The organism is Sphingobium phenoxybenzoativorans (genome assembly GCF_001757355.1).
GTDB classification, from domain to species: Bacteria; Pseudomonadota; Alphaproteobacteria; order Sphingomonadales; family Sphingomonadaceae; genus Sphingobium; species Sphingobium phenoxybenzoativorans.
Map to the genome: position 1 here is coordinate 113,366 of NZ_MINO01000004.1, position 45,005 is coordinate 158,370.

Annotated in this window: 54 protein-coding genes and 1 tRNA gene (1 of these 55 cut by a window edge); 27 read left to right on the plus strand and 28 right to left on the minus strand. The window is 59.3% G+C overall.

From position 1 onward, the window contains the following. Positions 1–1,046 carry the 3' portion of an aromatic ring-hydroxylating oxygenase subunit alpha gene (locus BHQ40_RS03735; protein WP_070152525.1) on the plus strand. Its footprint begins 307 nt before the window's first position, so the window shows 1,046 of its 1,353 coding nt (coding positions 308–1,353); its start codon lies off the left edge, out of view; it ends in the stop codon at positions 1,044–1,046. A 445-nt stretch (positions 1,047–1,491) separates the two neighbouring features. Here BHQ40_RS03735 and BHQ40_RS03740 read toward each other — a convergent pair whose 3' ends face one another. Next, positions 1,492–2,250 (minus strand): SDR family oxidoreductase, encoded by a 759-nt coding sequence (locus BHQ40_RS03740; RefSeq protein ID WP_070152528.1) that lies wholly within the window; start codon positions 2,248–2,250, stop codon positions 1,492–1,494. Between the two features lie 213 nt (positions 2,251–2,463). Here BHQ40_RS03740 and BHQ40_RS03745 point away from each other — a divergent pair, with 213 nt between their 5' ends. Next, the gene (locus tag BHQ40_RS03745) at positions 2,464–2,778 is read left to right on the plus strand and encodes a Rieske (2Fe-2S) protein (RefSeq protein ID WP_070152531.1); all 315 of its coding nucleotides are present in this window, start codon (positions 2,464–2,466) and stop codon (positions 2,776–2,778) included. A 374-nt stretch (positions 2,779–3,152) separates the two neighbouring features. On the opposite strand, the gene BHQ40_RS03750 is transcribed toward BHQ40_RS03745, so the two are convergent. From BHQ40_RS03750 to BHQ40_RS03765, 4 genes are all read right to left on the minus strand, one after another. After that, positions 3,153–3,839: an extensin-like domain-containing protein gene (locus BHQ40_RS03750; RefSeq protein ID WP_253183247.1), complete on the minus strand. Its 687-nt coding sequence runs from the start codon at positions 3,837–3,839 to the stop codon at positions 3,153–3,155. 54 nt (positions 3,840–3,893) lie between these two features. Continuing rightward, on the minus strand, positions 3,894–4,598 hold the full coding sequence (locus tag BHQ40_RS03755; protein WP_070152537.1) for a DUF899 family protein: 705 nt from the start codon (positions 4,596–4,598) through the stop codon (positions 3,894–3,896). A gap of 199 nt (positions 4,599–4,797) precedes the next feature. Continuing rightward, positions 4,798–4,986 (minus strand): hypothetical protein, encoded by a 189-nt coding sequence (locus BHQ40_RS03760; RefSeq protein WP_139139169.1) that lies wholly within the window; start codon positions 4,984–4,986, stop codon positions 4,798–4,800. A 125-nt stretch (positions 4,987–5,111) separates the two neighbouring features. Continuing rightward, the gene (locus BHQ40_RS03765) at positions 5,112–6,485 is read right to left on the minus strand and encodes a COG3904 family protein (protein WP_070152543.1); all 1,374 of its coding nucleotides are present in this window, start codon (positions 6,483–6,485) and stop codon (positions 5,112–5,114) included. A 537-nt stretch (positions 6,486–7,022) separates the two neighbouring features. On the opposite strand from BHQ40_RS03765, the gene BHQ40_RS03770 reads away from it, so the two are divergent. The 10 genes from BHQ40_RS03770 to BHQ40_RS03820 all read left to right on the plus strand — a co-directional run bounded on the left by BHQ40_RS03770 (position 7,023) and on the right by BHQ40_RS03820 (position 14,523). Next, entirely contained in the window at positions 7,023–8,306 is a 1,284-nt protein-coding gene (locus BHQ40_RS03770) for a tyrosine-type recombinase/integrase (protein ID WP_070152546.1), read from the plus strand. Positions 8,307–8,310: 4 nt separating this feature from the next. Next, on the plus strand, positions 8,311–9,201 hold the full coding sequence (locus tag BHQ40_RS03775) for a hypothetical protein (protein WP_139139171.1): 891 nt from the start codon (positions 8,311–8,313) through the stop codon (positions 9,199–9,201). A gap of 108 nt (positions 9,202–9,309) precedes the next feature. After that, positions 9,310–9,504 carry a helix-turn-helix domain-containing protein gene (locus BHQ40_RS03780; RefSeq protein WP_070152553.1) on the plus strand — a complete coding sequence of 65 codons (195 nt, stop codon included), beginning with the start codon at positions 9,310–9,312 and terminating at the stop codon, positions 9,502–9,504. Positions 9,505–9,508: 4 nt separating this feature from the next. Further along, positions 9,509–9,688 (plus strand): hypothetical protein, encoded by a 180-nt coding sequence (locus tag BHQ40_RS03785; protein ID WP_070152556.1) that lies wholly within the window; start codon positions 9,509–9,511, stop codon positions 9,686–9,688. Between the two features lie 180 nt (positions 9,689–9,868). After that, entirely contained in the window at positions 9,869–10,798 is a 930-nt protein-coding gene (locus BHQ40_RS03795; RefSeq protein WP_070152562.1) for a DUF7146 domain-containing protein, read from the plus strand. After that, positions 10,795–12,327, plus strand: a complete 1,533-nt coding sequence (locus BHQ40_RS03800) for a DUF3987 domain-containing protein (RefSeq protein WP_083276679.1) — start codon at positions 10,795–10,797, stop codon at positions 12,325–12,327. The genes BHQ40_RS03795 and BHQ40_RS03800 overlap by 4 nt, the downstream gene beginning before the upstream one ends. Further along, positions 12,324–12,893: a hypothetical protein gene (locus BHQ40_RS03805; protein WP_139139172.1), complete on the plus strand. Its 570-nt coding sequence runs from the start codon at positions 12,324–12,326 to the stop codon at positions 12,891–12,893. The genes BHQ40_RS03800 and BHQ40_RS03805 overlap by 4 nt, the downstream gene beginning before the upstream one ends. Then, on the plus strand, positions 12,890–13,099 hold the full coding sequence (locus BHQ40_RS03810) for a hypothetical protein (RefSeq protein ID WP_070152568.1): 210 nt from the start codon (positions 12,890–12,892) through the stop codon (positions 13,097–13,099). The genes BHQ40_RS03805 and BHQ40_RS03810 overlap by 4 nt, the downstream gene beginning before the upstream one ends. After that, positions 13,092–13,535, plus strand: coding sequence for a DUF5681 domain-containing protein (locus BHQ40_RS03815; RefSeq protein ID WP_070152571.1), 444 nt, complete (start codon positions 13,092–13,094; stop codon positions 13,533–13,535). The genes BHQ40_RS03810 and BHQ40_RS03815 overlap by 8 nt, the downstream gene beginning before the upstream one ends. 256 nt (positions 13,536–13,791) lie before the next feature. Beyond that, positions 13,792–14,523, plus strand: coding sequence for a class I SAM-dependent methyltransferase (locus BHQ40_RS03820; RefSeq protein WP_083276680.1), 732 nt, complete (start codon positions 13,792–13,794; stop codon positions 14,521–14,523). 325 nt (positions 14,524–14,848) lie between these two features. On the opposite strand, the gene BHQ40_RS25550 is transcribed toward BHQ40_RS03820, so the two are convergent. The 8 genes from BHQ40_RS25550 to BHQ40_RS03855 all read right to left on the minus strand — a co-directional run bounded on the left by BHQ40_RS25550 (position 14,849) and on the right by BHQ40_RS03855 (position 18,338). Further along, complete coding sequence (locus BHQ40_RS25550; RefSeq protein WP_139139173.1) at positions 14,849–15,337, minus strand: DUF6941 family protein; 489 nt, start codon at positions 15,335–15,337, stop codon at positions 14,849–14,851. Continuing rightward, positions 15,334–15,792, minus strand: coding sequence for a helix-turn-helix domain-containing protein (locus BHQ40_RS03830; protein WP_070152581.1), 459 nt, complete (start codon positions 15,790–15,792; stop codon positions 15,334–15,336). Before BHQ40_RS03830 ends, BHQ40_RS25550 begins: the two co-directional genes overlap by 4 nt. Then, entirely contained in the window at positions 15,746–16,261 is a 516-nt protein-coding gene (locus BHQ40_RS25555) for a hypothetical protein (RefSeq protein ID WP_139139174.1), read from the minus strand. The genes BHQ40_RS03830 and BHQ40_RS25555 overlap by 47 nt, the downstream gene beginning before the upstream one ends. Before the next feature lie 288 nt (positions 16,262–16,549). Further along, positions 16,550–16,867 (minus strand): hypothetical protein, encoded by a 318-nt coding sequence (locus BHQ40_RS03835; RefSeq protein WP_070152584.1) that lies wholly within the window; start codon positions 16,865–16,867, stop codon positions 16,550–16,552. Between the two features lies 1 nt (position 16,868). Next, entirely contained in the window at positions 16,869–17,195 is a 327-nt protein-coding gene (locus BHQ40_RS26655; RefSeq protein ID WP_253183248.1) for a hypothetical protein, read from the minus strand. Further along, on the minus strand, positions 17,192–17,617 hold the full coding sequence (locus tag BHQ40_RS03845; RefSeq protein ID WP_070152589.1) for a S24 family peptidase: 426 nt from the start codon (positions 17,615–17,617) through the stop codon (positions 17,192–17,194). The genes BHQ40_RS26655 and BHQ40_RS03845 overlap by 4 nt, the downstream gene beginning before the upstream one ends. Next, on the minus strand, positions 17,614–17,847 hold the full coding sequence (locus BHQ40_RS03850; protein ID WP_070152592.1) for a hypothetical protein: 234 nt from the start codon (positions 17,845–17,847) through the stop codon (positions 17,614–17,616). Before BHQ40_RS03850 ends, BHQ40_RS03845 begins: the two co-directional genes overlap by 4 nt. After that, positions 17,844–18,338 (minus strand): hypothetical protein, encoded by a 495-nt coding sequence (locus BHQ40_RS03855; RefSeq protein WP_070152595.1) that lies wholly within the window; start codon positions 18,336–18,338, stop codon positions 17,844–17,846. The genes BHQ40_RS03850 and BHQ40_RS03855 overlap by 4 nt, the downstream gene beginning before the upstream one ends. A gap of 276 nt (positions 18,339–18,614) precedes the next feature. On the opposite strand from BHQ40_RS03855, the gene BHQ40_RS26045 reads away from it, so the two are divergent. Further along, the gene (locus BHQ40_RS26045; RefSeq protein ID WP_171905743.1) at positions 18,615–18,770 is read left to right on the plus strand and encodes a hypothetical protein; all 156 of its coding nucleotides are present in this window, start codon (positions 18,615–18,617) and stop codon (positions 18,768–18,770) included. A 130-nt stretch (positions 18,771–18,900) separates the two neighbouring features. Here BHQ40_RS26045 and BHQ40_RS03860 read toward each other — a convergent pair whose 3' ends face one another. Continuing rightward, positions 18,901–19,158 carry a hypothetical protein gene (locus BHQ40_RS03860; protein WP_070152598.1) on the minus strand — a complete coding sequence of 86 codons (258 nt, stop codon included), beginning with the start codon at positions 19,156–19,158 and terminating at the stop codon, positions 18,901–18,903. Between the two features lie 270 nt (positions 19,159–19,428). Here BHQ40_RS03860 and BHQ40_RS26050 point away from each other — a divergent pair, with 270 nt between their 5' ends. The 8 genes from BHQ40_RS26050 (at position 19,429) to BHQ40_RS03890 (ending at position 28,439) form a co-directional block, all read left to right on the plus strand. Further along, positions 19,429–19,584, plus strand: coding sequence for a hypothetical protein (locus tag BHQ40_RS26050; RefSeq protein ID WP_171905747.1), 156 nt, complete (start codon positions 19,429–19,431; stop codon positions 19,582–19,584). After that, the gene (locus BHQ40_RS03865; RefSeq protein WP_070152602.1) at positions 19,584–20,447 is read left to right on the plus strand and encodes a hypothetical protein; all 864 of its coding nucleotides are present in this window, start codon (positions 19,584–19,586) and stop codon (positions 20,445–20,447) included. The genes BHQ40_RS26050 and BHQ40_RS03865 overlap by 1 nt, the downstream gene beginning before the upstream one ends. A gap of 9 nt (positions 20,448–20,456) precedes the next feature. Next, a complete protein-coding gene (locus BHQ40_RS03870) occupies positions 20,457–21,542 on the plus strand; it encodes a hypothetical protein (RefSeq protein WP_070152606.1) in 1,086 nt (361 codons plus the stop codon). Beyond that, complete coding sequence (locus tag BHQ40_RS03875) at positions 21,542–26,806, plus strand: thermonuclease family protein (RefSeq protein ID WP_070152610.1); 5,265 nt, start codon at positions 21,542–21,544, stop codon at positions 26,804–26,806. The genes BHQ40_RS03870 and BHQ40_RS03875 overlap by 1 nt, the downstream gene beginning before the upstream one ends. 184 nt (positions 26,807–26,990) lie before the next feature. Next, positions 26,991–27,149 (plus strand): hypothetical protein, encoded by a 159-nt coding sequence (locus BHQ40_RS26055; RefSeq protein ID WP_171905748.1) that lies wholly within the window; start codon positions 26,991–26,993, stop codon positions 27,147–27,149. Then, positions 27,146–27,448, plus strand: a complete 303-nt coding sequence (locus tag BHQ40_RS03880; RefSeq protein ID WP_070152613.1) for a hypothetical protein — start codon at positions 27,146–27,148, stop codon at positions 27,446–27,448. Before BHQ40_RS26055 ends, BHQ40_RS03880 begins: the two co-directional genes overlap by 4 nt. Then, positions 27,448–27,990 (plus strand): aspartyl/asparaginyl beta-hydroxylase domain-containing protein, encoded by a 543-nt coding sequence (locus BHQ40_RS03885; RefSeq protein WP_070152616.1) that lies wholly within the window; start codon positions 27,448–27,450, stop codon positions 27,988–27,990. The genes BHQ40_RS03880 and BHQ40_RS03885 overlap by 1 nt, the downstream gene beginning before the upstream one ends. After that, on the plus strand, positions 27,984–28,439 hold the full coding sequence (locus BHQ40_RS03890) for a GNAT family N-acetyltransferase (protein ID WP_070152618.1): 456 nt from the start codon (positions 27,984–27,986) through the stop codon (positions 28,437–28,439). Before BHQ40_RS03885 ends, BHQ40_RS03890 begins: the two co-directional genes overlap by 7 nt. On the opposite strand, the gene BHQ40_RS03895 is transcribed toward BHQ40_RS03890, so the two are convergent. From BHQ40_RS03895 to BHQ40_RS03930, 8 genes are all read right to left on the minus strand, one after another. Further along, positions 28,415–28,963 carry a hypothetical protein gene (locus BHQ40_RS03895; RefSeq protein WP_070152621.1) on the minus strand — a complete coding sequence of 183 codons (549 nt, stop codon included), beginning with the start codon at positions 28,961–28,963 and terminating at the stop codon, positions 28,415–28,417. The two genes, BHQ40_RS03890 and BHQ40_RS03895, sit on opposite strands and share 25 nt — an antisense overlap. A 35-nt stretch (positions 28,964–28,998) precedes the next feature. Further along, entirely contained in the window at positions 28,999–29,310 is a 312-nt protein-coding gene (locus tag BHQ40_RS03900) for a hypothetical protein (protein WP_070152624.1), read from the minus strand. Between the two features lie 335 nt (positions 29,311–29,645). Continuing rightward, positions 29,646–29,840: a hypothetical protein gene (locus BHQ40_RS03905; protein ID WP_070152628.1), complete on the minus strand. Its 195-nt coding sequence runs from the start codon at positions 29,838–29,840 to the stop codon at positions 29,646–29,648. 820 nt (positions 29,841–30,660) lie between these two features. Further along, complete coding sequence (locus BHQ40_RS03910; protein WP_171905749.1) at positions 30,661–30,831, minus strand: hypothetical protein; 171 nt, start codon at positions 30,829–30,831, stop codon at positions 30,661–30,663. Between the two features lie 58 nt (positions 30,832–30,889). After that, a complete protein-coding gene (locus tag BHQ40_RS03915; RefSeq protein ID WP_070152634.1) occupies positions 30,890–31,522 on the minus strand; it encodes an SOS response-associated peptidase family protein in 633 nt (210 codons plus the stop codon). Continuing rightward, the gene (locus BHQ40_RS03920) at positions 31,515–31,733 is read right to left on the minus strand and encodes a hypothetical protein (RefSeq protein WP_070152637.1); all 219 of its coding nucleotides are present in this window, start codon (positions 31,731–31,733) and stop codon (positions 31,515–31,517) included. The genes BHQ40_RS03915 and BHQ40_RS03920 overlap by 8 nt, the downstream gene beginning before the upstream one ends. After that, positions 31,730–31,975 (minus strand): hypothetical protein, encoded by a 246-nt coding sequence (locus BHQ40_RS03925; RefSeq protein ID WP_070152640.1) that lies wholly within the window; start codon positions 31,973–31,975, stop codon positions 31,730–31,732. Before BHQ40_RS03925 ends, BHQ40_RS03920 begins: the two co-directional genes overlap by 4 nt. Beyond that, positions 31,968–32,255: a hypothetical protein gene (locus BHQ40_RS03930; RefSeq protein ID WP_070152643.1), complete on the minus strand. Its 288-nt coding sequence runs from the start codon at positions 32,253–32,255 to the stop codon at positions 31,968–31,970. Before BHQ40_RS03930 ends, BHQ40_RS03925 begins: the two co-directional genes overlap by 8 nt. 341 nt (positions 32,256–32,596) lie before the next feature. On the opposite strand from BHQ40_RS03930, the gene BHQ40_RS03935 reads away from it, so the two are divergent. Beyond that, positions 32,597–33,181 carry a hypothetical protein gene (locus BHQ40_RS03935; protein WP_070152646.1) on the plus strand — a complete coding sequence of 195 codons (585 nt, stop codon included), beginning with the start codon at positions 32,597–32,599 and terminating at the stop codon, positions 33,179–33,181. A gap of 18 nt (positions 33,182–33,199) precedes the next feature. Here BHQ40_RS03935 and BHQ40_RS26925 read toward each other — a convergent pair whose 3' ends face one another. Both BHQ40_RS26925 and BHQ40_RS03940 read right to left on the minus strand, forming a co-directional pair. Continuing rightward, positions 33,200–33,379 (minus strand): helix-turn-helix domain-containing protein, encoded by a 180-nt coding sequence (locus BHQ40_RS26925; RefSeq protein ID WP_139139176.1) that lies wholly within the window; start codon positions 33,377–33,379, stop codon positions 33,200–33,202. A gap of 97 nt (positions 33,380–33,476) precedes the next feature. Beyond that, positions 33,477–33,553: transfer RNA gene (locus tag BHQ40_RS03940), tRNA-Arg, on the minus strand. Positions 33,554–33,704: 151 nt separating this feature from the next. On the opposite strand from BHQ40_RS03940, the gene BHQ40_RS03945 reads away from it, so the two are divergent. After that, positions 33,705–34,238, plus strand: a complete 534-nt coding sequence (locus BHQ40_RS03945; RefSeq protein ID WP_070152726.1) for a helix-hairpin-helix domain-containing protein — start codon at positions 33,705–33,707, stop codon at positions 34,236–34,238. 27 nt (positions 34,239–34,265) lie between these two features. Here the strand turns inward: BHQ40_RS03945 and ppdK are convergent, their stop codons facing one another. The 3 genes from ppdK to BHQ40_RS03960 form a co-directional block, all read right to left on the minus strand. Then, a complete protein-coding gene (gene ppdK / locus BHQ40_RS03950; RefSeq protein ID WP_070152729.1) occupies positions 34,266–36,974 on the minus strand; it encodes a pyruvate, phosphate dikinase in 2,709 nt (902 codons plus the stop codon). 210 nt (positions 36,975–37,184) lie between these two features. Continuing rightward, positions 37,185–39,650, minus strand: coding sequence for a glycine--tRNA ligase subunit beta (gene glyS / locus BHQ40_RS03955; RefSeq protein WP_070152649.1), 2,466 nt, complete (start codon positions 39,648–39,650; stop codon positions 37,185–37,187). A 145-nt stretch (positions 39,651–39,795) separates the two neighbouring features. Next, on the minus strand, positions 39,796–40,668 hold the full coding sequence (locus BHQ40_RS03960; protein WP_070152652.1) for a glycine--tRNA ligase subunit alpha: 873 nt from the start codon (positions 40,666–40,668) through the stop codon (positions 39,796–39,798). Between the two features lie 298 nt (positions 40,669–40,966). Between BHQ40_RS03960 and BHQ40_RS03965 the strand changes: the two genes are divergently transcribed. Both BHQ40_RS03965 and BHQ40_RS03970 read left to right on the plus strand, forming a co-directional pair. Further along, complete coding sequence (locus tag BHQ40_RS03965) at positions 40,967–41,869, plus strand: TraB/GumN family protein (RefSeq protein WP_070152655.1); 903 nt, start codon at positions 40,967–40,969, stop codon at positions 41,867–41,869. Between the two features lie 54 nt (positions 41,870–41,923). Then, a complete protein-coding gene (locus BHQ40_RS03970; RefSeq protein ID WP_083276681.1) occupies positions 41,924–42,808 on the plus strand; it encodes a TraB/GumN family protein in 885 nt (294 codons plus the stop codon). A 153-nt stretch (positions 42,809–42,961) separates the two neighbouring features. Here BHQ40_RS03970 and BHQ40_RS03975 read toward each other — a convergent pair whose 3' ends face one another. Then, the gene (locus BHQ40_RS03975) at positions 42,962–43,789 is read right to left on the minus strand and encodes an HpcH/HpaI aldolase/citrate lyase family protein (RefSeq protein ID WP_070152658.1); all 828 of its coding nucleotides are present in this window, start codon (positions 43,787–43,789) and stop codon (positions 42,962–42,964) included. A 90-nt stretch (positions 43,790–43,879) separates the two neighbouring features. Here BHQ40_RS03975 and BHQ40_RS03980 point away from each other — a divergent pair, with 90 nt between their 5' ends. Next, positions 43,880–44,854: an SPFH domain-containing protein gene (locus BHQ40_RS03980; RefSeq protein ID WP_070152661.1), complete on the plus strand. Its 975-nt coding sequence runs from the start codon at positions 43,880–43,882 to the stop codon at positions 44,852–44,854. Next, a partial coding sequence (locus BHQ40_RS27025; RefSeq protein ID WP_435593901.1) for an NfeD family protein occupies positions 44,854–45,005 on the plus strand: 152 nt, incomplete at its 3' end. The genes BHQ40_RS03980 and BHQ40_RS27025, both read left to right, overlap by 1 nt.

The window sequence follows — 45,005 nt, forward strand, 5'->3', positions numbered from 1 at the left end:
AGCTCGTCATGGGCGATGTCGGATCGCAGGGCAGCTTCTCCTGCCCGTTCCATAGCTGGAAGTTCGCGCTCGACGGCAGCAATCTGGCCGTGACAGACCCCGAAACCTTCCGCCCGGAAGTGCTCTGCCACGATATCGACCTTTCGTCGGTCCGGGTGGAGGAGGAAGCCGGTCTGGTTTTCATCTCCATGACCGACGACGTGCCGCCGCTCAGCGAATATCTCGGCACGATCCTGCCGATGATCGAGACCTATGAAATCGACAAGATGCATGTCGTGCAGCATCGCCGGTCCGACTGGGCGGCGAACTGGAAAGGCGGCATCGATGCGTTCTACGAAAGCTACCACCTCCACGCGATCCATCCGCAGACGATGGGCATGCTGGATGACCGCACCCATATCGACCTGTTCGACAATGGCATGAGCCGCCAGTTCGTCCCCTTCGGCCAGCCCAACTCCCACTTCCCCGATCAGCAGGGCATTAATCCGGGGATTGCGGTGATGCTTGAGGATGCCGGGCTGGACGCAAAGACCTTCCAGGGAACCGCCTATGAAAGCCGGTCGGCGATCGCGATGGCGAAGCGCGACCGCGCGGCGAAGCTGGGCCTTGATTATGACAAGTTCAGCGACGCGCAGTTGACGGACGCGACGATATTCGGCGTGTTTCCCAACGCGCAGATTGGCTGCCACCCCGAAGCGGTGTTTCTGCACCGGTTCAAGCCCCATGCGGACGATCCCAACCAGTTCACCTATGAAACGACGATCATGTACCGGCATATCGATGTGCCGGGTTATGGCGCGCCGCTCTGGATGGGGCTGGGTGATGAAGTCGACCTGACGGGTGAAACCCGGCCCGACGTCGTCCATACCAGCCTTGGCGAGCCGCCGGGCATGGGCGAGGTGCTGGACCAGGACAGCGACCTGCTGCCCATCGTGCAGGCCGGCGCCCGTTCGCGCGGTTTCCGTGGTCCTTTGTGGGGCGAGCAGGAAGCGCGCCTGCGCCACTTCCACGTCCATCTCGACAAGTGGATGACCGAAGCGAAATAGGGCATCCCCGCGATCGGACAAAAGGCTGCCGCGAGACATCCCGGCAGCCTTTTTTTTGCCGTTGGGCGGGGTTACAAACCATGTGGCGAAGTGGGGCCAGGGGTGCCCGCGCCCACCCTTTCTTCGGGGCCGGACGGCGGTGCTGCCGCTCCGATGGCAGGACAGAATACAGGCAGAAGCCCCGAACACGCCCTCATTGAAATATAAGGGATATTTGACCTAAGTTGCGGAAGTTGCGGGTTGCCATTGCACCCGCAACTTTGCCCAATGGAAGGCCATGCTTTCGCGAGATAGAGCGTCCGGTGGCCAGGCGGGGGCGAAGCGAAAACGCCGTTCCGATATCCAACATTTTCACATACTCCCCACGACCGGCAAACCGTGAGGACCTATCATGGCCAAGAGCATGTAGGACAGGAATGCGCGGGGACGCCCGCGCCGGACGCCATCAGAACGGCCGGATCGTCACTCCATTGTCGACCACCATTTCTGCCCCGGTGATGAAGCGCGATTCATCGGAGGCGAGGAACAGGATCATCGCCGCCACATCTTCCGGCGCACCGGCGGTGCCCGGTTTCAGCACGCCCGATGGGATCACATTGGGTTTGCCCGGCCGTCCCTCGGCCAATTGGACCATCGGCGTTTCAATCGATCCGGGATGCACGGAGTTGCAGCGGATCTTATATCCTTTCTCCTGGCACATGACCGCGACCGATTTGGTCATCGACCGCACAGCGCCCTTGGCCGCGGAATAAGCGAAGAAGATCGGATAGCCCAGCAGGGCGCCGGTCGACGACATGTTGATGATGGAACCGCCGTCATTCTTATTCATCAGCGGAATGGCGTATTTGCAGCCCAGAAACACGCCGTCGCTCATGATCGCATTGACCCAGCGATATTGTTCCAGCGTCGTATCTTCGACGTCCGCGTTCAACACCACCCCGGCATTGTTGACCAGAATATCCAGACGGCCGAATTTCTCGTCGATGATCTTCATGGTGTCGATCCACGCCTGTTCGGAGGCGACATCCAGAGCAAGCGCGATGGCACCATTGCCGATCTGGTCGGCGACCTTCTGCGCCGTCTCCACCTTGACGTCAGTGACGACGACCTTCGCGCCCTCCCTGGCCAAGGCGACGCAATCGGCTGCGCCCAACCCGGAGCCTCCGCCCGTCACAAGGGCTACCTTGCCTGCCACTCGTCCCATCCTGATCTCCTTTTTTCCGTCCGGTCGCATGGCGCGCCGGGACTGTTCGCATCGCAGCCTTTGGGCCTTCGCGCACCCTATCCCAAAGGCGACCACAGTCCATATATAAAACATGCACGATTGTTTTTATTTTCGGGAACGCTAGGAGGACTCCTTGTCAAAAACAGGAGAGATTGCCGTGAACAGACCTTCCATCATGGGGACGAACCACCGATGACCGCACATCTGGTAACCCCTCTTTCGGACCTGCCCGAGACCGGCAGCAAGGCCTTTGCCATAGCGGGCCGCTCAGTCCTGCTCTGCCGTTCTGCAGCCGGTCTGTTCGCCACTGAAAATATGTGCAGCCACGCCTACGCCTTGCTCGAAGGAGGTAAGGTGAAGGGACATTATGTGTTCTGCCCCCTGCATGGCGTCCGGTTCGACCTGCGCGACGGCAGCCCAAGCGGCAACCTCACCAAAAAGCCGATCACCATCTATCCGGTCCATGTATCCGATGATCAGGTCTATGTTGATCTGCCAGACAATTGATCCGTATCGGCGCATTTTCTTTGGCTAACCCCTCCCCTTAATCGCCGATGAATGGAGTTAGGATCATAAAGCCGCCGATTATCCGGCGACATAAAATATCCCTCAACAACATCGCGAAATTATAAACAAATATAGGCGATGTTATTGAGAGTTATTATTATAAATTACTGTAATTTATCTGTTTTTATTAGTTGAATTTGTTTCACGGTTTCGCCATCTACGCGCCGTCAATGACAATGCTGACGCAAGTCAGTCCGGGATCGTTCGACTGGCGCGGGTCGCAAAGTGACGCTGGAGGACGGTCCCGGTTATATCGGCCCGATTATATTGGCCCGGTTATATAGCTGCACCTTTCCGCGTCCGCGTCCCGTCCTCTAGCGGCAGGCTCGCCAGCCCATCTCTCCCCGCTCCGCCTGATCAAGATGCAAATGATCCCTGTGCGCGGCATTATAATCCGGCGACAGAACCGTGGAGAACAGGCGGCACGCGCCATCCCGCACATCGCGAAGAAACAGGCCGCCGGGATCGTCGCCCGCCCAATCCCCGACCACGCTAATCCTGCGGCCATCGGCCAGGATAAAACCGGATATGTCGATGGCGTCCGCCGTGGCATGTTCGCTGAAGTCGCCGGACGATCGCCCGTACATCCGGCGGCAGCTATAGCTGCCGAAATGGGTGATGCGGACGACCGGCTGTCCGAACAGGCGTTGCGCGGCCGGTTGCACGACATGCCATTCCCACAGCTTCAGGGCGGCAACCACCGGGCAGGATGGCGCGACGTCGACGGGGTCCAGGGCAATCGCGCCCTCGGCGGTCCGCGGACGTATCGCGTCGGCATAGGCGCACTGCCCTTCTCCGCCGGGCTTCATGGCCACGAAGGGCACGCCCGCCTTGGCAAGCAGGTCCTGGCATGTCCGGGGATGGGCGGTCAGTCCGGCGAGTTTGCGCCCGGTGAACTGGCCGACAGGCTGGGCGAGATCGAGCGGCGTCCAGGGCAGATCCTGCGGCCGCCCCTTCAGCAAGGCATAAGCCGTCAGGGCCAATGCCGCGGCGACGGCCATCCATATCGCCCACCGCATTACCCGGATCAGTCGCCTCAAACCGCCTCGCCCAGTTCAGTAATTAAGCCTGGGATACCAGTCCGCAGGCCGTCCGCCAGGCGTCAGGTCCAGTATCGACCAGAGTGCAGCAATGTCCGGCGCGTCGCGCGGGTCCTGACCGGGATCGGCCATCTCGCCCGTCATCTCGCTTGCCCAGAACAACCGCACTGCATCGCCATCGCGTTGGAACACCATCAACGCCGGATTCTCGCTGCCATCGTCATTGATAAGGCCAAGGTCGCGGGCATAATCGTCCCCGACCGTCTGAATGAAATTCAGGTCGCGCCAGCCGCGCTCCTGCGCGAACAGGAACTGCCGGTCGACAGGGCTTCGCCCCAATATCTTCAGCGCCACCCGCTGCTTTATGTCGGCCGCATTGCCGTTCACCGCGCCAAGCCAGTTGGTGCACATCGGGCAGGGACGCTCCCGCTGCGGCCCGTACATCCAGAAATAGGTGACGAGCGTATCCTTGTTCCCGAACAGGTCCGCCAGCCCCACCTCGAACCCGTTTTCGTCCTTGAACCGATAGTCCCTGGTTATGGCGGGTCCGGGCGGCAGCGCGCGCCGCTGTTCGACCAGCCGGGTCATATGGCGGCGAAATTCGATCTCCTCAGCCAGCAGGGCTTGCCGCGCCTGCCTGTAGGCGTCGCTCTCCCCCGGAAAAGGCGTTCTGGCCTTTGCGGCGAGTTGCTGCGCTGGAATCAATTCGGGGTTCGCCACGGCATGCCTCCCGGCTTCGGACAGGATATCACACCGCGCTGCGCTTAATCGGGCAAGGCGAAGGCGGCCCCTCCACAATACGCGGCGCAGCATTCCTGTTCCAAGGGGCCTTGGATCTGCCCCTGCAATTAGGGCGATGTCATGCGGGAACCCAGTGCCGCCCAGGCTCAGTCAGACACCGGCCTGGAGTGCCGCCGCCCTACTTCTTCTTGCCGTCCTTCTTCGGCTTGCAGGTCGACGGAAACATCAGGCACTTATATTTCGCGTCAGCCTCCGCCTTTTCCTTGATGGCGGCCTTTTCCGCAGGCGTAGGCGGCTTCCCGCCACCGGTCTGGCCGAAGGCGGGCGTGGCGAGCGCCAGCGTCATAACCCAGAGCATAGAGCGCATAAGACATCCCTTTCGATCGCGATCGATGGCGCGTTTATAGGCGATCTTCTCTCTCGCTCAGGTTAACGCCAATAAGGCGTAATGATGAGATCGATCCGACTGTCCGTTCAAATGGGGAGAGACGCTCACTTCTCCTCCGCCAGCTCGCTTACGAATGACCGCCGGAACCATGTGCCCGGCATGCCCTCCATCTCATACATCGTCTTGAACATGAGACGATAGCCGTCGCAGGCGTCCGCGTCGGGCGCAGCATCCAGATTGTCGTAAGCCGAACTGATACGGTCGATATCGGCGGGAGGATAGGAGGACAGAGCTTCAAACAACGCATCCTGGAACGCCTTTTCGGAGAGCGTCTTTTGTTGCGCTGTAACGGTGGCCACATACGGCGTACCGGCCAGCTCAGCAAAAATAGCCTTACGGATCAGAGCCAGATAAGCGCCGAAATCCATGGACTGCGAAGCGGCGACGACACGAAATTCGGTCGTTGGGTCCAGATTGTCAGTGGAAAATATCACCTTGCACTGCGCAGGCGTCGCAACCGTAGGGATGATCGCCATATAATGGATGAACATTACGAGGTCTTTGTCATCAAGGCGCCGGATGCCTTGCAATGTCAGATTCTGAACGGCTTGCTGGCCGATCGCTTTCGCCAGACTACCGGAATCCTTCCCATCCAGTGCATTGCGGGCAGCGTAAAGTTCGCTGGCCAGGCGATGGATCAGCAAGTCGCTGGCAAAAAGTTGCGTCAGATGGGCGCGAAAGGTGGCAGCGCCTGCCGCATCGAACTTCGCCGCAGAGATCAACGGTTCGATTATGGCCGGATTGCGCATCGCGCCTTTCAATAAGGTCTCCATCTCCGGAAGCGAATATGAGGATAATTTCTTGCCTTGCAGCGAGAGGGCATCAATGACCGCGGCATTGGACTTGGGCGCATTGGCAACGACCGGATCTGCAACGGCCGCCTTCACGCCTGTTTGCTTCTGGTCGTCGGCGGTAATGAAGTCCTCGAAATTGATCTCCGCCGCCGCCCGGTTCTCCGCGGTAAGCCAGTTAAGCTCGTTGGGGCCAGCGGCTGTCGCGAAAATAATGGCCGTCTCCGACAGATTGAGGTTTGCGAGATAACCGCCGACCAGAGCGTTACCGACGCCGCTTTCTTCGAGTTGGCCATCATTGTCTAAATAGCTTGCGTGGAAGCCCACCCGTCCGTTGGGCGACATCATCCTTCGCAATCCAGCCACCCAGATGAGAGCGCAGGATGATGTGCATTGCGCGCCGCTGATCACCAATGTCGAATAACCTGCAGTCTTGATCATCCTGCCTATGTCGATTGCGGGAAGCAGCGCCCCGCCCGGACTATCAAGAATGACCACCGCATTTTTATATTTGAGCGACAGAGCTTTGAAATTCTCAACATCGGATGCCGAAATCTCCCCATCGATAGAAATAGCCTCAAGGGTTTTGGAGATTTTGTCATGGGTAACTGTACCAGCCCTTGCCAATCCAGTGCCACAAATCAGAATAAGGAGACACGCAAAACCGAAATCCCTAGTTATACATAAGCATAATTTCCGGATTCTCGCGAAAATCGTCATGAAACATGTCCCCCAAGGAGATTTATTTCATAAATCACACTTGGAGCCAATGCCCAGAAATCAACCAATACGGATCGGTTATTATTAGTATTTCAGAGCCTTAAACGAATCGCATTACTGCGTAGTGACCAAAGGAGGAGCCGGTCAGGCTATATGAACATATTGGCGGGGAGGACATCTCCAGCCCCAGCCGCGCAAAATCCCAGCCACGGACGGGCAAAGCCGCCATCCGCGATTGCTTTACAACTGAAGGGGAAACCCTGGCGCACTCGGAGCGATTCGAACGCCCGACCCTCAGATTCGTAGTTTTATGGTCCCCAACGGCATTCTGCGGCCTTTCCCTTAAATATCGGCTTAATGCCGTCAATCCCTTTCCTTCTGTTCCCTTGCTGTTCCCCCTCATTCCCGCTACGGTGATTGCTGAGTGATTGCTGGGATAGGGACATGGCAAAGGGTAAAGTCACGATCAGAAGCGTCGATGCGCTCACCGCCATCAAGGGCGATGCATTCCTGTGGGACGATGAGGTGAGCGGTTTCGGTGTGAAGGCCACGAAGGCCGGGAAGAAGAATTTCGTCTATCAGTATCGGATGGGCGGGCGTGGGTCTAAAACACAGCGCTGGACCATCGGTGCGTATGGCCAATGGACGCCTGATGAGGCACGGAAAGAAGCCAAACGTCTCGGCAAGTTGGTTGATGTTGGCGTCAATCCGATTGAGGATAAGCGGCAACGCGATCGGGCTGCTGTCACTCTTGCCTTTTCTGCATATGTCAAAACCTTCACGAAGGGCTATCTGGAGACTGAATGGGGCACGTCATGGGAGCAGGCGAAGCGCCAGCTTGAAATGCATGTCACGCCTCATCTGAAGGAAAAGCCTCTACCGGAAATCACGGCCGCCGATTGCAACGCGGTACTTGATCATCTTATCGGCCGCCCTGCCCTTCGTCGAAACGTATGGGCCGTGATGAGCAAGCTATTCTCCTGGGCTGAAGATCGAGAAGATATCGAACGCGCACCCAAGATGGCCACTCCGCCCACGGTGAAGCGGCGCAAACGTATATTGTCCCCACACGAGCTGATTGCCTGTTGGCGGGCGTCATATGAGCTGGAAGCCCCTCGCGGCGCTCTGGTTCGTCTGCTCATGATCACCTTGCAACGCCGTAGCGAGGTCGCGGCTGTTCCGTGGTCTGAACTGAAGCACAATGAGGGCGTGTGGCATATGCCCGGCGAGCGCACCAAGAATAATGAGGATCACTTGGTGCCACTCAGTGAATTAGCCCGCACAGAGCTGGATGCGATCGGCTGGAAGCGGCGTGGTCTCGCCCTCCCCTCCTCCACCGGCAAGACACCCGTCTCAAACTTCAGCGACATGAAGTTGGCGCTGGATAAGGCGATGCTGCCGATATTGCAGGAGCTTGCGGACAAGCAGGCAGACGCGGCGGGAGAGGATCGGCATGAGGTGGAGTTAGAGCCGTGGCGGCTTCACGATCTGCGGCGGACCGGAACGACAAATCTTCAGGCGCTGGGCTTTCCGATTGAAGTCGGCGAGCGCGTCATCAATCATCATCAGGGCGGCGAAACCTCCGGCATTCGAGCCGTGTACAATCTCTATGAATATCTGCCTGAGAAAACGAAGGCGCTGAACGCATGGAGTGCTCACCTGAAAGCGCTCGTCGATGGGGACGCTCTCGACACGAATGTTGTCTCGCTCGCGTCAGCGCGGGCGTGAACGGATGGCGCGGCTAGGTTTGGCCGCCGAAAAGCTGGCTCCGCACCAGCCCGCCGCGCCATTTTCTCAAATGCGGGATCGCCAGCGGAGGGCTTTAGTGGACGAGGGTCGTGAAAGCGAGATAACTGCTGATCTGAGCCAAGCTCATGGGGATCCTGAGCTACTTGCGCTATTGGACCGCCCGCGCTGGTATTGGCCGGAAGCGGTCGCATGGGTCTGTCTGCGCGATCTAAATCCAATGTGCGAACTGGCTTTTATGCGCCGGCTCTACGAAAAGAGCCGAGATGGCTCAGAAAAGGTTGTCGGTTCCTCGCTTTTGATCCGACTGAAGATCATTGTTGCGGAACGCGGGTCTATCCAAAGATTGCCCGATACGGTTGAAGACGCTTACGAGTTATTGATCAGCGCCTTGGAGATTGAAGGCAAAATCAATGCGACGGGAAGGCGGTCGCCAACCGGGGAACGCGTCTCAATTCCAAGCGAACTTTGGTCGGGTGCACAGATCATAGATCGCCATCGGCGAACGATAGATATCGGGTCGGCCTTTCATGCAGAAAACTCGCCAGCGATCTGGTTCCATGACATCATGATCGATCGCGCAGCGCTTCAGGATGCCTTTCCAGATGGCAGAACAGAAGTGTCCAGCCCTCCGCTAACGAAGAAAGCTGCGGTATCGGACATTCCATCGCCAGGAAGAGGACGAAGACAGGGAACTGGGATTGATGATTCAAAATTCCTGGAAATGATGCATTCGCTCGTCAGCGATGGCGCCAGTCCTTGGGATGCCGCAGAAAAAATTGCCGCTCGGCGCAAAAGCTTGGGCATCAAAGGCACGTCTGACGGCAGCGTTCAAAAGCGCCTCCACACGAAATTCAAACAGATTTATCCTGACTAAACCTGACTTAATCTGACTTATTGTTCAAAGACTTAGCTGGAAATCCCTGCAAATACCTTGTCACCCCCGATGCTCGCTGTGAGGCACGGGCAGTGATGAGGAAGCACAATGCGTCCAGTTCTCGATCCCGAGCAGGCATCCGCGTATATCGGCGCTGAGCCGAAGACGCTTGCAAATTGGCGCTGCCAAGGCGTCGGTCCTAAGTTCATCCGCGTCGGCCGCAAGATCGTTTACGATCCCGCCGATATCGAAGCCTGGAAGGCCAACAACCGCTTTCAGTCCACTTCGCAGGTCGCGGCCTAATCCCATGGCCCATAAAAACGCCCCCGCCCGTCAGGGCGAGAGCGCTGGTGAGCCGGGAAGCTTCGCCATCGCTTATAACACCGAGAGGACTCAGCAGCAATTCCTGTCGAGTCGTTTCGGACTTTCCTTCGCTCGCGCATCGATCATCGCGCCGCTGATTTTCGGCGAGGTGCGCCATGCCTAACCGGATCATCATTTCCGAGTGCGTCTTTGGGGGTCGTTACGTCACGACCTTCGAGCCGCGCTCGATCTCCTGGCCGAGCATGGAGTTTCGCTCTTATGCCGAAGCAAAAGGGTGCGCCGAAGCTCGCCATAAGGCCCACGGCTGGCCGATCGAGGATCGTACGCAGGAAGGGGGCGCAATATGACCCGCCCCCTTCTAAAGCCGCACCGCTTCGATCTTGACACCATACGGCGGTATAATCCGCTTCCGGGCATTGTCGGCGCATCGCTGAAGCTTATCAAAGCGGGCAACGAGTTTAAGGCCCAGTGCCCGTTTCATCCGGATCGCTCTCCTTCCTTCACGATTTTCGCGGGTGGCGAGCGCTTCTATTGCTTCGGATGCGGCGCCTCTGGCGATGTTCTGGACTACGTGCAGCGCTCACACGGGGTCACGCTGCGCGAGGCCGCGGATATGCTCGGCGGTGGTTATGTTCCTGCTATTCATGTCGCCCAGATCGCTCAGGACGAGAAACCGGAGCGCATCGAGGAAGCCCGCTATATTTGGGGTGACGCGGTTCCGGCGCAGGGCACGCCAGCAGAGACCTATCTTCGCTCGCGAGGGCTTCATCTCCCAATCCCCGACAGCATACGGTTTGCCCGACTGCCCTACGGCAAGGGTGGTGCGGTCCACCCTTGTCTCGTCGCCTGCGTGGCTTCGGTCGATCATAAGGTCGTCGGCATCCAGCGGACTTATCTTGCCGCCGATGGCAAGGGTAAGGCGAAGGTGCCCAAACCCAAGCTATCACTCGGCCGCATTGCCGGTGGCGCTATCCGCCTCGCTCCATGTGCCGCCGATCTGGTGGTGTGCGAGGGCCTGGAGGATGGCCTGACGCTCCAGCAGGAGATGGGCCGCGCGGTCTGGGTGGCGGCTGGTTCGAGTTTGATGCCGGCGATGCAGTTCCCGGAGGGGGCGCGGTCGGTCGTTATCGGCGCTGACGGGGACAGTGCTGGCGAGGAGGCCGCGGAAAAGGCGGCAACCGCATTCGCCAAACGTGGCCTTCGCGTCCGGATAATCCGACCGCTGGAAGGCTTCAAAGACTTCAATGCAGAATTACAGGGGGTGCAGATATGAACGCCGCCAGTTTTAACGCGCGTGTCGATGACGCGCAGGAAATCAATATCTGGCCTATGCCAAAGCCGTTGCCGACCGGTCTGCTACCGGTGAAGGACTTCGACGTCAGTATGCTTCCGGAACCGATGATCGCCTGGGTGGCGGACATTGCGAACCGGATGCAGGCTCCGGCTGAATTTGTCGCCGTCCCTGCGATGGTGGCTGCCGGATCTATTATCGGCCGCAAGGTCGGTATCCGCCCGCAGGCGAACACGGATTGGTATGAAGTGCCGAACCTGTGGGGTTGCATAATCGGTCGTCCGGGCGTGATGAAATCCCCCGCCGTTCAACAGGCGCTCAAGCCCATCAACCGCATCCAGGCTGAAGCCCGGCGAGAATATCAAAGCCTGAAGACACAGTTCGACGCCGGAGAACTGGAACGCGAGATGCGGCAGGATGCGCACAAGGCGGAGGTGAAGCGTCGCCTGAAGGGCAACCCGATGGCCGACACATCGGATATCGGCTGTCCGACCGATGAAGAACCTATCCTGCGTCGGTATATCGCCAACGACACCAGCTATCAGTCGCTAGGCGAACTGCTGATTCAGAACACGAATGGGCTGCTCGTCCACCGCGACGAGCTGCTGTCGCTGCTCCGCAGCCTGGATCGTGAGGATAATTGCGAGGCCCGTGGTTTCTATCTGACGGGCTGGAACGGCACGGACGATTACACCTTTGACCGGATCATCCGGGGCACGAACCTATATGTCCCGTCCGTCACCATCGGCATGGTCGGCTCAACTCAGCCTGGCCGTATGAGGGATTATCTCCAGTCTGCCATTCATGGCGGTGGTGGTGATGACGGCCTGGTCCAAAGGTTCGGCATGATGGTGTGGCCAGACGTGTCGCCAACATGGTCGGATCAGGATCGTGAGCCGGACCCGATTGCCCGGAGTGCTGCTTTCCGGGCCTTCGATCGCCTGAATGCACTCACCGCCGATGAGGTCGGCGCGCAGTACGACGCCTTCGACCAGACGCATCCTTATCTCCGTTTCGATGCTGCTGGTCTTGGCATGTTTCAGGAATGGCGCATTTCCCATGAGGCCCGCCTGCGGAGCGGCGATCTTCACCCGGCGGTCGAAAGCCATCTGGCGAAATATCGGAAGCTGATCCCCGCGCTGGCCCTGATCCATCATCTTGCGAGCGGCAAAATCGGCCCTGTGGGGGATTTGTCGGTTTTGACGGCTCTTGCATGGGGCGAGTTTCTGGAATCACACGCCCACCGCATCTACTCGGCGGCGATCAACAGTGGCGCAACCGGTGCCCGTGATATTCTTCGACATATCCGCAAGGGTGACCTTACGGACGGCTTCAGCGCCCGCACGGTGAGAAACAAAGACTGGTCGGGCCTAACTGACGGGAACAGCGTAGCCGACGCGCTGGACATCCTTGAGGAGCACGGCTGGATCATGTCGGAGGATGTCCCGACCACGGCCAAGGGCGGTCGCCCTACCCAAATCTACCGCATCAACCCAAGGGGGCTGTCATGAGCTACATGGATCGGCTGAAGGCAAAAATTGCCGAAACACACTACCCCAACGAACCGACAAAACCCCCAGAACCCAGTTTCGTAGGTTTTGAGGGTGACCCAGGTAGGCAAATTTTAGAAAAATGTGTGTCGTCATTGCCGCGACAAAACGACGCACCAACGGGAATTCAGGTGCAGCTAACCGCGTCACCTGAAACCTTCTGTAATCAGAACAGCCAACTTTTATGGCGCGAAGGCATTGCCTCACTCGACCCGGAAAAGCCGCGTGGCGGTTTTCACTGGCGGCGCTGGGATCATCTGGTGGCGGACTGCGTGCTCATCTTCAACGAATATGGCGAGCAGGCTGCGGCGACTGGCTGGACCGCTGAAGACCTGTTCGGCGTTGATCCTTCGGGGGCTTCGGGAACGATCGTGGGCGGGCTAGCGTGGAGGCTGGAAGGTCGGAAGCTGCTGACGGTCGAGGTGGGGATAGCAACTTTTGCATATCGCAATGGAGAAATTGGCCGCTGTTCCCGTGGGTGGATCAGGGGTTTGGTGCCGGTGTGGGAATTGGAGGGTAAATCATGAATATCGGAACACGGTTGAATAAGTTGGAGCAGCAGTCTGGCGACGATGATGCTGAAAAGAGGCGGCAAGCCACAATGGAGTTTTTGAGAAACGCGATTGGTCCGGGTCCGCGTCCAGTGCTGACGCCTGAGGAACAGGCCGAAGTGGATAGGTGGATCGCGGCCATGTTGGCCGCGATAGCGAATGAGGGACGGAAAGATGACTAAGAGACCTGAAAATTCAGGCGGAAATCAGGGTAGGTTCACGCCTGGCCAGAGTGGAAATCCTGCCGGAAAGCCCAAGGGCGCGCGCCACAAGGTCACCTTGGCGATTGAAGAACTGATGGAGGGAGAGGCGGAGGTCTTGACCCGGAAAGCGATCGAACTGGCGAAGGGCGGCGATATAGTTGCTCTGCGTCTGTGCCTGGATCGAATTGCACCAGCACGGAAAGACTCGCCGATCGCGTTCGATCTTCCGGCCATCGCCTCAGCGCAGGATGCATTGGGTGCTTCGGCGGCTCTGCTTGCAGCCGTGGCCGCTGGAGAAGTCACGCCGATCGAAGCTGGGGCAGTTATGGGTCTGCTCGAAAGTCATCGCCGCCTCGTCGAAACCGGTGACCATGAAGCCCGACTAACCGCCCTCGAAGAAAGATCAGGAAAATGACCCACAAGCGCCGCATCGCCCATCTTGAAGGGGATCGCAGTCCCTATCTGACCCTTGGCTAAATTCATTGCCAGAACTTATCCGTGACGTTTCGGAAGACTATCCCTCCCATAAATAATATGTCTGGAGCGCTAAGTCAGCTCAATCATCCGAAAATTTAGCCTCACGCGGGAATGGCAAAGCAAATGAACTGGTTGCCTCGCGACGACCCTTCAAATAGCATTTTTAAATGCCTTGACTGAAAGAGGAGCCAGTCATGTCCAATCTTGTAATACCTGCTGAGCGAGCGGCCCGACACGGCGGGCCAGACTTCTTCAAAGGAGGAGCGAAATTTGCTGAAACATTCGAAATTTGGGGTGGCCTTTCATCAAAGGACACGGTTCTGGATATTGGTTGCGGCCCAGGCCGTATGGCGATCGGCATTGGCGAGCGTTTCAACTGGGAAAATGATCTGATCGGTTTCGATGTGATCAAAATCGATGCCGACATTTGCCGAAATGTGATCTCAAGCCAGCATCCAAATTTTAAGTTCGTGCACGTGAATGCCTGGAACGGGCACTATAATCCGGCGGGCACCATCCAGCCATATGAGGTGGAATTTCCCGCATTAGATAACTCGATCGACTTTGCCTTTGCGACCAGTGTGTTCACACATATGTATAAGCGTGAAGCAGGTCATTATTTGAAAGAATGTTATAGAGTTTTAAAGGCAGGTGGCCGTCTGTTTTCGACATGGTTTTCGATTACGGATGCGACCAGCCAATCTAAACATGCGCGACTTAAGTTCTCACATGCACTGCATGACGGTTCTTTTACAGATTTTCCTGATAGACCGGAGGAAGTAATCGGATTTAAGTATGAAGACATTACGGACTTATTTCAAAGCTCCGGATTTAAGAGTGTAACTTTCTTCCAAGGCGACTGGTCAAAGACGGCGGACAGGTCGACCGTCCGGCATGGGCAAGACGTATTTATATGCACCAAGTAACGTACGCTCACGAACCGAGTGATTTTCTCGGCGTCGGTCAAGAGGCGGCTCTATATTGGGATGGGAAACCAGTAGAATAAAGCGGCCCCTCTCGCTAAGCCTCTGGCAGCGAATAGGCGCAGTGGCAGTGACGTTTTCAGCAGTGGCTGGTTCTGGAGCCGCTATAGTCTCCGCTTGGGCAGACATCGCCTGCCGTTGAATATGAGAAGGCTCCGGGCCGGAGAATCCGCACTCATCAAAAAGCCCCGCGCCGATCAGGCTGCGGGGCAAGGGAGGGACGGGCGACAACGGCGTGCCCGCGTGGAAAGAGCGTGGGATATGGAAGTTAGTTCCGTATCGGCTCGGATTCGACGTCCTGGATCGGAGCAAGGGTTATTTTCAGGCGGCCGAGGCGATGCTCATCTTCACCAATTTGGAGTATCGCACGGAGCACGCTCTCGCCGCTAACACTGTATGGCGCCATCTTAAGTGGCACTCGCATCTCGATGAACTGTTGCTCGCCATCATAGGCGGGCGGCATTGGTATGCTCGCAAACAATTCATCAGGTACGTCCAATGAAGTTGAGAATATCACCTGCGGATCTTCCCCAATATCCTCGCGTATCAGATTTAAAGAGCCTGAAAAGGGCACACTTGTTGGACTGATCCTGACTACAGCTAGCATACAAAGTTGGGGTAAATTCACCGGTGATGATGATTGAATAATCATGTCTCCAGAATAAACGCCGACTATCGTTAGCTTTCCATGGATCTCATCTCGTAAATCATCGCAGAATATCGCGTAGCCAAAAGGCATTTGCACAGGTATGATCATACGGTTTCCAATGACAATGTCTGCCGACCACCACTGGCAGCCCCTTTCGACATCTGTACTATTGTCCTGGTCTCCTTTGTGACGAGGACGCCATTAGCTTTCACGAAATGACTAATCTCGTGAACATCGTTAGGAATACCTCGCGGCTCAAGTTCAGCAACCGGTACAACCTGCAGCCTTGGAACGTGCCCCATCGCTAACAATAAATCACTAATCGTATCGATTTCAAAATTGCCGGTGCTGCTCAGCCATCGCGTGATTTGCTCAGGCTTTTTCCCGGACTTGCGCGCAAGATCGGCTTTAGTGAAACCATCGGAAAATTTGGCGGTGCTAAAAACCTCTAGCAGCTTGTCGCGAACTTCCGCTCGAAACTCCTCTTGCATATAGCCTAGCCAAAACTTGGATATTTCAGGTTCGGAGATCGCCTGCTGCAATGGTGTTAGAGAGGTAGTCATTCACGTTCACTCCACTGTGCGGCTGATAATTTACAAAAAGTGTTCGCCAACGTGCTTTGCACAACCGGATTTCCGACCGCCATTCCGGCCAGTAAAGCGCCGACCAGACTGCTGAAAAAAGATCTGGAATTGTTCGAATATTCATCGCCGCGATACAGTCTTTTTCAACGAAGCGAAAAAAAATCCTTATTCCGGGGTGATCACGCTCGCGTATTTCCCACACTTCATCTTTAGCTGGGTCTAGACGTTTTATATCACAATCTTTGTCACGCCGTTCACCTACTACCAGTCTTTTCCCGGCCACGATCCGATCTAGCTTTCTGCGTATGCGCCCCGCATGGACTGAAAGTTCGTCTTCTGCGGTTTGAGGATCGAGCTGATCGAAGACATGCTTCGTTGTCCACAAACTCCGAGGACGAGCTTGACTTCCGAGAAGGGGAATCACTTCAATCAAACTTTTCTCATTCACCCTATCCTTCAAGCAATCTCGTATTGACATATAAGTCAACGCCCCCCGCGTATCAATGTCGGAAGGTGGTTAAAGAGATATGAAATGTCAAAGCGGTTTGGATCTGATTTGGAGCAACAAGCCTCATCATTGCGAGGCTGGAGGCAAAAAAAGGGCCGGCGCAAAGGCCAGCCCGCAGAGTTTGGGAGAGGATGCCTGAATAGGCTTCACTATTGATAGCGGTGTCGGCTTAGCCAGCAATCGCCAAGAAGTGGATAGCGGGTAGCATATTTTGCATACGGCTGGCGGTCACATGCCTTCTGGATCGTGTGCCTCATCCTCCACACCCTTGTCGGGATCGGAGATGATGCAGCCGGGGCCGCTGTCGATATTGAGGAAACGCGTACAGGGTTCATCCTCCGCGAAATTGCCGTCCGTTTCGTCGCCATTGGCTTCGGCTGGGTCGTCCTCCTCCGCGTCGGCGTCGCCATCAGCGATGTCTAGTAGATCGATAGCGACGGTAATGAAGGCCGAAAGCTGCGTGCGATCGAAGCGGCTAAGTACCCGCGAGATAACGGCGGGTGGGAGCGGCTGGGATGCGGAAGGTAGTTCAAGGATCGTCGCCATGTTAGCGTCCCTCCCCATTGCCAGCCCGCGCAATGTAGGCTCGATTGATGAAGAACAGCAGCTTCAATCGGACCTTATGCTTCGGCTCTCTGCCATTGCGCATGTCGAACACGATCCGGGGGTCACCCGCAGCGTCTCGGCCGAAGCGGGATGGCGGAGTGTCAGTGTCGCGCAGGAAGCACTCGACAGCCCGGAGCAGATCGATACCGACATAGGCGGCGGCGACGTTGTTCAGGTCCTTGCCTCGCTTCTGCGCCGCTTGTGATGGCAAATGCACGGGCCGCGAAGGCAGGCAGCGTGCGGGCGGGTTATGGCGCAGGGCGATCATTGAAAACCTCCCTTGCCGGGGTGGAACTGGACAAAGCCGTCCTCGCCGCGCTCAGCCTTGCCAAGACATTTATGGATGCCGGTCACCTTCGACATGGGGATCGACATGCACCGGGGCGGATTGAGCATTTCCACGATGATGGCGGGAGAACACGCGTTGCCGAAAGGAAAATCCTTCGGCGGTGGCCCGACCAACAGTCGTTTGACGAACCCAGGATATTCGTCCTCCGGCACCTGCGCCGGATCGAGAAGGATGCCGACTATATCGCCGTTCTGCACCTTCGCCGTTCGATCAAAGACCAGTAGGTCCCCGTCCTCGATCAGGGGCGACATGCATGTTCCCCGCCCGGTCATCGCGTATTGTTCGGGCAATGTGAAAGGGTCGGCCAAGTAGCCGGCCATGACGGGATTGATGACGCTCATGACAGCGCCTCCCGCGCGGAGCGCGCTTCAATAGCGGCCGTCACGTCCGCCCACAGGTAAATGTTTTCGTCCAGCAGGGTATGCAGACGGCGGGCTTCGGCCTGTTCAGCGTCCGATCGGCCTTGGACTGCCCAGAAGAAGCGAAGTTCAGGGCTAGCGGCATATCCGCCACCGACAGCCTCGAAGCAGGCCAGCCAATCCTCAGCGCGCGTGGGTGTGGTGACGCTCATGCCGCGCCTCCCAGACGCTTCACGTCATCAAAGAAGGGCTGAACATAATCGAGATTATAGCAGGGGGTGCTTTTGCCGCAGGCCTCCGGCCCGAACAGATAGTCCATCTTCCATGTGACCGCTGCCCAATGCGGTGCCGGGGTCTGCATCAATTCATAGGCAGCGTCGCATTCCTGCTCAGCCAAAGCGTCCATGCGGTCGTTGATGGCGTAATAGTCCAGCCTGCGGCAAAGTGCCTCATATCTGGCGTGACTAGTCTTCAGCTCCTCAATCTTCGGACGGATATGGGCGTAGAAATCGAAGCCATTCTCATCGATTTCGTACTGCGCAAACTCGCACGCGGGAATCCGGTACGTCGCGGATGAGCCGTCCTTGGCTACGTGCTTAATCCGATATTCCGGCTGGATCGCCGATACCCGCTTGTAGACCGGATTGTGGATCCTTTCGGCATAATCGTCGGACACAGCCTTGGCCTGAAGGTAGTGCGCCATTGCACTGTTCCATTCGCTGGTCGGGATAGCGGCCGGTGCGGGTTTGGCGCACATGGCCAAGGGCATTGTTGAAAGCGCACCGATGACGGCACGCCGTGAGGCATGTAAGGAGGTCATAGTCGTTCCCTCTACTCAGGGTTGCGATTAGACCTGGCCTTGGCGTTGGCGCGCCTTGGCTAGGTCGCCCTCGTCATGAGGACTTGTGCAACTTGTGCCTGTTAAGCAATACTGTCAACCCATATTGCGCAAGTGGCACAAGTTGAGTATAAGTTGTGTATGACAGACCTGAAAGACCAGCGCATTCCGGTGATGATGACCGCAGCTGAAGTGCGAGCTATCGACGACTGGCGGCGCGCTCATCCAGAGTTGCCCTCCCGTGGTGAAGCTATTCGGCAGCTCGTCCGGCTTGGCATGAATGCGCGCGGCACCTGAACCCTGCAAATTTGCAAGGCTAATTGCTTCTAGGAATTGTACCCGATCTTCCTTTAGCGCGACATTATCCCCTGCGGCCATGTCTGCGCAGCGCAGTCCTTCGCATCCGATCGGATCGCACCGGGTAATGTCATCGCCGCTTTAGGCCGATTAAGTCTCTAAGAGTTTCAGCCATCGCATTGCTACCAAATAAAAATGGTGCGGCCAGTGCTCCAAAAACGATAATGCATTGATCGCGAACGCTGTCAGGCCAGCCGAATATCTCGGCGGCAACCGCGATTGGCAATCCGGCCAGCAAATAACCGCAAACGATGGTTAGAGCCATGAAGGCGAATATGAACGCCCCACGCTGCCACTGATGTATCGCTTTCGCTATTTTTCCGGCCATGCCACTTTCCCCTTCCCTTCCGGGAGGTATCGCCGAGTTTGATTGAAATTCAAACAATCAACGATCTGTTGCGGCCCACCTCGATAAATAGTATGTAGTCAACACGACCACGCAAGCGGGTCTGCGGCGAGAGCGCTGCCTAGAACGGCAATCCATGATTGCATCGGTGACCGCAGAGACGGTCCCACCAGAACCTCCGTTATTCGGAATGAACTGAAGATATCGCGGCATCATCTGCTTGTCTTTCCATTCTGATTTCTGGAGATGACGATGGCTGACCGGCTATCTGTGCACGACACCACAATCCGTTTCCGCGCTAACTCCATGCTCGTTGCCAGCGCTTCCGAAAGGGCGCGCCAGCAGGGCATGACGATGGCGGAATATCTGCGTCACACGATGCGCCGCTCTCTGCGGGATGCTGCCTGATGGTCGCCGCAGCCGTCATTGGTGGCGTGGCCACCCTGGGAGGCGCAGCCGTTTCCGCGTCGGCCAGTAGCAAGGCGTCGAAAGCGGCGTCCAAGGCAGCCTCGACGAACAATGCGCTTCAGGAGCGGATTTATAACGAGAACCGCGCGACACTCGATCCCTACGTGCAGGCGGGGAACAGAGCGACACCCGCTATCCAAGCCCTTCTCGGCCTAGGCGGAACCGAAGGCGTCCTCAGTCCCTCCAAGTCGCCAAGCACGGACTGGTCTGCCTATGTCACCGGCAACCCTGACATCCTCGCGGATTATCAGCGGTTCCATGCGGGCGAGGATATCGGCGCCTACGGCCAGAACCATTACAACCTCTATGGCCAGAATGAGGGCCGGGATATTTCCGCCTATACAAGCGGAGCGCAGCCCCAACCTGCCGCGCTTTCTTCCGGTCAAGGTGTGTTGGATGCTCAAAATGCGGCGTTTGAGAACTTCCGGAACAGCACCGGCTACCAGGATAGCTTTGCTGAAGGACAGCGCGCAGTTACGTCTGCTTATAGTCGTCGTGGCCTTCTGGATAGCGGTGCGGCGATGAAGGCCCTGGCCAAGTATGGCGCTTACCAATCCACTCTCAGCTTCGGCGATTATCTGTCTCGCCTGGTCCAGCAGCAAGGCGTCGGGGCAGGCGCTGCCACCGCTCTAACAGGCAATGCGCAGAATTTCGCGAATGCCACCAGCGCGAACAACAATTCCGCCGCCCAGACACAGGGACAGGCGGCGTTGGCGAATGCGGGGAACATCAATGGCGCGCTGCAATCCGGGCTGAGCACCTATGCGCTCGCTCAGGGTCTCAAGTCGTCTTACTCAAAATAGGGGCAGATCATGGACTTCGATTTTTCAATGGCGCGCACCCCGAACTTCGTGAGCGCCGCTCTATCGGGGTATCAGGTTGGGCAGAAGCTGGGACAGCAAAAGAGGGTTCGGGCTGCGTTGTCGCAATTCGGCACTGATCCGCAAGGCGCGATCGATGAGGCTGTGGCGGCTGGCGATATCGACACGGCCAATGCGTTGCAGAAGCGCTATGATGATGGCGCGGTGCGTGCGGCGCTTCCTTATCTGTATAATCGCCCTGGTGCGACCAAGCCCGCGCTTACTCTGGCTGATGTCACCGGCAATTCCCAGACTGGCGCTCCCCTGTTGCACGGCGGTCAGCCTGCGCTTTCCCGGATCGATGGTCCGACCAGAGTTGGCGTGCTGAATCCCCCTCCACCGGGAGGCGGCGATGAGGGCAACGGCGAAGGCCCTGATATTGTCGTGACGGCGCGTCCGAAAGCGGAGGAGCCGGGCATGGGCGAATTGAACCATGAAGCTTTGGTCAAGATCATGACGCACGATCCCAAGCTGGCGATCGGGCTTATCCGCATGGACGGACAGCAGCGCGCGCAAACCGCGAAGATCGCCCAGCAGCAGGTCCAGATGGAATCCCAGCTCATAAATGCTGTGCGGAAATATCCTGAAGAAGAACGAGACGGCGTTTATCAGGAGTTGCGAGCCGATCTGGAGGCGAAAGGCGTGAAGGGCCTGCCCGAAGTATGGGATGAGGAATTTGCGGAAGGTCGTGCGCGGCTCGGCCTTACTGTCTTACAGGCCTTCAATGTGGATCGCGCGGATCGTCGCCTGGCTGCGGATATTGAAGATGACGAGGCGGACAACGCCCGCGCTGATCGCAACACTGCCAGCATCATTGCAGACCGTGATGGCCGCCGTGGACTGATTGCACGAGGCCAGGATATCGCATCCCGCGATCGGCGCAGGGGTCAGGATATTTCGTCTACCCGTCCGAAGGGTGGAAAAGGCGCGGGCACTGCGCCCGTCATCCATGATGTTAAAACCCCTGCTGAGGCGCGGGCGCTACCGAAAGGGGCTTACTTCCGCATTCCGGGCGGCGGCGTGAAGGTCAACAAGTGATGGCGAGCCAGTGGGATGATTTCCCGGACGCGCCGGTCGCGGATCAGGATTGGTCGCAGTTCGAAGACGCGCCCAGGAGCGTTCAGAAAACAGCAAAGCGTCGAACGCTGTCTGTCCGCAAAGCGCCTGCTGCCGGATCGATCTTGTCCGCTCCAACCGGCGAAAACCATGACGGTGACACGTTCAGACTGAAGTCCGGCGACAACGCCCGGCTGTATGGCGTCGATGCCTTCGAACTGGATCAGCAAGGCCGCAGGAACGGCCAGCCCGTCGCTTTGGGTCATATGGCAAAGGACTATCTCGGCCAGAACCTTGGACCTGATGGCGTCGTCACTGCAACCGGATGGATGACGTACAACCGCCCGGTGGTTGCCCTGTCGTCAGGCGGCCGAGACGCCGCGCAGGGGGTATTGAGCAGCGGTTTGGGGATGGCGACGCCGGAATATTTGAAGAACGATCCCGACCGGCTCCTGGAATATATGGAAGCGGAGCGCGGAGCACGTCTCAACCGGCGTGGCGCATTCGCGGGGCAAGCCCAATATCCGAAAGACTTCCGTGCGGGCAAAGCGGACCCGTGGGCAAAAGCAGAAGAAGGCCAGTACGGCAACAGCATCGCCGTATTCCCTGATGAGCCTACGCCGTTCCAGGGTCTGAGACCGGAAGTTGAGCAAGGCTATATGGCGCTTGCAAAGGACCGGAACAGCACTGCTGCCGACCTGCTGGCCTATGCCAAGGCGAACGGGTTCCAGATTGATCCCAAGGTTGTCGAGCGCTTCATTGCCGAACGGAACAAGGGCCGCGATGTCGCTGATGGAGTGACCTATGAAGCGCTTCCCCCGGTCCTGACTAATCAGGGCGACGGAGCATTAGGTGCAGGTGTTCGCGGTCTTGCCGACCCTATCAACATGCTCGATGAAATCGGCGGCGTCATCGATACTGTGGGTCTGACGCCCGGCAGGGAAAATATCTGGGATAGCGACCGCCGATTCGGCGATATCCTCTACAACAACATCGATCAGAACCGGGGTGTCCTTGCCTACGATGATGCTGAGCATCCTTATGCGCGCTTCGCTGGACAGCTTGCCAGCGGCCTCGTTCTGCCTGGCGCATCGGTTGAGGGCGTCGGCGCAGCAGCCGCCCGCGGTGTTCTCTTAAATGGCGGATCCCGCTTCGCGGCGGCACAGGCTGCGAAATCTGCGGTTCGTCGTCGTCTCGCCGTTGCCGGGGCAGCCGAAGGCTCATTGGCTGGCTTCGGTGGTGCTGAAGGTGGTGTGGTGGACCGCCTGCCATCGGCTGGCGTTGGTGGCGTGGCTGGCACAGTGCTGGGTGTTGGTGGCGCTGAACTGCTCAATGCCGTCGCACCTGCCGGTCGAGCCGTTATCAACAAGGTGCGTGGCCGCGTTGAGGAAGCTGCTCCGGATGTAATGCCATCCCCTGCCAGTAGAGATTGGGACGCTTTCGCGGATGCGCCGCAAGATATCGTTGAGGCGGCAGACCAGGCATCAAATGCTGCCTCCACAACCGAAAGCGCCCGCTTGGCCGATGAGTGGTCCGCTATGGAGGCAGGCAAGGCGCGATATCAGCGCTCGATCGCCGACCTCTGGCGGCAGACACCGGAAGAACTTGAAGCTCTACATAGCCGGGCGTTGGCGAAAGAGCGCGTTGACCTCATGGACGCCGCGACGCGTAGCGGCATGGAGCTTTCACCCGAACTGCGCCGAACTATCGAGAAAGGCTCGATTGAAAGGGCCGGCGCTAGATTGGCGGATGCGCTGGATAAGCACTTCGGCGGCAATGTCCCCGATGACATAGATCGCCTGGTCAATCCCAGATGGGCCGATCACCAAGACGGCGGTTTGCCGAACAGCGATGACGTGGATGAGGTGCTTAAGGCTTATGGCCTGATCATCCCGACCGACGATGACCACAGCATCGCATCGGAAATGGGCTGGGCGTTAAGGAAACTGAACACCGGCGATCTGGAAGCGGTCGCACGTGGCGAGGGCGGCGCGCCGCAGCAGGCCGCTATGGCTACCGTCCGCGAAGGATATCGCATCCTTGGCGATCGGGGCGTCAACAAGGATAGCGTGCCTCCGATGATTGCTGAGGCGATGGTGAGGAATGGCGTGCCTCCCCATCTCGCAAACGAATTGACGGGACAACTGTTCGACATGCTCCGGCAGGCGGCTGGGCCTCGATCAGAGATGAGCGGCGCGGGTGCTGCACTTCCTGGGGCGGCAAGCAGTGGCTCGGCGGGCGGCAGGGCTGACATGCTCAATGAAACCACCATGCCTTCGATCAGTAGCCCGCGAATAATCGACCGCATCGATGTGAACGACCGCGCGAGACCGATGCTTGATGCCGCCACGGATATGGCGCGGATGCAGCAGGCGGAGCGTGTGAACCCTGCGGATGTCCTGCCCATCCCGTCGAATGAGGTTGCATCGCTCGATGAGGCAGCGGCGATCAGTGCCGGCCGATATCCTGCGGTTAAAGCGCCGAACGAGATGGACGAGCTTGGCCGCCGCGATTTGCCATCGCCAGTCGATGCGACGCGCACCTTACCCAAGCGTGGGCCGCTTGATCTGAACACTTTCCTGCGGACCAAAGGCGGTCTGATCGATAAGGGTGGTGAACTTCGGCATATGGGCGTGACGAACGCCGGGCGGGATCTGGACTTTGCCAAAGGCGAGCAACGCTTTGGGAAGTTGGTCGACAATGAAAACGGCATGACGCTGGACGATGCGGCCGACCTCGCCTGGAGGGAGGGCTATTTCCCCGATTATGCCGAACGGCCGACCGTCGCCGAGTTTCTGGACGCGGTGGACAATACGAACCGGGGAATCAACCGGTCTTTCCGTCCCGACGATCTCGCAGAGGTCGATGCCTTCGCCGTTGCCCGCGATCAGCGCCTTGCAGTGGAACGGGCGCGTGATGAAGGTGCGCCTCTGGTCGAAGATCGGGGCCAGCCCGTCACGATGGACGATCTTGAAGCGAACCAGCCCCCCGTCACGGCTTATGAAGAATGGGGCGAAAACGCCCCCGACTTTGCCGGGAACATTCGATTAAGCAAGCTGGAAAGCCCGCAGGATATTAAACGCGCGCTGACAATGACAAACCAGAGGGTCGGCAGTTTCGATGCCGCCACCCGTGGACGGATTGCCCAAGCCGAGACCGAGCAGCTTGCCAGTGAGATCGGCATGACGGCGCGCCAACTCTTATCCCGGCGCGCTGGGCAGGCATTCAATGCCGAGCAGGCTTTGGCTGCGCGTCAGATCCTTGCGAAGTCCGGCAATGAGCTGGTGAACATGGCGCGTGCGATCCAGCGTCTTGATGATCCCGGCGAAGAAAAGCTGGCGGCTTTCCGCCAGGCATGGGTTAGGCATGTCGCGATACAGGAGCAGATAGCGGGCATCACGGCCGAAGCTGGCCGCACGCTGGCGCAGTTCCGCATGGTCGCCGATGGTCGGAATGTCCGGGGCAATATCCTCAACGCCTTGTCTGAAGGCGGCGGTGGAAAGGAACGTCTGAAAGCGGCGGCCGACCTCATCCTGGAGAATGCCGACAGCCCCGGCGACATGAACAAGATGGCGGCGAAGGCGCTGAAGCCCAAGTTTCTCGACCAGATCAACGAATTTTGGATCAACTCGCTGCTATCTGGTCCGGCAACTCATGTAGTCAACGCGGTGTCGAACACCATGACGGCGCTTGCCCAGATCCCCGAACATGCCGTCGCGGCTGGTATCGGTGGCGCGCGACAGCTTGCCCTTCAGAAGCATCGCACCGATCGCGTTCTGTTTTCCGAGCTTGGCGCGCGGACCGTGGGTTTGCTTCAGGGGACCAGGGAAGGTTTGGCGCAGGCGGCACGGACTTGGCGGACGGGCGAAGGCTCGGACTTTGCGGGCAAGGTGGAGGCGCGGACGCAGGATGCTATTCCCGGCAAGGTCGGCAATGTTATTCGCACGCCCACGCGCTTGCTGAATGCCAGTGACGAGTTGTTCAAAGGCATGGCGCGGCGCATGGAATTGTCCGGCCTGGCTGTCCGGAAGGCGGCAAGTGAGGGCCTGACCGGTGAAGAAGCCAAAGCCCGCGCGGCGGAGTTGCTGGCGAACCCCACGGAAGAAATGCTGGATCGAGCGTTCGATTATGGCAGATACCTGACCTTTCAACGCCCCCTGGGTGAAGGGATGCAGCATATATCGCGGGGCATTCAGAAAATTCCCGGCTTTAAGTTCATTGTGCCGTTCGTCCGGACGCCGACGAACCTTCTCAAGTTTGCTGTAGAGCGATCCCCGGCCGCCCCTATCCTGACAGAGTGGCGCAGAGATGTGGCTGCTGGAGGAGAGCGCCGCGACCTGGCGGTTGCCAGAATGCTGGTTGGGACCGGCGTTGGCGCGGTTGCAGCGAAGATGGCGGCCAACGGCCTTATCACTGGCAACGGCCCGGCCGATGAACAGGCGGCAGCCTTGCTCCGTGCCGATGGATGGCAGCCTTATTCCATCAAGATCGGTGACAAGTATGTCAGCTATTCTCGCCTTGATCCGTTCGCGACCACGCTGGGGGTTGCAGCGGGCCTTGTCGAGCTTCAGGACCACATGACGGAGAAACAGCAAGACGAGGTGGCGGCATTGCTAACGGCGTCGATCGTGCAGAACCTGTCGTCAAAGACTTGGCTCTCCGGCATGTCCGGTGTGATCGAAGCAATCAACGATCCGACCCGCTATGCTGACAGTTTTCTGCAAAGGCTTGGCAGTTCGTTCGCTGTTCCGGCTGGTGTCGCCCAGCTTGCCCGCACGGTCGATCCGACGATGCGCGAAGCCGAAAGCGTTCTTGATGCCGTCCGCGCCCGTGTGCCTGGCCTGTCGAAGACGCTGGAGCCGCGCCGGGATATCTGGGGGCAGCCGATCGTCATGGAGGGCGGGCTGGGTCCGGACATCGTTTCGCCAGTTCGCCAGTCCACGCGCGAGAATGATCCCGTCACGAAGGCCTTGCTTGATGCCGGGGTCCACATCTCCAAGCCGCCGGAGAAGGATGACATGACCGCGCGCGAATATGGCCAGTTCCATGAACTGTCGGGCAGCATCGCCAAGGATCAGATCGGGGAACTGGTCACGACGCCGGAATGGAAAGGCATGGATCGCGAGGACAAGCAGCACGAGGTTTTCACAATCCTCAAAGCGGCGCGGAAGGAGGCGAAATCTATCCTGGCCGACGGCGGAAAGGCGGATGATCCCTGGGCGGCCTTCCCTGACGCGCCGAAGTAAAGGCGGATATCGCAACTCAAAGCACGCTTGCGCGGCGAACCCACCGGCATTAATGTGGGCGCAGATTGCTACATATGTGGCACGGCGCACCAGCGCCCTAGATTGCGGCAAATGCTCGCACGCTGGTCTCCAGCATCTCAGATTTCCTTCCGTCATTCGGATGTCATCTCATTGCATGGAGGCCATGATGGCTGACCGTCCTTTGATCCATGACGCTGTTTTGCGCGTCCGCATCAACTCCGCTCTGATCCAGAATGCCGCTGACAAGGCACAGCGCGAAAGTATGAGCCTTTCTGATCTTGTCCGTCAGGCTATCCGCAATGAAGTGGGGTTGGGCCAATGACCGACAACCGAACCGATGCAGAGGTTATTGCCAACCTTCGCGCCGAAGTCGCCGCCGCCAGAGCAGAAGCGTTCAAACGATCTGAGGATTTTGCCAATCAGTGCGTTGCCGTCGATTTTCTCAAGGCTTTGGCGAACCACTTCAACGAGCCGTTTGATACGGCAGTGGGAGCCTTCCAGGCCCTGTCGTCAAATCTGCACTATGTGATCCACTCGCCCCAAGGTCAGTCCGCGCTCAGCCTATGCTTCATCGCCCAGTCCGGAATTGACCACGATATGCTGCGCCCGGTGCTCCACTGATGCGCAACTTCCTCAACATCGCGGAAGGTATCGACGTGACGCCGATGCTGGACGCGCTCGCCGCTCATCCGGAGCTATGGAACCAGAACGACCTGCGGACGACGCATCCGCAGTCGCCTCATACGGCCGTCGATGATATCTGGCTGCGCTTCAACCGGCTGGGCGTCAGTGCCGCCGACACGATCGACGATATCCAGACCTATCCCTATCCCGCGTGGGATATCCTGCACCCCGTGCGGGACATGGTGCTCAACCTTATGCGCCGCGTGGGAGGAACCCAGCTTGGCCGGGTCATCATTACGCGTTTGCCCGCTGGGGCGGTCATCACCCCGCACGAGGATCATGGCGCGCCAGTCACGTTCTATCGCCGCTATCAGATTATCCTCCAGTCATTGCAGGGGTCGATCTTCACCTGCGGTGGTGAACAGCTTCAGATGCGCTCTGGCGAGGCTTGGTGGATCGACAACAAGCAAACGCATTCGGTCACGAATAATTCTGCCGACGACCGGATCGTCATCATCACGGACATCTGCACATGCTGACCGCCTGCGTTGAACCCTTCCCGCCCTTTCTTGATGAGGTAAAGCCCATGCTGCCCAGGCATTGGGAGGAACTGGCGCTGAATAAAGACAAAGTGCCACTGGACCCGCAATATGACGAATATCTGCGCCGCGATGCTGCTGGTCAGATTCTTCTTATCGTCATGCGGGAAGCGGGGAAGCTGGCTGGCTATTTCGTCGGCTTTGTCGCCCCCGGCCTGCACTACCAGTCATGCCTGACGCTCACTCTCGACATATTCTGGATTGCGCCGGAGCATCGCGGGCAGATGGGCGGCGTCCGGCTATTCAAGGCCGTCGAGGCTGAGGCCAAGCGCCGGGGCGTGGATCGGATGTTCGTCGGATCGAAGTGCCACAAGGAAGCGTCGTTCCTGTTCGAGCGGCTGGGCTATGAGCGTGTAGAAATCTATTACTCGGCTTGGCTGGGGGACTGACCTAAATCAGACAGGTCGCGCTGAAGCCAACCGAAATGATTGTGGATATCCACCACCAGCATCAGCATACTATGCGCAAGCGGTACAATGCGGTCTCGCTCCTCTTGCAAGGCTCTTGGAGTAAAAGTTTTCACAAGGCGGGCGTCATCCCGGTCGGGCTGGCGATGAAACTTCTGAAAATAAAGACCGGCATCTCCCGATGGCGTGTAGTGAAACTGACAAAAGCCATGAGCTAGTAGGTTTCTTGTCTCTTCTGTTTTTTCGAATTGGTCGATGATTGGCAAAAGGCCCTCAGCAAATTGCTTCATCGGCCCCTCTGCCCCTAGGATCGCTCTTACCTTTTTTATCCGCTTGGCCGCGCTGTGCGTAAAGGTTTCGGTATGGGCTGTGTATTCTGGGAATGCCCTGCATCTGAGGATGAGGTCGCCAAGCAGATATTCGATTTGCGCGTAGGAGTTACTGATCCACCCACGCATTCGAGTAAGGTCTTCAATTAACGCCTTATGCTCCTCGCTAAAAATCATTTCTGAACGTCTCCAGCACGGTTCCGCAGATTCTGCTAGTGCTTTGAATAGGCGGCCGGCTCGATGATCAGATCCTCGGCCTGGACAAAGAGCAGATGACCATCAGGGCTTTCATGCAATGAGCCGTCGATCTCATCGACCCGGTATCTGTTTCTGATCCCGATCTCCAGCCAGGCGATGAAGCCTCCGACCCTATGCAGGGTGTCGTCGGGAAGCGCTTCGCCCGCGGCCATTAGCGAGGCCTGGGAAACCTTTACCAGAATTGGCCTGCCATCGCTGGCGTGGAACAGGAGTGCATCACCGATGCTCTGCCCGGTTTCCCAGAATATGGTCAGTGGCTCGGTCATGAATAGAATATAGTGAGCGTCGACGCGCCTCGCATGTACCTCTCGATCCAATTTGGGCGAAGGGGCTACAGTTACACGATCGGTCGCGGCTCCTTCAGACGTACCGTGCAAGCATGATCGACCGACCAGCCCTTTTTAATTCTATCGTTGAAGGCGCTGCGAGAGATGCCATTTTCCTGCGCGACGATCATCGCCAGGCGGCCATCATGATACCGAAGATCGCGTGTTCTGGGCATGGCTGGCTAACGAGGATGCCGAACGCCAGTTCCCTAGAGACATACTCAAGAGGGTTTTGTCGGTTTTGTCGGTGTGCTGGGTAGGCACTTTTCCGAAAATTATCTGAGCCGTGCGCGGTCGAGATCAATCAGCGCTTTCGCCTTGATACGGAGGATCGACCGCCCTTCGCCAGGTGCTGCATATTCTATGACGTCGAGAGGTTCGTTTTCACCGGGCCGGGCAATGCGAACGACGCTGTCCCTGGCTTGGTACGAGATTTGATAGCCGCGATAGGCTTCCTGCCAGATTGTCATGCGCCCTCACGCAGATGCGAATGTTTCCATCGATAACAGATTATCAATCAAATCGGACCTATTGCGCGCCTCGCTTGTGGCGGGGGCCATATGCCGTCCCGGCGCGATACTATCCAGAATGCGCGCCGGGACATCTGCCTCGCTCCACATCGTATATCGTTACGCCACTGTCCCTGATCTGGATCAGAGACTGATCTTCACTGTTGCAGACCGAGGGATTTGCGCCAATATGGACATTACGGAAGATATGGGGTCCTTCGGAAGTCGCGGTTCGATACCCAGATTAAGGTGATTTCGTTTGTGCCCGGGCCGTTGCTGGTGCAGTGCCGCCGCGCGACCCGAGCGTTAAACCAACGCTTATCCTAGCCCGGTGCTCTTCCCTGCGCCGGGCTATTTTTCTGCCTGGACGGCGCTGAAGTCTGCCTCTTCCAGTTCGAGAATAAAGCCTAGTGAGCCGACTTCCTGATGAAGTGTTCCGGCCAGCAACGCTAATTTATGCCGGTGAACTATCGCTTTCTCGGTAAGTCCGCGTGCGCCACCCAGCACGTCCAGCCTTTCAGGCGTTAGAGTTGCACATGCGTCAGCGAGTGCGGACCGGGACAATCTTACCCAGAAAGCCCGGCCGTCATCAGCCGAAATCCAAACACTCTCTCCAGTGGTATTTGTGGTCTCCCACTTTATGAGCAGTGGTTTGGGCATAGCTGAACATAGCGCCGCTGGTGGGTCGAGTGACAGGCCCAATCCTACCCAAAACGGCTGCGACCCTCAAACCCGCTGAAACTCAGCGACGTTTTTTTTGGCTGCGAGATCCAGGCTCATTTTAACGACGCCCTAAATACTGCCGTGCGTGCCGAGCCACCGCCTCTGGAAGTTCATACTCGGCAATCGACTGATCCTGCACCGACACGACCTGCACGGCGCAAAGGCGCTGCGGCGCTATCCGAATATAGGTGATCGCATGCAGCCCTGCGGCCATCTGCGCGTCGATCATCGCAATCAGTTCATTCTCCGGAACGTCCGGACAAGGCACGCGTCTCAGCATTGCCATCTCACGCTGCGGTCCGCGTGGGAAATACCGGCCCCCGCATCCGCATCTGGTCCGCAGGATAAGGCCGCTGCAGATCGACCGCATCCTCATAGGAACCCTGCAGCCATCGATCCCAGTCAGTCTCATGCAGAATCGTGATCATTGCCTTTGGATGGATCGGCGCGACCAGCTCGTTCGGATCGCAGGTGACCATCGCGAAGTGTTTGGCGTCGCCCAGTGCCTGCCAGAAGCCCGCCACGGCGAAAATCGGCTGATCAACCACGTCGAACCACATCTCCCCGCGTACCGGCTTCTTGCCGTCGCCCAGGTTCGTCGGCTTCGGCGCCCACTCGCAAAACTCTGTCAGCGGCACCAGGCAGCGCTTCGTCGGATCAGACGCCAGCTTGCGCCACTGTGGCAGGAACAGGTTCCGGACATTCGTCATCGGGAAATTTGCCATGCCGCCCAAGACGTCCCAGTGCATCACGTCGGCAATTCGCTGGCCCGCTTCCTCCCTAACGACATAGGTCCGGGACTTGGGATACAGCTCCACGGGGTTGAACCGATTGTCCATCGGCTTTTCGGCCGGGAACAGGGCATTGAAGCGCGTGAACAGCGTCTCCGGCTCGCCGCGCTGCCTGGCTCTGTTACACATGACTGTCCGCTCCGGCATCATGGGAGGTATGGCTGTCCCTTAGCAGATTGATCGTGAGTCGCGCATGCCCGCGCATCACATGTTGCCAATAGCCCTTCGCATCTTCCCATGTGCCCGCGACATCGCGTGGAAAGCTGGCCCACAGCGCCTGCGCCACTTCCTCGACGAGACCGTCAATGTCATTGGTCGAGCACAGGCGGCAGCGGGTCATTCGGACAGCTTGGTCGTGAAATAGAGTGGGTTCTGAGCCAACCCCGGACCTCGCACCTGCAGGCGTTCGAACCGGACCGCGATCTGGTCGACGATGTAGCGGCGCGCGGCAGCCGACTTCAGTTCGTTCTTGCCCGCCCAATCTCGAAGCGCGCCGCGAGACAATTGCCCGAAAGCAAAATCAATCTCGAAGCGGATTTGGCTAGGCGTCAGGATCTCCGGGAATTTGCCATTGTCATGCACAAGGGTAGCAAGCCTCGTCGTCGGAGCGGTCGGCGAAGGCGAGCACGTCCCTATGCTCGGCCCTAATCTGCTCGCGGGTGTCGATGGTCAGCCCGTGCCGCCGGGCATAATCCTCCATCGCCTCGATAAGCTCGTCGACACTGCCATAGGCGCCAGGAAGCTGGTCAAAGTCACCATCGGGGCGCTTTAGCCACATCGTGCACCAACCGTCGCTATATCCATAGCAGACGTCAGCGCTTTTGCCCCCAGCGGGGCGGAGAAGCTCCCTTATTGCGGTCATCGTCCAGTCCTTCCACGAATCAGGTCATGACCGAAGGATAGAACGAAATGAGAACAAACGAAATGGCTAGACCTCGACCTCCCGCTCCATCAGCTCGTCGACCACGGCCTGCTCCCAATCAGTAAGGTGATGAAGGTCCTGAATTTTCCCATATTCGATGACCAGCTCTGCGTCGGTCATGCCGGCGCATTTGGCGGCGAAAACGAGCGGGTCCGAGTCGGCCATTTCGATATGGTAACAGAAGCGAGTTGACGCCTCTATTGTCCCTAGCGTCCCTATTGTTCTAGGCGTTCTTCATCATCTGCGGGGAACTGAAGAGCACAAGGGCGATTTTTCCGCGAATGCCGAAGCTGAAGGTCTTCAGAACGCCGATCGGATTTCACGACGCCTATGTCGCCGCGCCTAGCCAGAAAGCAGCGCTGGAAGCATGGGGTGCTGACGCCAACCTATTTGCGCGTGGCATAGCGGAGGTTGTCACCGATACCGATCTTATCGAAGTCCCATTGCAGACTCCAGGGAAGGTAATCCGCGTCCTGCGGAAGGCAGACGAGGCAAGCGAACCTACGCCCGCTCGGTCTAAGCGGCCGAAGGCCAGGCAATCTCGATCTCCCGAAACAACAGCACCACCACGCCGCCGTGCGGCTAAGGCGACGCCCGCCCCGCCACCACCGAAGGCTGAGAAAAAGCCCAAGCCCAACCCCCGTCCCAGTCGCGACGCTTTAGATAAAGCGGAAGAGGCGCTGGCATCTGAAGACGAAGCCTATGCCGAAGCGGATCGCGTTCTGCGGAACAAAGAACAGGCGATCAAGGAAGAGAGGCGGAAGCTGAGGCAGGCCCATGATCGCGTAATTGAGAAGCTGACCAGTCGGCGGGATAAGCTCAAGGCGGACTATCTTCGGCGGATTGAGGCATGGGCTTCAGAGTGACCGGCAAAAGCGCGGAGATTAAGAACTGGCTGGTAGCCCAAGCAACTCCCGGATCGATGCCGTGTCGACCAATGTTCTGCGCCCAGTCTTGACCGTCCTCAGCCTGCCCTCGTTGATGAGCTTATAGATTGAGTTGCGGCCTAGCGAGGTCAGCTCGCGAGTTTGCGCAATCGTAACTACCAGCGGTTGGAGTATCATGATCGTCGGAAGACCGAAATTGGACGTGGTGATTACTATGTGATTGCTACGCCAAAAATCGCGCAGAGCCCATAATCGCAAAAATGGCTGAAATCCCTGGCGCACTCGGAGCGATTCGAACGCCCGACCCTCAGATTCGTAGTCTGATGCTCTATCCAGCTGAGCTACGAGTGCGCAAGGGAAGTGCGCAGATAGAAGGGGGAAACGGTTCTGGCAACCCCTTTTCCGTCGAATATCTGACAGCCCTCTGATGCTCCTTTCCCGCCGCCGCAACCAAACGCCCCATCGCCGGTTCTATGGGGACAGGATGCAGGAGGTTGGTGCAATGGTTATCACGGCGAATCTGTGGGTCATGCTGGGCATTACGCTGCTGATCGGCTTCATCTTCGGCCTGTTCGTCAGCAATGCCGGCAAGCATAAACGGCGCTGGCGTGAGGAAGCGCGATTGCGCGAACGCCTGGAAAAAGAGCGGGCGGCCCTGATCCGGGATCGCGACAGCGCGCTGGCGCATCGCGACGCGCGCATAGCGGAGCTGGAGCGGAAGGATGCAACGCCAGCGCCAGTCAATCCAGCACTGGTCAATATCGCGGGCGGAAGCGCCGCCGATGGCCGTGACAGGCTGTCAGTGATCACAGGGATCGATCCGCAGGACGAAATCCGCCTGAATGAAGCAGGCTATTATCGTTACGATCAAATCGCCCGCCTGGGATCATCGGATGAACGCGCGCTGGAAGATCAGATGCAACGGGGACGCGGGTCCATTCGCGACGAACATTGGCGCGAACAGGCAAAGTTGCTTGCCGACGGCAAGACCGACGAGCATCTGACGCGATACGGGGCGTCACACCGGGTGGTGTAACGCCCCGCATATTCTCTGCCTTAAGGGTCAGCCCTTCTTGAGCGCAGCCTGCGCCGCTGCCAACCGCGCGATAGGCACGCGATAGGGGGATGCCGACACATAATCGAGGCCGGTCTGCTCACAGAAGGCGATCGAGGCCGGATCGCCGCCATGCTCGCCGCAAATGCCAAGCTTGATACCGGGGCGCGTCTTGCGGCCACGCTCTGCGGCCAGCACGATCAGCTCGCCCACACCTTCGACGTCGATGCTGACGAACGGATCGCGCGGGAAGATGCCCTTGTCGACATAGCTGCCCAGGAAACGGCCCGCGTCGTCACGGCTGATACCGATGGTGGTCTGGGTGAGGTCGTTGGTGCCGAACGAGAAAAATTCGCCCACCTCGGCAATCTCGCCCGCCTTCAGCGCGGCGCGCGGCAGCTCGATCATCGTGCCGGTCAGATATTCGACGCTGTCGGCCTGCTCAGCGAAAACCTCCTGCGCGACGCGATCGACGATGGCCTTCATCAGCTCCAGCTCACGCCTGGTGGCGACGAGCGGGATCATGACTTCAGGAATTGGCGCAGCGCCCGAACGCTTCTTGACGATCAGCGCCGCCTCAAAGATCGCCCGCGCCTGCATCTCGTAGATCTCGGGATAGGTCACGCCCAGGCGGCAACCGCGATGGCCCAGCATCGGGTTGAATTCGTGCAGTTCCGATGCGCGGCGGCGCAGCTCGTCCACGCCGACGCCCGCAGCCTTGGCCACTTCGGCAAATTCGGCTTCCTCATGCGGCAGGAATTCGTGCAGCGGCGGATCGAGCAGGCGAATGGTCACCGGCAGGCCGGCCATCACCATGAAGATCTGCGCAAAATCGTCCCGCTGTTCAGGCAGCAGCTTTTCCAGCGCGTCGCGGCGGCCCTTCTCGCTGTCGGCCAGGATCATCTGGCGGACGGCAGTGATGCGCGCCGCGTCGAAGAACATATGCTCAGTGCGGCACAGGCCCACGCCCTCCGCGCCGAATTCCCGCGCGGTCTTGCAGTCCTGCGGCGTTTCCGCATTGGCGCGCACCCGCAGGCGGCGGACCTTGTCGGCCCATACCATCAGCGTGCCGAAATCTCCGGCCAGCTCCGGCTGCACGGTCGGGACTTCACCCGCCATCACTTCGCCGGTGGAGCCGTCGATGGTGACGACATCGCCCTCGGTCAGTTCGCGGCCGCCAATGCGCAGCGTTTTCGCCTTGGCGTCGATCGACATGCTGCCCGCGCCAGAGACGCAGGGACGACCCATGCCGCGTGCCACCACGGCGGCGTGGCTGGTCATGCCGCCGCGCGCGGTCAGGATGCCCTTGGCCGCATGCATGCCATGAATATCCTCCGGCGATGTCTCGGTGCGGACCAGGATAACCGCATCGCCCAGTTCATTGCGCCGTTCGGCCGTGTCTGCGTCGAACACGACGATGCCCGATGCGGCGCCCGGCGAAGCCGGAAGCCCCTTGGTCAGCACGTCGCGCGGCGCCTTGGGATCGAGCGTCGGGTGCAGAAGCTGGTCGAGCGCGGCCGGGTCGACACGGGCGACGGCTTCCTCCTCGGTAATCAGCCCCTCGCCCGCCATGTCCACGGCGATCTTCAGCGCAGCCTTGGCGGTGCGCTTGCCAGACCGGGTCTGCAGCATCCACAGCTTGCCCTGCTGCACGGTGAACTCGATGTCCTGCATGTCGCGATAATGGGTTTCGAGGATGTTGAAGACCTTCGCCAGTTCGGCATAGGTCTCCGGCATCGCTTCTTCCATCGACAGCGGCTTGGCGCCCGCCCGCTCACGCGCGGCGGTGGTCAGATATTGCGGCGTGCGGATGCCCGCGACGACATCCTCGCCCTGCGCATTGATCAGGAACTCGCCATAATAGACATTCTCGCCGGTCGCCGGATCGCGGGTGAACGCCACGCCGGTCGCGGACGTGTCGCCCATATTGCCGAACACCATCGCCTGCACATTGACGGCCGTGCCCCAGTCGCCCGGAATGTCGTTCAGGCGGCGATAGACCTTCGCGCGGTCGGCCTGCCAGCTTCCGAACACGGCGCTGATCGCGCCCCAGAGCTGGTCATTCACGTCCTGCGGGAAGGGCTTGCCCCACTGCTTCTCGACAATTGTCTTATATTCGGCGACCAGCCCCTTCCAGTCGTCGGCGGTCATCTCCGTATCGAGCGTATAGCCCTGATCTTCCTTGGCGATCTCCAGCGCTTCCTCGAACGCGCCATGGTCCAGCTCCAGCACGACGTCGGAATACATCTGGATGAAACGGCGATAGCTGTCCCAGGCGAAACGCTCGTCGCCCGAAGCCGAGGCAAGGCCGATAACGGTGCGGTCGTTGAGGCCCAGGTTCAGAACCGTGTCCATCATGCCCGGCATCGACACGCGCGCGCCGGAACGGACCGACACCAGCAGCGGATCGGCCTGATCGCCGAAGCGCTTGCCGGTGACGCCTTCGATATGGGCAATGCCGCCCGCCACTTCCGCATTCAGGCTATCTGGATACACTTCTCCGTCAACATAGTAACGGGTGCACATTTCGGTGGTGATGGTGAAGCCCGGAGGAACCGGCAGGCCGATGGACGCCATGCCATCCAGATTGGCACCTTTGCCCCCCAGCAAATTCTTGTTGCCATTCCCGCCGTCATTCACGCCGCCCCCAAAGCGGTAGACGTAGCGGGTGTCAGTCGTCGCAGTCTTCAGGCTTTCAGCTTCCATCACTTCCACCATTTCCGGCCCTTTATTCGGAACGTCACGGGCCATGTTGTGCATTGCAGCAAGGATTCGATCAAGTGTCGCGCGACCAGTTGAGGCTTTAGTCCCGTTACGGGGCAGCATTGTTAACGCCGTTGACGCGGACGAACCTCTATTTTCTCAAAAGTCTATACTGTTTTCCCGTCCACTTCCAACGCCCTGTTTTCAGGGACTCGGACCGAACGCCTATCCTTCTATCCGGGAGAAATCGGCAACGCCATGCACCGCGTCACGCATCCGCGCGAGCAAATCGAGCCGGGCGTGACGCTTGACCGGATCAGCGTCGTTGACGGTCACGGCATCGAAAAAGGCGTCGATCGGCGCGCGAAGTGTGGCCAGCGCAGCCATCGCCCCTTCGAAATCCTCCTGCGCCACCGCCGCGGCCGCCCGCGGCTGCGCGGCGTCGAGCGCGGCGATTAGCGCCGCCTCGGCAGGTTCGGGTGTGTAGGACAGCGCGCCCGCCGGATCGGCATGGCCCAGCTTCGCCACCGCGTCCGCAACATCGGGTTGCCCGACCATGACGAAGGGGTCCTCCTCGCCTGTCTGCGGAATCCCCTGCTCCGCCTCATCCGCCATGACGGTTTCCGGCTCGCCCCAATTCTCTTTTTTGAGGATATTGGCCGCGCGCTTGTACCCAGCGAGGAGATTTGTCCCGTCCTCCGTGGAGATGAAGGATTGCAGCGCCTTTACGCGGGCGAGGAGGCGGACGAGATCATCCTCACCGCCGAGAGCGAATACAGCGTCGATGAGGTCGTGACGGACGCCAGCCTCGCGTTGCTGGACCTTGAGGCGGTCGGCGAAAAAGTCGAGGATGTCCTGCAAAACTGCCCAACTTTTTGCCATAAGTTCGGGCTTCATTTCCCGAACTTTTGCCAAGCCGGTTTTGAAAAACGCCTTACCTAATTCTTCCAAAAGTTCGGAAGGCGCCAGGTGTGTTCCAGCATCACTAATCTGATCAGCTAGTTCAGAATAAGGTGCGTGAGCCTCTGCAATTACGCAGAAGTATATCATACGGACGATTGCTGGCCTGATTTTAAGCCGCAAGCTATTCACTTGAACTAAAGCGAGGACGCCAAGAGCGCTACGTCGCAGCGCAAATGGGTCTTTAGAACCTGTAGGAGGCAAACCGATTGCAAAAAACTGTGTAATCGTATCCAGCTTGTCCGCCAGCGACACAGCCACAGTCACCGGCGCGGTCGGCACTTCGTCGCCCTGCCCGACCGGCTTGTAATGGTCGCGGATCGCGTCGGCCACGGCGTCCGGCAGGCCCTCGGCGCGGGCGTAATAGCCGCCCATGACGCCCTGCAGTTCCGGGAATTCGCCGACCATCTCGGTGACGAGATCGGCCTTGGCCAGCCGCGCCGCCTGTTCGGCGAGGTCCGCCAGTTCTTCCCTCGTCACCCCTGCGGAGGCAGGGGTCCCGCTGCCTTGATCGGTCGCTGACGAAGTAAGCGGGATCCCTGCCTTCGCAGGGATGACGGATGTGGCTCCCCGAGTAGGATTCGAACCTACGGCCGCAACAATCCCCTCCTCCACCAGCCACCGGGCCAGCTTCGCCACCCGCTCCACCTTGTCGGCGACAGTGCCCAGCTTCTCGTGGAAGGTGATCCGCTCCAGCTTCTTCGCCTGCTCGGCCAGCGGCGTCTTGCGGTCCTGTTCCCAGAAGAAGCGCGCATCGGAAAGCCGCGCGGCGAGCACCTTGCGGTTGCCCGCGACGATCGCCGCGCCGCCATCCTTCGCCTCGATATTCGCGGTGCAGATGAAGGCGGGCGCGAGTTTCCCCGCATCATCCTGAACCACGAAATATTTCTGGTTCACGCGCAGGGTGAGCTGGATGACCTCTGGCGGCACTTCCAAGAAGGCCGGGTCGAAATCACCGATCAGCGGCACAGGCCATTCTGTGAGGCCTGCATTCTCGGCGACCAGTCCCTTGTCCTCGACCAGCACATAGCCCTTGGACGCGGCCGCCTCTGCAGCCTTCGCGGCGATGATCTCCTGCCGCTCCTGATGGCTGACGACCACATGGCAGGCGCGCAGCTTCTCTGCATAATCACCCGCCCCGCCGATCGTAATCTCGCCTGCATGATGGAACCGGTGCCCCAATGTCGTGAAGCCGGAGCGAACCCCGTCAATCTCCATCTCGACCAGATCGTCGCCGAGTATCGCAACGATGCCCTGCAACGGACGCACCCAGCGCAGGCTCTCGGTCGTCTGGCTTGCTTTCCCCCAGCGCATCGATTTGGGCCAGGGGAAGGCGCGCACGATCGCCGGAATCGCCTCGGCCAGCACATCGCTGGTGGCGCGGCCCGGCTTCTCGATCACGGCGAACAGGATGGCGTTGCCCTTCGCGTCCGCCCGCTCGACAAGCTGCTCGCGCGTCAGGCCGGTGGAGCGCAGGAAGCCCTCCAGCGCCTGCGCCGGAGCGTCGGCACGCGGTCCCTTGCGCTCCTCGCTTACCGGCTCGGTCTGTAGCGGCAAACCCCGCGCGATCAAAGCAAGGCGGCGGGGCGTGACGAAGGAATCGATGACGTCGGGTTTTAGCCCGGCCTTCGCCAGTTCCTCGGTGAACAGCCGCGCCAGATCCTCCGACGCCTTCAACTGCATGCGCGCGGGGATTTCCTCACAGCGCAGTTCGAGCAGGAAATCGGTCACATTCCCTCTCCTTTCAGGAGAGGGAGGGAGCAGCGAAGCTGCGGAAGGGTGAGGATGACAGCAGGCACGGCGCCCTCACCTTCCCACTGCTTCGCAGCGGGCCCCTTCCTCTCCCAGAGGGAGAGGAGAGTTTTGGTCGCCCCCATCACGCCGCCCACCCGTTCGTCTTCATCCACGCCTCGCAACTGCCTTTCGCCAGATCGCGCACCCGTGCGATATAGCTGGCGCGCTCCTGCACGGAGATGACGCCCCGCGCCTGCAACAGGTTGAACACATGGCTGGCCTTGATCGCCTGGTCATAGGCAGCGAGCGGCACATCCTCGGCGATACATTTCTGGCATTCCGCCTCCGCATCCTTGAACCAGCGGAACAGCTTCTCGGTATCGGCGATTTCGAAGTTCCACTTCGACATCTGCTTCTCATTTTCCAGGAAGACGTCGCCGTAAGTGACTCCGGCGTCATTGAATTTCAGGTCGTATACGCTGTCGACGCCCTGGATATACATGGCCAGCCGCTCCAGCCCGTAGGTCAGCTCGCCCGCCACGGGCTTGCAGTCGAAACCGCCCATCTGCTGGAAATAGGTGAACTGCGTCACCTCCATGCCATCGCACCACACTTCCCAGCCAAGGCCCCAGGCGCCCAGCGTCGGGCTTTCCCAGTCATCCTCCACGAAGCGGATGTCGTGCACCAACGGATCGATGCCGATCTCCGCAAGGCTGCCCAGGTACAGCTCCTGCAGGTTCGCAGGGCTAGGCTTCATGATCACCTGATACTGGTAATAATGCTGCAACCGGTTGGGATTTTCGCCATAGCGGCCGTCCGTCGGGCGGCGGCTCGGCTGGACATAGGCGGCATTCCACGGATTTGGGCCAAGGCTGCGCAGGGTGGTCGCGGGATGGAAAGTGCCCGCGCCAACCTCCATGTCATAGGGCTGCAGGATGACGCAGCCCTGCTTGCTCCAATAGGCATGGAGGGTCAGGATCAGGTCCTGGAAAGAAAGGGGTTCGCCTTCGCGCACGCTGTCTGGGGCTTTCTGCAGGCCAATATATAGGGGCCGTGCCTTGGCGCATGGGGCGCGTAGGGTCAAGACGGCAGGGTTAAGAGGCCGGACTTTGTGTTGCACAAACGCAGGCGTGCTCCTGCGAAAGCAGGAGCCCAGCTCAAACGTCAGGACTCGGCTCCTGCTTTCGCTGGAGCGGGCCAAATTTATGGGTAATCAGGCCGCACGCCCCACCCCATCACCGGTAACCTCCCATACACGCCTTCACGCATAGAACGCCCTTGCCCCGGCCCCGCCCGGACCGCATGGAGACGATATGACCAGACTGTTTTCCCTGTTCGCCGGCATCGCCCTGCTGCTCGCTCCCTTCCCCGCGCTGGCGAAGGCGCCGGAAAGCGCAAGTCCGGCCCTGTGGGTGGTGAAGGATGCGGACACGACCATCTATCTTTTCGGGTCCGTGCATGTGTTGAAGCCCGGCACGCTCTGGTTCGACGATGAAGTCAAAGCCGCCTTCGACGCGTCGGACGAGCTGGTCCTGGAAATGGTCGAACCGCCAGCGCCGGAAATGGCGAAGGTCATGGGCGAACTCGGCATGGCGACGGACGGCAAGCCGCTTTCGGAAAAGCTCGATGCTACGGCGCGCGCGAAATATCTGGCGGCGATGGCGGATGCGGGCATCCCCTGGCAGGGTTTCGAGCGGTTCCAGCCCTGGATGCCGGGGGTGATGCTTTCCGTCATGCCGCTGGTGAAGGGCGGCTATCTGGCGGAGGAAGGCGTTGAGAAAATCTTGAGCGCCGCCGCTGCAACGGCGGGGAAACCTGTTATCGGCCTTGAAACCGCGTCGGAGCAGCTCGGCTACTTCGCTGGTCTCCCGGAAGCGCAGCAGATCGCCTTCCTCAATGAAACCGTCAACGGCCTGCCGAAAGCCGACGCCGAATTTGCCAACCTTATCAAAGCGTGGAAGGCCGGAAAGCCAGACAGCCTGGGGCGGCAGATGAACCGTTCTCTGGAGGCGACGCCGGAACTGGCGCAAGTGCTGCTGTTCGGCCGCAATGCGAAATGGGCCGACTGGATCGCGAACCGGCTCGAAAAGCCCGGAACGCTGTTCATCGCGGTCGGCGCGGGGCATCTGGCCGGTGCCCGGAGCGTGATCGCCGACCTAGGCGACAGGAAAATCGCCGTGAAGCGCATGACCGCGCGGGACTTCAAGCAGAAATAACCTGCCCCTTCGCCGCGGTTCATTGACCGGCAGGTCCGGCATCCTAAATCTGCGATGATGCGCAAATCCCTCGTCACCGTTATCGGCCTTGCCCTGCTGCTGCTCACTGCCTGCGGGTCCGAGCGGCCGCTGCGGGACACCCGCGAAGGTCCAGCGCTATGGAAAGCGCAGAGAGGCGAGACGACCGCCTATATCTTCGGGACGATCCATGTCCTGCCCAAGGGGCTTGCCTGGGAAACGCAGACGCTGCGCGATGCGATAGCCGGATCCGACCGGCTGGTGCTGGAGGCCGCAGGGCTGGACGATACGGCCGGATCGCATGAGATTTTCGCACGCCTTGGCCAAAGTCCCGGCCTTCCTGCTATCACCGACCGCGTGCCGCCGGACAAACGCCCAGCGCTGGAGGCGCTGATCCAGCGCGGCGGCATGAGCGCGCAGATGCTCTCCTCCTATGAAAGCTGGGCGGCGGCGATGCTGGTTTCGACGGTCAGCCAGCAAGACCTGAAACTTTCCGGCGAACAGGGCGTGGAGACGATATTGACGGCCGATTTCCGGGACGCCGGCAAACCGGTCGAGGGACTGGAGACAATTGAGCAGCAGCTTGGCGTGTTCGACCGCATGTCCGAACAGACCCAGCGCAAATTCCTCGCCGAAACCATCGGCCAGTCGCAGGATGTCGCGGCGCAGTTTGCGCGGATGAAATCGGCCTGGCTCTCCGGCGACATGGACGCCATCGCCCGCGACTTCGTGGCGGAAATCGCGCCGGAGCCGGAACTGATCGGGCCGCTGTTGACGGATCGCAACCGGGCCTGGGCCGCCAAGGTCGCCGTGATGCGCGGCCGCCCCTTCATCGCCGTCGGCGCTGCGCATCTGGCCGGACCGGACAATCTGATCGCGTTACTGGAACGCGAGGGATTCAGGGTGAGCCGGGTTCAGTAGCTTCCATCCCTAGCCCAAATCTTCACCTCCGTTCAGGCTGAGCGAAGTCGAAGCCCTCCACTGAGCAAAGCGAAGTGCCTCACTGCGTTCGGCTGAACCCTTCGACTTCGCTCAGGGCGAACGGGATTTATGTCGTACCAGGCACAGTCCGGCTCACCGCTTCACCGCCTCCGCCCGCGCGATCAACGCCCTGGCCGCTTCGACATGCATCGCCTCGATCATCGCGCCTTCATGCCGTTCCGCCCCGCCGGTCGCGGCATCGATCAATCGCCGGGCTTCGGCCAGCGCTACCTCGTCCGGACCGAACACCGCATTGGCCGCCTCCACCTGATTGGGGTGGATCAGCGTCTTCCCGTCAAAGCCAAACGCATGCCCTTCCCGGCATTCCGCCTCAAAACCCGCGCTATCGTCCAGCTTGTTATACACGCCGTCAAACACCGCCTTGCCCGATGCGCGCGCCGCCAGCACTACGGATTGCAGCGCGAAGGAAAGCCCGGCGCGTCCCGCCCCCGCCGGTATGCCCAAATCCCGGCGCAAATCATTATTCCCCATGAACAGCCCGGCCACACCGGCAAAACCGCCAATGGCCACGGCCTGCGTCACGCCCAGCGCGCTCTCGATCATCGCGATCACCGGCTTGGCGCACACGCCATAGACATCATGAACCTGCTTTGCATTCTCCACCTTGGGCAGCACCACAAAGTCGGCCGCGCTGTTCTTGACCGCGATCATATCCGCGCCATGCCACGGGGTTCCGGCCATATTGATGCGGATGCCGACCAGCTTGCCCGCATAGTGGGCGGCCGCTGCGGTTGCGCCGTCCCGCGCCTCATCCTTGCGATCGTCGGGCACCGCATCCTCAAGGTCCAGTATCACCATGTCGCAGTCCAAAACCCGCGCCTTCTCCACCGCGCGCGCATTGGACGCGGGCAAGAACAGCAGCGAGCGGGCATGGTGAAGCTGGAAATTATGGTTGAGCATGGGCCTGAAACATCCTTCCGCATGGGAAACATCTTTCCCCCTCTCCCTTTTGGCGGCATAGTCAAGCCGGTAACCGGGGGAGGTCCTTTGATGGTCACGACTTTTGCACTGACGGTCGCGCTGCTCGTCATCATCTATCTTGCAAGCAGCCTGAAGGTCGTCCGCCAGGGCTATCAATATACCATTGAGCGCTTCGGCCGCTTTACCGAAGTGGCGCGGCCCGGCCTCAATTTCTACCCCGCCTTCTTCTATTCCGTTGGCCGCAAGATCAACATGATGGAGCAGGTCGTTGATATTCCGGGGCAGGAGATCATCACCAAGGATAATGCGATGGTGTCGGTCGACGGCGTCGTATTCTTTCAGGTGCTGGACGCCGCCAAAGCCGCCTATGAAGTCTCCGAGCTATATGTCGCGATCATGCAGCTTGCGACCACGAACCTGCGCACCGTCATGGGGTCGATGGATCTTGATGAAACCCTGTCGAAGCGCGACGAGATCAATGCCCGGCTGCTGTCGGTAGTCGATCACGCCACCAACGCATGGGGCATCAAGATTACCCGCGTCGAGCTGAAGGACATCCGTCCGCCTGCCGATATCGTCAACGCCATGGGCCGCCAGATGAAGGCCGAGCGAGAGAAGCGCGCCAACATCCTGGAGGCGGAGGGCCTGAAAAGCTCCGAAATCCTGCGCGCCGAGGGCCAGAAGCAGGCGCAGATTCTGGAGGCCGAGGGCCGCCGCGAAGCCGCCTTCCGCGATGCGGAGGCCCGCGAGCGCGAGGCGGAGGCAGAGGCCAAGGCGACCCAGATGGTTTCGGACGCCATTGCTCAGGGCAATCCGCAGGCGCTCAACTACTTCATCGCACAGAAATATACCGACGCGGTCAGCCAGTTCGCCAACTCCACGAACGCCAAAACCATCCTGTTCCCGGTCGAGGCGACACAGCTCATCGGCACGCTCGGCGGCATCGGCGCGCTCGCCAAGGAAGCACTGGGCGACAATGCCACGCCGCCCGCCCCGCCAGCGCCGCGCCCGCGCCCCGGCCCGTTCGAGCAGGGCGGCCGCTGATGGAGCTGCTGTCCGGCATCGATTTCCACGACCATTGGTGGTGGATGATCCTGGCCGTGCTGCTGGGCATTGGCGAGATCATCATTCCCGGCGTGTTCCTGATCTGGGTGGCGATCGCCGCCGCCCTTACCGGCGGCATCGCGATGGCGAC

Bases quoted from the DNA above. Each gene is read 5' to 3' on its own strand.
- BHQ40_RS26055 (WP_171905748.1), top strand. From the start codon at position 26,991: ATGATGGCTGACCGTCCTTTGATCCATGACGCTGTTTTGCGCGTCCGC.
- BHQ40_RS03980 (WP_070152661.1), top strand. From the start codon at position 43,880: ATGGTCACGACTTTTGCACTGACGGTCGCGCTGCTCGTCATCATCTAT.
- BHQ40_RS03930 (WP_070152643.1), bottom strand. From the start codon at position 32,255: ATGACCGCAATAAGGGAGCTTCTCCGCCCCGCTGGGGGCAAAAGCGCT.
- BHQ40_RS03875 (WP_070152610.1), top strand. From the start codon at position 21,542: ATGGCGAGCCAGTGGGATGATTTCCCGGACGCGCCGGTCGCGGATCAG.
- BHQ40_RS03905 (WP_070152628.1), bottom strand. From the start codon at position 29,840: ATGACAATCTGGCAGGAAGCCTATCGCGGCTATCAAATCTCGTACCAA.
- ppdK (WP_070152729.1), bottom strand. From the start codon at position 36,974: ATGGTGGAAGTGATGGAAGCTGAAAGCCTGAAGACTGCGACGACTGAC.
- BHQ40_RS03890 (WP_070152618.1), top strand. From the start codon at position 27,984: ATGCTGACCGCCTGCGTTGAACCCTTCCCGCCCTTTCTTGATGAGGTA.
- BHQ40_RS03830 (WP_070152581.1), bottom strand. From the start codon at position 15,792: ATGACTACCTCTCTAACACCATTGCAGCAGGCGATCTCCGAACCTGAA.
- BHQ40_RS26655 (WP_253183248.1), bottom strand. From the start codon at position 17,195: ATGATCGCCCTGCGCCATAACCCGCCCGCACGCTGCCTGCCTTCGCGG.
- BHQ40_RS03880 (WP_070152613.1), top strand. From the start codon at position 27,146: ATGACCGACAACCGAACCGATGCAGAGGTTATTGCCAACCTTCGCGCC.
- BHQ40_RS03775 (WP_139139171.1), top strand. From the start codon at position 8,311: ATGGCGCGGCTAGGTTTGGCCGCCGAAAAGCTGGCTCCGCACCAGCCC.
- BHQ40_RS03935 (WP_070152646.1), top strand. From the start codon at position 32,597: ATGCCGAAGCTGAAGGTCTTCAGAACGCCGATCGGATTTCACGACGCC.
- BHQ40_RS03805 (WP_139139172.1), top strand. From the start codon at position 12,324: ATGAGCTACATGGATCGGCTGAAGGCAAAAATTGCCGAAACACACTAC.
- BHQ40_RS03870 (WP_070152606.1), top strand. From the start codon at position 20,457: ATGGACTTCGATTTTTCAATGGCGCGCACCCCGAACTTCGTGAGCGCC.
- BHQ40_RS03850 (WP_070152592.1), bottom strand. From the start codon at position 17,847: ATGAGCGTCACCACACCCACGCGCGCTGAGGATTGGCTGGCCTGCTTC.
- BHQ40_RS03740 (WP_070152528.1), bottom strand. From the start codon at position 2,250: ATGGGACGAGTGGCAGGCAAGGTAGCCCTTGTGACGGGCGGAGGCTCC.
- BHQ40_RS03885 (WP_070152616.1), top strand. From the start codon at position 27,448: ATGCGCAACTTCCTCAACATCGCGGAAGGTATCGACGTGACGCCGATG.
- BHQ40_RS03895 (WP_070152621.1), bottom strand. From the start codon at position 28,963: ATGATTTTTAGCGAGGAGCATAAGGCGTTAATTGAAGACCTTACTCGA.
- BHQ40_RS03970 (WP_083276681.1), top strand. From the start codon at position 41,924: ATGATGCGCAAATCCCTCGTCACCGTTATCGGCCTTGCCCTGCTGCTG.
- BHQ40_RS03815 (WP_070152571.1), top strand. From the start codon at position 13,092: ATGACTAAGAGACCTGAAAATTCAGGCGGAAATCAGGGTAGGTTCACG.
- BHQ40_RS03965 (WP_070152655.1), top strand. From the start codon at position 40,967: ATGACCAGACTGTTTTCCCTGTTCGCCGGCATCGCCCTGCTGCTCGCT.
- BHQ40_RS03745 (WP_070152531.1), top strand. From the start codon at position 2,464: ATGACCGCACATCTGGTAACCCCTCTTTCGGACCTGCCCGAGACCGGC.
- BHQ40_RS03945 (WP_070152726.1), top strand. From the start codon at position 33,705: ATGGTTATCACGGCGAATCTGTGGGTCATGCTGGGCATTACGCTGCTG.
- BHQ40_RS03860 (WP_070152598.1), bottom strand. From the start codon at position 19,158: ATGGCCGGAAAAATAGCGAAAGCGATACATCAGTGGCAGCGTGGGGCG.
- BHQ40_RS03785 (WP_070152556.1), top strand. From the start codon at position 9,509: ATGGCCCATAAAAACGCCCCCGCCCGTCAGGGCGAGAGCGCTGGTGAG.
- BHQ40_RS03835 (WP_070152584.1), bottom strand. From the start codon at position 16,867: ATGGCGACGATCCTTGAACTACCTTCCGCATCCCAGCCGCTCCCACCC.
- BHQ40_RS03845 (WP_070152589.1), bottom strand. From the start codon at position 17,617: ATGAGCGTCATCAATCCCGTCATGGCCGGCTACTTGGCCGACCCTTTC.
- BHQ40_RS03760 (WP_139139169.1), bottom strand. From the start codon at position 4,986: ATGCGCTCTATGCTCTGGGTTATGACGCTGGCGCTCGCCACGCCCGCC.
- BHQ40_RS03795 (WP_070152562.1), top strand. From the start codon at position 9,869: ATGACCCGCCCCCTTCTAAAGCCGCACCGCTTCGATCTTGACACCATA.
- BHQ40_RS03810 (WP_070152568.1), top strand. From the start codon at position 12,890: ATGAATATCGGAACACGGTTGAATAAGTTGGAGCAGCAGTCTGGCGAC.
- BHQ40_RS03780 (WP_070152553.1), top strand. From the start codon at position 9,310: ATGCGTCCAGTTCTCGATCCCGAGCAGGCATCCGCGTATATCGGCGCT.
- BHQ40_RS25550 (WP_139139173.1), bottom strand. From the start codon at position 15,337: ATGATCATACCTGTGCAAATGCCTTTTGGCTACGCGATATTCTGCGAT.
- BHQ40_RS03900 (WP_070152624.1), bottom strand. From the start codon at position 29,310: ATGACCGAGCCACTGACCATATTCTGGGAAACCGGGCAGAGCATCGGT.
- BHQ40_RS03800 (WP_083276679.1), top strand. From the start codon at position 10,795: ATGAACGCCGCCAGTTTTAACGCGCGTGTCGATGACGCGCAGGAAATC.
- BHQ40_RS03865 (WP_070152602.1), top strand. From the start codon at position 19,584: ATGGTCGCCGCAGCCGTCATTGGTGGCGTGGCCACCCTGGGAGGCGCA.
- BHQ40_RS03920 (WP_070152637.1), bottom strand. From the start codon at position 31,733: ATGACCCGCTGCCGCCTGTGCTCGACCAATGACATTGACGGTCTCGTC.
- BHQ40_RS03770 (WP_070152546.1), top strand. From the start codon at position 7,023: ATGGCAAAGGGTAAAGTCACGATCAGAAGCGTCGATGCGCTCACCGCC.
- BHQ40_RS03820 (WP_083276680.1), top strand. From the start codon at position 13,792: ATGTCCAATCTTGTAATACCTGCTGAGCGAGCGGCCCGACACGGCGGG.
- BHQ40_RS03915 (WP_070152634.1), bottom strand. From the start codon at position 31,522: ATGTGTAACAGAGCCAGGCAGCGCGGCGAGCCGGAGACGCTGTTCACG.
- BHQ40_RS03855 (WP_070152595.1), bottom strand. From the start codon at position 18,338: ATGGCGCACTACCTTCAGGCCAAGGCTGTGTCCGACGATTATGCCGAA.
- BHQ40_RS26050 (WP_171905747.1), top strand. From the start codon at position 19,429: ATGGCTGACCGGCTATCTGTGCACGACACCACAATCCGTTTCCGCGCT.
- BHQ40_RS03910 (WP_171905749.1), bottom strand. From the start codon at position 30,831: ATGATCGACGCGCAGATGGCCGCAGGGCTGCATGCGATCACCTATATT.
- BHQ40_RS03750 (WP_253183247.1), bottom strand. From the start codon at position 3,839: ATGGCCGTCGCCGCGGCATTGGCCCTGACGGCTTATGCCTTGCTGAAG.
- BHQ40_RS26925 (WP_139139176.1), bottom strand. From the start codon at position 33,379: ATGATACTCCAACCGCTGGTAGTTACGATTGCGCAAACTCGCGAGCTG.
- BHQ40_RS03975 (WP_070152658.1), bottom strand. From the start codon at position 43,789: ATGCTCAACCATAATTTCCAGCTTCACCATGCCCGCTCGCTGCTGTTC.
- BHQ40_RS26045 (WP_171905743.1), top strand. From the start codon at position 18,615: ATGACAGACCTGAAAGACCAGCGCATTCCGGTGATGATGACCGCAGCT.